The organism is Streptomyces sp. UG1 (assembly GCF_049974585.1).
In the GTDB taxonomy this organism is placed as follows: domain Bacteria; phylum Actinomycetota; class Actinomycetes; order Streptomycetales; family Streptomycetaceae; genus Streptomyces.
The window spans coordinates 1-56,527 of record NZ_JBNGGG010000008.1; the positions used below are offsets into that span (position 1 = coordinate 1).

General features: G+C 69.2%; 51 protein-coding genes and 7 pseudogenes (1 of these 58 cut by a window edge). 30 read left to right on the forward strand and 28 right to left on the reverse strand.

Annotated features, from left to right (window positions below; genetic code table 11):
* Positions 1–68 precede the first annotated feature (68 nt).
* From ACP4J3_RS10710 to ACP4J3_RS10720, 3 genes are all read left to right on the forward strand, one after another.
* Positions 69–1,958 (forward strand): ATP-binding protein, encoded by a 1,890-nt coding sequence (locus ACP4J3_RS10710; protein ID WP_426532828.1) that lies wholly within the window; start codon positions 69–71, stop codon positions 1,956–1,958.
* Positions 1,959–2,285: 327 nt separating this feature from the next.
* On the forward strand, positions 2,286–3,182 hold the full coding sequence (locus ACP4J3_RS10715) for a ribosome-inactivating family protein (protein WP_426532830.1): 897 nt from the start codon (positions 2,286–2,288) through the stop codon (positions 3,180–3,182).
* A 167-nt stretch (positions 3,183–3,349) separates the two neighbouring features.
* Positions 3,350–3,865 carry a Tn3 family transposase gene (locus tag ACP4J3_RS10720; protein ID WP_426532832.1) on the forward strand — a complete coding sequence of 172 codons (516 nt, stop codon included), beginning with the start codon at positions 3,350–3,352 and terminating at the stop codon, positions 3,863–3,865.
* Between the two features lie 200 nt (positions 3,866–4,065).
* Here ACP4J3_RS10720 and ACP4J3_RS10725 read toward each other — a convergent pair whose 3' ends face one another.
* The 3 genes from ACP4J3_RS10725 to ACP4J3_RS10735 are packed head-to-tail and all read right to left on the reverse strand — an operon-like array spanning position 4,066 to position 6,703.
* Complete coding sequence (locus ACP4J3_RS10725; RefSeq protein WP_426532834.1) at positions 4,066–5,268, reverse strand: cytochrome P450; 1,203 nt, start codon at positions 5,266–5,268, stop codon at positions 4,066–4,068.
* A gap of 56 nt (positions 5,269–5,324) precedes the next feature.
* The gene (locus ACP4J3_RS10730) at positions 5,325–6,509 is read right to left on the reverse strand and encodes an NAD(P)/FAD-dependent oxidoreductase (RefSeq protein WP_426532836.1); all 1,185 of its coding nucleotides are present in this window, start codon (positions 6,507–6,509) and stop codon (positions 5,325–5,327) included.
* Positions 6,506–6,703, reverse strand: a complete 198-nt coding sequence (locus tag ACP4J3_RS10735; RefSeq protein ID WP_426532838.1) for a ferredoxin — start codon at positions 6,701–6,703, stop codon at positions 6,506–6,508. Before ACP4J3_RS10735 ends, ACP4J3_RS10730 begins: the two co-directional genes overlap by 4 nt.
* A gap of 313 nt (positions 6,704–7,016) precedes the next feature.
* On the opposite strand from ACP4J3_RS10735, the gene ACP4J3_RS10740 reads away from it, so the two are divergent.
* Complete coding sequence (locus ACP4J3_RS10740) at positions 7,017–7,592, forward strand: TetR/AcrR family transcriptional regulator (protein ID WP_426532840.1); 576 nt, start codon at positions 7,017–7,019, stop codon at positions 7,590–7,592.
* Positions 7,593–7,920: 328 nt separating this feature from the next.
* On the opposite strand, the pseudogene ACP4J3_RS10745 reads toward ACP4J3_RS10740, so the two are convergent.
* Positions 7,921–8,136 (reverse strand): annotated as a pseudogene (locus ACP4J3_RS10745) (transposase); the annotation flags it as partial.
* On the opposite strand from ACP4J3_RS10745, the gene ACP4J3_RS10750 reads away from it, so the two are divergent.
* Positions 8,111–8,524 (forward strand): zinc-binding dehydrogenase, encoded by a 414-nt coding sequence (locus tag ACP4J3_RS10750; RefSeq protein ID WP_426532842.1) that lies wholly within the window; start codon positions 8,111–8,113, stop codon positions 8,522–8,524. The pseudogene ACP4J3_RS10745 and the gene ACP4J3_RS10750 overlap by 26 nt on opposite strands.
* Positions 8,525–9,112: 588 nt before the next feature.
* On the opposite strand, the gene ACP4J3_RS10755 is transcribed toward ACP4J3_RS10750, so the two are convergent.
* Positions 9,113–9,874 carry an SDR family NAD(P)-dependent oxidoreductase gene (locus tag ACP4J3_RS10755; protein ID WP_426532844.1) on the reverse strand — a complete coding sequence of 254 codons (762 nt, stop codon included), beginning with the start codon at positions 9,872–9,874 and terminating at the stop codon, positions 9,113–9,115.
* A 162-nt stretch (positions 9,875–10,036) separates the two neighbouring features.
* On the opposite strand from ACP4J3_RS10755, the gene ACP4J3_RS10760 reads away from it, so the two are divergent.
* The 3 genes and pseudogenes from ACP4J3_RS10760 to ACP4J3_RS10770 form a co-directional block, all read left to right on the forward strand.
* Positions 10,037–10,672: a TetR/AcrR family transcriptional regulator gene (locus tag ACP4J3_RS10760; RefSeq protein WP_426532846.1), complete on the forward strand. Its 636-nt coding sequence runs from the start codon at positions 10,037–10,039 to the stop codon at positions 10,670–10,672.
* Between the two features lie 82 nt (positions 10,673–10,754).
* Positions 10,755–10,913: a transposase domain-containing protein gene (locus ACP4J3_RS10765; RefSeq protein ID WP_426532848.1), complete on the forward strand. Its 159-nt coding sequence runs from the start codon at positions 10,755–10,757 to the stop codon at positions 10,911–10,913.
* A 209-nt stretch (positions 10,914–11,122) separates the two neighbouring features.
* Positions 11,123–11,671, forward strand: a pseudogene (locus tag ACP4J3_RS10770) (transposase); the annotation flags it as partial.
* A 200-nt stretch (positions 11,672–11,871) separates the two neighbouring features.
* Here ACP4J3_RS10770 and ACP4J3_RS10775 read toward each other — a convergent pair.
* Together ACP4J3_RS10775 and ACP4J3_RS10780 are read right to left on the reverse strand one after the other, a co-directional pair.
* Positions 11,872–12,069 (reverse strand): annotated as a pseudogene (locus tag ACP4J3_RS10775) (hypothetical protein); the annotation flags it as partial.
* Positions 12,070–12,444: 375 nt separating this feature from the next.
* Complete coding sequence (locus tag ACP4J3_RS10780; RefSeq protein WP_426532850.1) at positions 12,445–14,853, reverse strand: SpoIIE family protein phosphatase; 2,409 nt, start codon at positions 14,851–14,853, stop codon at positions 12,445–12,447.
* 170 nt (positions 14,854–15,023) lie between these two features.
* Here ACP4J3_RS10780 and ACP4J3_RS10785 point away from each other — a divergent pair, with 170 nt between their 5' ends.
* A complete protein-coding gene (locus ACP4J3_RS10785) occupies positions 15,024–15,227 on the forward strand; it encodes a helix-turn-helix domain-containing protein (RefSeq protein ID WP_426533240.1) in 204 nt (67 codons plus the stop codon).
* 55 nt (positions 15,228–15,282) lie between these two features.
* Here ACP4J3_RS10785 and ACP4J3_RS10790 read toward each other — a convergent pair whose 3' ends face one another.
* On the reverse strand, positions 15,283–16,095 hold the full coding sequence (locus ACP4J3_RS10790; protein ID WP_426532852.1) for an IclR family transcriptional regulator domain-containing protein: 813 nt from the start codon (positions 16,093–16,095) through the stop codon (positions 15,283–15,285).
* 120 nt (positions 16,096–16,215) lie between these two features.
* Between ACP4J3_RS10790 and ACP4J3_RS10795 the strand changes: the two genes are divergently transcribed.
* The 8 genes and pseudogenes from ACP4J3_RS10795 to ACP4J3_RS10830 all read left to right on the forward strand — a co-directional run bounded on the left by ACP4J3_RS10795 (position 16,216) and on the right by ACP4J3_RS10830 (position 26,126).
* Positions 16,216–18,291: an acetoacetate--CoA ligase gene (locus tag ACP4J3_RS10795; protein ID WP_426532854.1), complete on the forward strand. Its 2,076-nt coding sequence runs from the start codon at positions 16,216–16,218 to the stop codon at positions 18,289–18,291.
* A gap of 57 nt (positions 18,292–18,348) precedes the next feature.
* Positions 18,349–20,169, forward strand: coding sequence for a PEP-utilizing enzyme (locus ACP4J3_RS10800; RefSeq protein WP_426532856.1), 1,821 nt, complete (start codon positions 18,349–18,351; stop codon positions 20,167–20,169).
* Positions 20,170–20,186: 17 nt separating this feature from the next.
* Positions 20,187–21,287 (forward strand): PEP/pyruvate-binding domain-containing protein, encoded by a 1,101-nt coding sequence (locus tag ACP4J3_RS10805; RefSeq protein WP_426532858.1) that lies wholly within the window; start codon positions 20,187–20,189, stop codon positions 21,285–21,287.
* The gene (locus tag ACP4J3_RS10810; RefSeq protein ID WP_426532860.1) at positions 21,284–21,778 is read left to right on the forward strand and encodes an acetyl-CoA carboxylase biotin carboxyl carrier protein; all 495 of its coding nucleotides are present in this window, start codon (positions 21,284–21,286) and stop codon (positions 21,776–21,778) included. Before ACP4J3_RS10805 ends, ACP4J3_RS10810 begins: the two co-directional genes overlap by 4 nt.
* Positions 21,775–23,139 carry an acetyl-CoA carboxylase biotin carboxylase subunit gene (locus ACP4J3_RS10815; protein ID WP_426532862.1) on the forward strand — a complete coding sequence of 455 codons (1,365 nt, stop codon included), beginning with the start codon at positions 21,775–21,777 and terminating at the stop codon, positions 23,137–23,139. The genes ACP4J3_RS10810 and ACP4J3_RS10815 overlap by 4 nt, the downstream gene beginning before the upstream one ends.
* On the forward strand, positions 23,132–24,607 hold the full coding sequence (locus ACP4J3_RS10820) for a biotin carboxyl carrier protein (protein ID WP_426532864.1): 1,476 nt from the start codon (positions 23,132–23,134) through the stop codon (positions 24,605–24,607). Before ACP4J3_RS10815 ends, ACP4J3_RS10820 begins: the two co-directional genes overlap by 8 nt.
* On the forward strand, positions 24,588–25,520 hold the full coding sequence (locus ACP4J3_RS10825) for an HAD-IIA family hydrolase (RefSeq protein ID WP_426532866.1): 933 nt from the start codon (positions 24,588–24,590) through the stop codon (positions 25,518–25,520). Before ACP4J3_RS10820 ends, ACP4J3_RS10825 begins: the two co-directional genes overlap by 20 nt.
* Positions 25,517–26,126 (forward strand): annotated as a pseudogene (locus tag ACP4J3_RS10830) (biotin transporter BioY). Before ACP4J3_RS10825 ends, ACP4J3_RS10830 begins: the two are co-directional and overlap by 4 nt.
* Positions 26,127–26,598: 472 nt before the next feature.
* Here ACP4J3_RS10830 and ACP4J3_RS10835 read toward each other — a convergent pair.
* Complete coding sequence (locus tag ACP4J3_RS10835; RefSeq protein WP_426532868.1) at positions 26,599–27,486, reverse strand: AraC family transcriptional regulator N-terminal domain-containing protein; 888 nt, start codon at positions 27,484–27,486, stop codon at positions 26,599–26,601.
* Positions 27,487–27,602: 116 nt separating this feature from the next.
* Here ACP4J3_RS10835 and ACP4J3_RS10840 point away from each other — a divergent pair, with 116 nt between their 5' ends.
* Positions 27,603–28,607, forward strand: coding sequence for an aldo/keto reductase (locus tag ACP4J3_RS10840; protein ID WP_426532870.1), 1,005 nt, complete (start codon positions 27,603–27,605; stop codon positions 28,605–28,607).
* A gap of 203 nt (positions 28,608–28,810) precedes the next feature.
* On the opposite strand, the gene ACP4J3_RS10845 is transcribed toward ACP4J3_RS10840, so the two are convergent.
* The 3 genes from ACP4J3_RS10845 to ACP4J3_RS10855 all read right to left on the reverse strand — a co-directional run bounded on the left by ACP4J3_RS10845 (position 28,811) and on the right by ACP4J3_RS10855 (position 31,111).
* Positions 28,811–29,467, reverse strand: coding sequence for a TetR/AcrR family transcriptional regulator (locus ACP4J3_RS10845; protein WP_426532872.1), 657 nt, complete (start codon positions 29,465–29,467; stop codon positions 28,811–28,813).
* A gap of 63 nt (positions 29,468–29,530) precedes the next feature.
* Entirely contained in the window at positions 29,531–30,784 is a 1,254-nt protein-coding gene (locus ACP4J3_RS10850; protein ID WP_426532874.1) for an NAD(P)/FAD-dependent oxidoreductase, read from the reverse strand.
* Between the two features lie 6 nt (positions 30,785–30,790).
* The gene (locus tag ACP4J3_RS10855; protein ID WP_099926998.1) at positions 30,791–31,111 is read right to left on the reverse strand and encodes a 2Fe-2S iron-sulfur cluster-binding protein; all 321 of its coding nucleotides are present in this window, start codon (positions 31,109–31,111) and stop codon (positions 30,791–30,793) included.
* Between the two features lie 218 nt (positions 31,112–31,329).
* Here ACP4J3_RS10855 and ACP4J3_RS10860 point away from each other — a divergent pair, with 218 nt between their 5' ends.
* A complete protein-coding gene (locus tag ACP4J3_RS10860) occupies positions 31,330–32,208 on the forward strand; it encodes an SDR family NAD(P)-dependent oxidoreductase (RefSeq protein WP_426532877.1) in 879 nt (292 codons plus the stop codon).
* A gap of 904 nt (positions 32,209–33,112) precedes the next feature.
* On the opposite strand, the gene ACP4J3_RS10865 is transcribed toward ACP4J3_RS10860, so the two are convergent.
* From ACP4J3_RS10865 to mftG, 4 genes and pseudogenes are all read right to left on the reverse strand, one after another.
* Entirely contained in the window at positions 33,113–33,592 is a 480-nt protein-coding gene (locus tag ACP4J3_RS10865; protein ID WP_426533250.1) for a hypothetical protein, read from the reverse strand.
* A 24-nt stretch (positions 33,593–33,616) separates the two neighbouring features.
* Positions 33,617–33,778, reverse strand: a pseudogene (locus ACP4J3_RS10870) (hypothetical protein); the annotation flags it as partial.
* A gap of 109 nt (positions 33,779–33,887) precedes the next feature.
* A pseudogene (locus ACP4J3_RS10875) lies at positions 33,888–34,508 on the reverse strand (transposase); the annotation flags it as partial.
* Positions 34,509–34,656: 148 nt separating this feature from the next.
* Positions 34,657–36,237 carry a mycofactocin dehydrogenase MftG gene (gene mftG / locus ACP4J3_RS10880; protein ID WP_426532879.1) on the reverse strand — a complete coding sequence of 527 codons (1,581 nt, stop codon included), beginning with the start codon at positions 36,235–36,237 and terminating at the stop codon, positions 34,657–34,659.
* 357 nt (positions 36,238–36,594) lie between these two features.
* On the opposite strand from mftG, the gene mftA reads away from it, so the two are divergent.
* From mftA to mftR, 7 genes are read left to right on the forward strand one after another with little or no spacing between them, the layout of a single operon-like run.
* Positions 36,595–36,723 (forward strand): mycofactocin precursor MftA, encoded by a 129-nt coding sequence (gene mftA, locus ACP4J3_RS10885; RefSeq protein ID WP_426532881.1) that lies wholly within the window; start codon positions 36,595–36,597, stop codon positions 36,721–36,723.
* 9 nt (positions 36,724–36,732) lie between these two features.
* Positions 36,733–37,011: a mycofactocin biosynthesis chaperone MftB gene (gene mftB / locus ACP4J3_RS10890; RefSeq protein WP_426532884.1), complete on the forward strand. Its 279-nt coding sequence runs from the start codon at positions 36,733–36,735 to the stop codon at positions 37,009–37,011.
* The gene (mftC, locus tag ACP4J3_RS10895) at positions 37,008–38,255 is read left to right on the forward strand and encodes a mycofactocin radical SAM maturase (protein ID WP_426532886.1); all 1,248 of its coding nucleotides are present in this window, start codon (positions 37,008–37,010) and stop codon (positions 38,253–38,255) included. The genes mftB and mftC overlap by 4 nt, the downstream gene beginning before the upstream one ends.
* A gap of 32 nt (positions 38,256–38,287) precedes the next feature.
* The gene (gene mftD, locus ACP4J3_RS10900) at positions 38,288–39,487 is read left to right on the forward strand and encodes a pre-mycofactocin synthase MftD (RefSeq protein WP_426532888.1); all 1,200 of its coding nucleotides are present in this window, start codon (positions 38,288–38,290) and stop codon (positions 39,485–39,487) included.
* Positions 39,488–39,489: 2 nt separating this feature from the next.
* Complete coding sequence (gene mftE, locus ACP4J3_RS10905) at positions 39,490–40,305, forward strand: mycofactocin biosynthesis peptidyl-dipeptidase MftE (protein WP_426532890.1); 816 nt, start codon at positions 39,490–39,492, stop codon at positions 40,303–40,305.
* On the forward strand, positions 40,302–41,816 hold the full coding sequence (gene mftF / locus ACP4J3_RS10910) for a mycofactocin biosynthesis glycosyltransferase MftF (RefSeq protein WP_426532892.1): 1,515 nt from the start codon (positions 40,302–40,304) through the stop codon (positions 41,814–41,816). Before mftE ends, mftF begins: the two co-directional genes overlap by 4 nt.
* A gap of 15 nt (positions 41,817–41,831) precedes the next feature.
* On the forward strand, positions 41,832–42,491 hold the full coding sequence (gene mftR / locus ACP4J3_RS10915; protein ID WP_426532894.1) for a mycofactocin system transcriptional regulator: 660 nt from the start codon (positions 41,832–41,834) through the stop codon (positions 42,489–42,491).
* Between the two features lie 16 nt (positions 42,492–42,507).
* Here the strand turns inward: mftR and ACP4J3_RS10920 are convergent, their stop codons facing one another.
* From ACP4J3_RS10920 to ACP4J3_RS10950, 7 genes are all read right to left on the reverse strand, one after another.
* Entirely contained in the window at positions 42,508–42,675 is a 168-nt protein-coding gene (locus ACP4J3_RS10920; protein ID WP_426532896.1) for a hypothetical protein, read from the reverse strand.
* A 300-nt stretch (positions 42,676–42,975) separates the two neighbouring features.
* A complete protein-coding gene (locus ACP4J3_RS10925; protein ID WP_426532898.1) occupies positions 42,976–43,575 on the reverse strand; it encodes an ABC transporter substrate-binding protein in 600 nt (199 codons plus the stop codon).
* 46 nt (positions 43,576–43,621) lie between these two features.
* Positions 43,622–44,350, reverse strand: coding sequence for a FadR/GntR family transcriptional regulator (locus ACP4J3_RS10930; RefSeq protein WP_426532900.1), 729 nt, complete (start codon positions 44,348–44,350; stop codon positions 43,622–43,624).
* A 132-nt stretch (positions 44,351–44,482) separates the two neighbouring features.
* A complete protein-coding gene (locus ACP4J3_RS10935; protein WP_426532902.1) occupies positions 44,483–45,322 on the reverse strand; it encodes an SDR family oxidoreductase in 840 nt (279 codons plus the stop codon).
* Between the two features lie 81 nt (positions 45,323–45,403).
* Entirely contained in the window at positions 45,404–45,775 is a 372-nt protein-coding gene (locus ACP4J3_RS10940; protein WP_426532904.1) for a cytochrome P450, read from the reverse strand.
* Positions 45,776–45,785: 10 nt separating this feature from the next.
* Entirely contained in the window at positions 45,786–46,253 is a 468-nt protein-coding gene (locus tag ACP4J3_RS10945) for a hypothetical protein (RefSeq protein ID WP_426532906.1), read from the reverse strand.
* A 76-nt stretch (positions 46,254–46,329) separates the two neighbouring features.
* Positions 46,330–47,547, reverse strand: a complete 1,218-nt coding sequence (locus tag ACP4J3_RS10950) for an amidohydrolase family protein (protein ID WP_426532908.1) — start codon at positions 47,545–47,547, stop codon at positions 46,330–46,332.
* A 270-nt stretch (positions 47,548–47,817) separates the two neighbouring features.
* On the opposite strand from ACP4J3_RS10950, the gene ACP4J3_RS10955 reads away from it, so the two are divergent.
* Positions 47,818–48,381, forward strand: a complete 564-nt coding sequence (locus tag ACP4J3_RS10955; RefSeq protein ID WP_426532910.1) for a DoxX family protein — start codon at positions 47,818–47,820, stop codon at positions 48,379–48,381.
* 84 nt (positions 48,382–48,465) lie between these two features.
* On the opposite strand, the gene ACP4J3_RS10960 is transcribed toward ACP4J3_RS10955, so the two are convergent.
* The 4 genes and pseudogenes from ACP4J3_RS10960 to ACP4J3_RS10975 all read right to left on the reverse strand — a co-directional run bounded on the left by ACP4J3_RS10960 (position 48,466) and on the right by ACP4J3_RS10975 (position 50,542).
* Positions 48,466–49,209 carry a hypothetical protein gene (locus ACP4J3_RS10960; RefSeq protein ID WP_426532912.1) on the reverse strand — a complete coding sequence of 248 codons (744 nt, stop codon included), beginning with the start codon at positions 49,207–49,209 and terminating at the stop codon, positions 48,466–48,468.
* Complete coding sequence (locus ACP4J3_RS10965) at positions 49,127–49,813, reverse strand: SidA/IucD/PvdA family monooxygenase (RefSeq protein WP_426532914.1); 687 nt, start codon at positions 49,811–49,813, stop codon at positions 49,127–49,129. The genes ACP4J3_RS10960 and ACP4J3_RS10965 overlap by 83 nt, the downstream gene beginning before the upstream one ends.
* A gap of 127 nt (positions 49,814–49,940) precedes the next feature.
* Positions 49,941–50,105: pseudogene (locus ACP4J3_RS10970) on the reverse strand (NAD(P)-binding protein); the annotation flags it as partial.
* A complete protein-coding gene (locus tag ACP4J3_RS10975; RefSeq protein WP_426532916.1) occupies positions 50,105–50,542 on the reverse strand; it encodes a hypothetical protein in 438 nt (145 codons plus the stop codon). The pseudogene ACP4J3_RS10970 and the gene ACP4J3_RS10975, both read right to left, overlap by 1 nt.
* A gap of 708 nt (positions 50,543–51,250) precedes the next feature.
* On the opposite strand from ACP4J3_RS10975, the gene ACP4J3_RS10980 reads away from it, so the two are divergent.
* Positions 51,251–52,072 carry an enoyl-CoA hydratase-related protein gene (locus ACP4J3_RS10980; protein ID WP_426532918.1) on the forward strand — a complete coding sequence of 274 codons (822 nt, stop codon included), beginning with the start codon at positions 51,251–51,253 and terminating at the stop codon, positions 52,070–52,072.
* 44 nt (positions 52,073–52,116) lie between these two features.
* Here ACP4J3_RS10980 and ACP4J3_RS10985 read toward each other — a convergent pair whose 3' ends face one another.
* Positions 52,117–53,319, reverse strand: coding sequence for an ABC transporter substrate-binding protein (locus tag ACP4J3_RS10985; protein WP_426532920.1), 1,203 nt, complete (start codon positions 53,317–53,319; stop codon positions 52,117–52,119).
* 300 nt (positions 53,320–53,619) lie between these two features.
* On the opposite strand from ACP4J3_RS10985, the gene ACP4J3_RS10990 reads away from it, so the two are divergent.
* Together ACP4J3_RS10990 and ACP4J3_RS10995 are read left to right on the forward strand one after the other, a co-directional pair.
* Complete coding sequence (locus ACP4J3_RS10990) at positions 53,620–55,266, forward strand: GMC family oxidoreductase (protein ID WP_426532922.1); 1,647 nt, start codon at positions 53,620–53,622, stop codon at positions 55,264–55,266.
* A gap of 98 nt (positions 55,267–55,364) precedes the next feature.
* Positions 55,365–56,527: the 5' portion of an aldehyde dehydrogenase family protein gene (locus ACP4J3_RS10995; protein ID WP_426532924.1), read on the forward strand. The gene runs 304 nt beyond the window's last position; only the first 1,163 of its 1,467 coding nucleotides appear in the window; its start codon is at positions 55,365–55,367; its stop codon lies beyond the right edge, outside the window.

Below are 56,527 nucleotides of genomic sequence, written 5' to 3' on the forward strand. Positions count from 1 at the left end.
TCCCCTGGATAGCAGAGGCCCCTTCTGTCTCCCGACACCCTTGACACCGCCAACAGGGCCTTAACTTCGTGGCATTGGACGAGGCGGTCGAACTGTTGCAGGAGCGGGCCGCCGCCCTCTGGCCGGACTTCCGCGTCACCGACGCCAACCGGGCTGAGGCCGCCCGGCTGTGCGCCGACCTCGACGGGCTGCTCCTGGCCATCGAACTGGCCGCGTCGCGGTTGCGGACGCTGACCGTCGAGCAGGTCGTGGAGCGCCTTGAGGACCGCTTCGCGCTGCTCACCGGCGGCTGCAGGACCACGCTTCCACGCCAGCGCACGTTGCGCGGGATGATCGAGTGGAGCTACGAGCTGTGCACGCCCGCCGAACAACTGCTGTGGAACCGGCTCTCGGTCTTCCGCGGCGGCTTCAGCCTGGACGCCGCCGAGTACGTCTGTGCGGGGGACGGCATCGCGGCGCATGAGGTGCTGGACCTCCTCGACCGGCTGGTGTCCCAGTCCGTCGTAGTGACGATGTGTGCAGGCGACGGGTCGGCCAGGTACCGGCTGCTGGAAACCCTTCGCACGTACGGGCGGGCCCGGCTGGCCGAGTCGGGTGAAGAGCTGAGGCAGCTGCGGCGGCACCGCGATCTCTTCCTCGCCCTCGCCGAGCGCACCGCCTCCGACTGGTTCGGTCCCGGTCAGGAAGAGGCTCTGGCCCGGATGCGCGCCGAGCACGGCAATTTCCGGGCGGCACTGGAGTTCGGAACGAGGGTTCACCCAGCCGGGGCAGCGCCCGTCCCGGCAGGGCCCGCGAAGGCGGAGCCACACCCGCCGGAGCACGGGGTCACGGATCCCGCCGACGCACAGCAGGCGCTGCGCCTGGCCGCGGCGCTGCGCTTCCACTGGTGCGCCGACGGGTTCCTCAGCGAAGGACGCCGCCACTTCGACCGTCTTCTCGCGGCGGCGCCGGAACCCACCCCGGTCCGGGCCCGGGCGCTGTGGGCCGCCGCCTGGGTGGCGATACTCCAGGGAGATCTCGCGACGGCCGACCGCTGGCTGGACGAGGCCGAGGAGCTGGGCGAACGACTGGACGACCCGTCGGTCCGTCCGTACATCCAGGGCTACCGTGGCGCGTCCGTGTACTTCCAGGGGCGGACGGCGCAAGCCGTGCCCCTGTACGAGGGGGCGCTGGCCGCTCACGAGGCGGCGGGCGAAGGACCGCAGGGGCTGTTCTGGCTGTTCCAGGTGGCGATGGCCCAGGTCCGTCTCGGGGACGCGCACGCGGCGGAGGAGGCCGGCAGGCGCGCGGTGCGGCTGGCGGAAGAATCCGGGGAGCGTCTGTACGGGGGCTATGCGAAGTGGGCGCTGGGCTATGTGCTCTGGGCACGCGGCGACAGGCAGGAGGGCGCGGTGCTGACGCGGGCCGCGCTGGAGATCCTGCGGGGCTTCAACGACTACGCCGGGACCGCGGCTGCCCTGGAAGTGTTCGCCTGGATCACCGCATCCCGGGGCGACCACGAGCGGGCGGCACAGCTGCTGGGCGCCGTGCACGCCCTGACCCGGCACAGTGGAATCCGGGACATCGGTGCCCGCCCCAACTCCACATTCGGCGGGCACCGCGCCCGCTGCGAGGCAGCGGTCATCTCTGCTCTGGGCCCGGCCGGCTACGAGAAGGCCCTCGCGGAGGGCGCCGGGCACGACAGCCCGGCCCGGGCCATCGCCCTCGCCCTGGACACCGCGGCCGACATCGGGTGCAGCGCCCCGGCCACCACCGCACGGTGCCCGCTCAGCCGCCGGGAGCGGCAGGTCGCCGCGCTGGTCGCCGAGGGCATGACCAACCGGCAGATCGCCGCCCAGTTGGTGCTGTCGCCGCGCACGGTCGACGGCCACATGGACAGCATCATGACCAAGCTCGACTGCAGCCGCCGCGCCCAGGTCGCGGCCTGGTGGGCGGCGAACCAGGTACCTACCCCGTAGGAATCAGGTATCGCACCCCGTAGAACCACCCATGTCCGCGAACGGACACGCACCGATGCTTGCCGCATGAAGCGCAGCACGCAGGGCGGGCTCGTCACAGCGCAACCTGCGAGCCGGTGCCGCTCAGACCGTCCTGAGCACTGAGAGCCCCACACCGTCGTGGGAGCGTTTCCACTCTCCCGGCGCGGGCCTGACCGCGGGGCGGGCCCGGTCACCTCCGGGTACCGGTGTCCGGTCACGTCGGAAAACGATGGCCCGCACGCCGTTCGACACAGTTCATCTCCTTCCTGGGTCGGTCCACCGACCACGCACAACGGAGCGCACACCATGTCCCGAGCACACATCTTCCGCAGGCTCAGCGCATCGGCCGTACTCCCGGCGGCCCTTGCCGGCGCCGTCCTCGTCGCCGGCGTGGGCGGCGACCTCACCACCGGTGCGCAGCACCAGTCGCTGGGCGGGCACGTCCAGCTGGCCAGCGCGACGGCCCCGACCGATGGCATGAGCTTCGACATGACGAACGCCGACGCCGACCGGTACGACGCCATCATCAACTTCCTCCGCGGGCGGGGCGGCGGTTGGTCCCTCTACCAAAGCATCCGTGTCACACGGACGAGCGACGACTACTTCCCCCTCACCCTGTCGGTGGGCCGGAGCCGGGTCACTCTGATCTTCAACGCGCGGAACATGTACGTGACCGGCTGGTTCAACGAAGTGACCCGCCACTACATCCGGTTGAACGAAGGGCCGGGCAGTCTCCCGGGGCAGAACGGCGCCACGGAGAACCGGAACTGGCTCAACTACAACGACATGGAGCGTGCCGGTCAGATCGACCGCGGCAGCCAGGGCATCACCATGGGGTCCATCCAAGGCGCGATCAGCGACCTGGCAAACGGCAACTGGCGGGACAGTGCGCGGGGCCTGCTCGTCCTTGTCCAGGCCCTTTCCGAGGGTGCCCGCTACGACTTCATCTCCTACCGGATCACCCACGCGATGCGCAACAACGGCATCTTCTACGCCGGGGCCTCGTCCAACGTCAATGGCGGGTCGGGCGCCCTCTCGCTGACGGCCCTGGATCTGGAGAACAACTGGGGACCCCTGTCCCAGGCAGTCGAGAACGCGACACAGAACCACTTTCCCGTGAACTACCAGATCGGCAGTGGGGCTTTCACGACGATGCAGGCGATTGACGAGCAGCTGGCCATGGCCCTGTACATCAAGATGTAGCCCAAAAACGCGCAAAGTAGCCCAAACTGGTAAGCGGGCTCGGGAGTCGGACAGTGTCCGCCCTCGAGCCCGCTTGCCGTCGCCGGGCGGTCCTCCCCGCGACCGCGCGAGGTGAGACGGCGCACGGACACGGTCGGAGACGCGTCCGAAACTCCCTGGTCAGAGCGGTGCCCCAGGCCACGTATCCCCTCTCGAATGACGAGGGCCGAAGCCAAGGCGATACTCCGTGGCCGGCGGGCATCTGTGCCGATGCCTCGCCTGCTGCCCTGGGTGAGCCCAGCCCGGACCTGCGCCGCGAGATCCACGGTGGCCTTCAAGTCATGGAGAACCGGAACTCGGCGAACACCGTGCAGCACTACGGCAAAGACGGCGCCCTCACCGGCCCGGACAAGGAGCATGCCGAGACCTTGATGTTCGCGCTGCACCTTCTTCAGTCCATCCTGGTCCACACCAGCACCCTGCTGCTTCGGCGTGTTCTTGCCGGACCGGGGTGGGCGAAGGAGGTCTCGGGCGAGGACCGGCGCGTGCTGGCCGCGCTCTTCTGGCCGAATGCCAATCCATACGGCCCGTTCCGGTTGGAGATGGGCAAGCGGTTCAACTTCGCCCTTCCTGTCGTGCCCCGTCCCCGGACATCGGCCAGCATCGCCGGCCAACCAGCAAGGGAGTCCCGCGAGGGCTGTTGAACAGTACGGGTGCTGGGTCAGCGGCGCCGGCACCACTGCCTTCTCGCCGTACAGTTCTCCGGCCTCGTCGGCCCAAACCACCCGTGCCCTTGTCACCGGCCACGGCGGTGCCGGGTTCCGGCCCCACCGCGTGCTGTGGGGCCGGAATCGTTACGGCGGCAGGGGAGCAAGGAGCTGCTGTCGCCTCTGGGGGGATTCGGTCACCAGGCCACCGGAAGAGCGGTGACGCCGTACACGAAGCTGTTCGTCCGCATCTCGATCTCGTCCGCGGGTGCGCCCAGGCGCAGCGTCGGGAACCGTTCGAGGAGTGCGGGAAGCGCGATGCGCAGTTCGACGCGGGCGAGTTGCTGGCCGACGCACTGGTGGACGCCGAAGCCGAAGGCCAGGTGGGCGGTGGCGGAGCGGGTGATGTCGAGGGTGTCGGGGTTCTCGAAGCGCTCCGGGTCACGGTTGGCCGCGAACAGGGCGGGGACCACGACATCGCCCTTTTTGATCTGCCGGCCGCGGATCTCGACGTCTTCCAGGGCGGCGCGTTCCAGGCCGTACTGCGGGATGGTGAGGTAGCGGAGCAGTTCCTCGACCGCTTTGTCGATCCGGCCGGCCGGGTCTTCGCGCAGCAGTGCCAGCTGGCCGGGGTGCTGGAGCAGGGCGAAGGTGGACAGGGTGATCATGTTGGCGGTGGTCTCGTGACCGGCCACGAGCAGGCCCATGCCGAGGCCGGTCGCCTCCTCCAGGGAGAGGTCCTCGTCCTGGGCGAGTTCGCTGAGGATGTCGTCGGTCGGGTGGTCGCGCTTTTGGCGGGCCAGGTTGTGGACGAAGTCCAGGATCCCTTGGTTCGCCGCGGCGTACTCTTCCGGGGTGCTGCCCATTTTCAGCAGGGCGGCGGTGCGGGACTGGAACTCCGCGTGGTCCGCATAGGGCACGCCGAGGAGTTCGCAGATGACCAGCGAGGGGATGGGCAGGGCGTACGTCTCGACCAGGTCGACCGGGGACCCCACGCGCTCCATCTCGTCGAGGCGCTCGTCGACGATCCGCGTGATGGCATCGGCGAGCCGGGCGACCCGCTTGGTGTTGAACCTGCCCTGGAGCTTGCGGCGCAGGCGGGTGTGGTCCGGCGGGTCCACGCTCAGGTTGCCGGGGCCGGCGGGCCTGCGTGCGGAGAGCATGGTCCCGATGGGCGAGGTGCGCAGTTCACTGCGGGAGCTGAAGGTCTCGTGGTTGCGCAGGGTCGCGTAGACGTCGTCGTAGCTGGTGAGCAGCCATCCGTCGGTGCCGTCCGGCATGGCGACCGGGCACACCGGCTCCTTCTCCCGGAGTTCCTTGAGCTCGGGGGGCGGGTCGAACGGGCAGCCTTTCGCCCGCTGGATGGGGACCGAACGGCGCTCGGGCAGGGTTTGCGACATGGGGGTTCCTTTCTTCGTGGGATCTTCGTGGGATGTGGACGAGGCGGCGCGGCGCGTCAGGGCGTCGGGGTCGCGCCCACGGCGTCACGCCAGGCGGCGCGCAGGGCGACGGACTGGCGCCATGCCCGGATCGCCTTCGGCGGCATACCGACGCCGAGGACTCCGGTGAGGCGGTCGCCTCTGCGGTAGGCGGCGACGAACCGGCGGGAGGCCAGGTCGCCTTCCACGACGGTGACCTCGTCGTGTCCGCGCAGGTAGCCGTGGGCCTGGATCTTCATGCCGTACTGGTCGGACCAGAAGTACGGCACCGGCGCGAAGGGCTTGCGCGCCTGTGGGTTGAGCAGGTTGCGGGCGGCGGCCATGCCCTGTTCGGCGGCGTTCGTGCGGTGCTCGACGCGCATCCGCGTGCCGAACAGCGGGTTGTGCCACGATGCCACGTCGCCGGCTGCGTACACGCCGGGGGCGGCGGCGCTGAACTCGTCGCACACCAGGCCGTCGCCGACGGTCAGGCCGCTGCCCTCCAGCCATTCGGTGTTGGGCTGGGAGCCGATGGCCAGGAGTACCTCGTCGGCTCTGAGCACGCTGCCGTCGCCGAGGCGTACGCCACCGGAGACGACCTCAGCGACTGTCACTCCGGTGCGCAGGTCCACGCCGTGCTCGTGGTGGAGGGAGGAGAGCAGGCGTCCGACGTCCTCGCCCACCGCGTGGGCCAGTGGCACGGAGGCCGGCTCCAGCAGCGTCACCCTCGCGCCCAGACTGCGGGCCACTGAGGCGGCCTCGGAGCCGAGGAAGCCGGCTCCGACCACGGCCAGGTGGCAGCCGGGCCGGATACGGTCCCGCAGGGCGAGCGCGTCGTCCAGTGTGCGCAGCACATGCGCCCGCTCGCCGGGCAGCCGACGCGGCCGTACGCCCGTTGCCACGATGAGGCCGTCGAAGCTGACCTCGGAGCCGTCGGCCAGCGACACCGTGCGGCCGGGCAGGTCCAGTCCGGTCGCGGCGCGGCCGAGGCGCAGCTCCAGGTGCAGGGCTTCCAGATCGGGCTCCGGGCGCAGCGGGAGTCTGTCGGCGGCCCACGATCCCGACAGGATCTCCTTCGACAACGGCGGCCTGTCGTACGGCGGCAGGGGTTCGTCGCCGATGAACGTGATCGCACCCTCGTACCCCTCCCGCCGCAGCGTTTCGGCGGCGGCGAGCCCGGCAGCGGAGGCTCCAACGATCGCGACCCGGTTCTGGGAGTTCACGATTCGGTCAGCCGTATCGCCGCGGCCGGGCACACCGCCGCCGATTCCCTCACGGCGTCGTGGTGGTCGGGTGCCGGGGTCTGGTCCAGGAGGATGACGAGGCCGTCTTCCTCCTGCTGGTCGAAGACGTCGGGGGCGAGCAGGACGCACTGCCCCGAGGCGACGCATTTGGGAGCGTCGACTTCTACCCGCATCGGCATGGGCGTATCACCTCAACTGTCATGGTCGGCTTGTTCACTGCGGCGCACGGGGAGCTGTCGGCGGTAGGCCGTCGCCCAGGCGCCATGGGAAGCAGTCTACGAGTTATTGACCTAAGCGGACAGTAAGTCCGATCCGGACATGAAGTCCCTTGATGACATAGCATTGCTTTCGGCCAGGTGGTGGGGATGAGCGGAGACGGGTGACGTGAAGTGCGGCGACACGGCGACAAGCCGACGAGGCGCGCCGGACGCGGAGCGGAGAACAGGCCGTCCGCCGCTGACGGAACGGCGCAAGGCCGAAACGAGGATGGAGATCGCCCGCGAGACGGTGCGACTGTTCACGAGCAAGGGCGTCGCCGCGACCTCGGCCGATGAGATCGCGGAGGCCGTCGGCATCTCGACGCGCACACTGCGGCGGTACTTCCCCAGCAAGGAAGCATGCGTCCAGCCGTTGCTGGCGGCGGGGGCCGAAGCGGCCACCCGGCGACTGCGCACATGGCCGTCAGGGCACACCCTGAGAGAGGCCGTGAACGACTGGAAAGACAGCGACGCCCTGATGGACGAGCCCGACGTCGCCGCGAGTCTGGACCTCATTCGCCTCACCCGCACCGAGCCGGGACTGAAGGCCGTGTGGCTTCAGACGTACCACGAATACGACGGTCAGCTCGCCGAAATCCTCGCCGAGCGCGCAGGTTGTGACCCTGATGACCTGCACATCAGGATCCAAGCCGCGACGATGAACGCTGCTCTGCGCGTGGCCGCGGAGCATTACGCATGGCGGGAGCGCGATGGCCGAGCCGAGCCCGGCCAGAAGGAAAGTGCGGGCCTGTGGGAGGCACTCCGTACCGCGGTGTTGACAGCGGCTCAAGGACTTCCCGAATGAGATGGCGTGCGGAGCTTGGATGACACCGGAAGGGCCGGAGATTCTCCGAGTTGGAGCGGCTGTGCCGACCGCCGACGAGGACGATGGGCACCGCGTTCTCCCACGCGCTGGAGCGACTGGACGAGATCGGCTCGTTCCCGCTCGGGCGGCTGACGCGGCGATCAGCCGCCGGATCACCGGCACGGCCGCACGTGATCTCCTTCGCCACGGCCTCGTCCCGAGCCTGTTCGCGGCCGTGCAGCACAACCGTCGCGCCCTGGCGGGCAAGGTTCCGCGCGGACATCCTTGGCGATCCCCGAGGCACGCCTGTCGTCAAACGATGGCGAGCTCAAGCGGCCAGCGCATCATTGCTGTTCAGGAGGTCAGCGTAGACCTCTGCCGATGTGCGACAGCCATGGGTCTTGCGCGGGCGATGGTTGAGCTCGTGGACGATGGCGTCCAGGCCGGCCTGGTTGAACGTGCGGAGGTCCGCGCCCTTGGGCAGGTACTGCCGAAGCAGCCGGTTGGAGTTCTCGTTGGTGCCGCGCTGCCACGGGCTGCACGGGGACGGGGCCCGCTCCCTCGGTGCCACGGACGTCGTCGCTGATGCCGCCGAGTGGGCCGGCGCGGGCTTCGATCTCATCGTCGACTACGCCGGCTTCGGCACCACCACGGAAGCGGCGCTCAAGGCCGTCCGCTTCGACGGCACCGTCGTCCAGGTCGGACTCGCCCGGACCCAAGCCAGCATCGACACCCTGGCGATGGTCACCAGCCACGTCAACTACCTCGGCTCGATCGGCGGCACCAAGGACGACATCGCCGCCCTCTACGAACTCATGAGGAATGGGGACCTGGCCCCCCAGACCAACGAGATCTCCTTCGACGACATCCCAGCGGGCATCGAGGATCTGCGCGCCGGCAAGGTCGCCGGGCGCCTCGTCGCCCGCCTCTGAACACCGGAGTGAGCGCCGCAGGAGCTCCACAGCCGACGAAGTCCCGCCTCCGGCACACTCTTTGAGGCGGGACTTCGTCCCTACGGCAGGGCTGGACAACGCTGTTCACCCGTACGGCCAAGCGGTGCAGCACCTCACCGACGCTACGGATCAGGAGGCATCCTGGCCGCCAAATCGCCGGTGTGAGTGATGATTCGGGAACTCGTGCCGGTCGGCGGCTGATGTCTGTGCCGTGGATCATCGGGCAGGTTCAGTTCCGACGGTCTGCGGGGTTCGGCTGCGCCCGTGACCGACCCCGTCTACGGTCGGGCAGCAGGGCAGCACGCCTTGAAACCGCCGGCTCTCTGTGACGCGGGACCGTCCGACATCAGCGGCCGGACTTCGTACGTCGCTGCCCGGTCCCTCGGCATGAACTCCACCCGCGCACCGGCGGCGTGTCGTCCGGTGTCACCTGGATCGTGTTCAAGGACCCCGGGGCCGAGAGCCCGTCGAGGACCGTGCGGTGGTGCAGGCGGAGGGGGAGCGGCTGGCGGCCCGGTTGGCCGGGCGGCGGGTGACCGTCTGCCCGGCCCGGAGGAACCGGGTCGGTCAGACGGCCGCCCAGCCGTTGTCCACCGGCAGGATCGCGCCGTTGATGTTGCTGGCCGCGTCCGATGCCAGGAAGACGATCGCGGCGGCCTGCTCCTCGGGTTCGGAGAGCCGGCCCACGTTGCCGGAGTAGGGGGCGAGCGCGGCCGGTCCGTGGGCGCCGTCCTCCACGTCCACCTGGATCCCGGTCTTGGTGCCGCCCGGCGCTATCGCGTTGGCCCGGATGCCCTGGTTGCGGTACATCACGGCCAGGCTCTTGGTCAGGCCGACGATGCCGTGCTTCGAGGCCGTGTAGGCGGCACCGGCCGAGCTGCCGCGCAGGCCGGCTTCGGAGGCGGTGTTGATGATCGCGCCGCGGCCCGCCGCCAGCATGTGCGGCAGCACCGCCCGGGTGAGCAGGAACGGTGCGGTGAGGTTGACCCGTATGACCCGTTCCCACTCGGTGTCGGTCACGTCCGCAAGTGCCGACATCCGGTCCATGATCCCGGCGTTGTTGACCAGGACGTCTATTCCGCCGAACCGCTCCGCCGCGGTCGCGACCACCTGGTCCACCACCGACTGCTCGCTGAGGTCGCCGGTGACGGCCACGGCCGTACCGCCGGCCGCCTCGATCTCCTTGACCGTCGTGCCTGCGCTCTCGGCGTTCAGGTCGGCGACCACGACCCGGGCGCCCTCCTTCGCGAAGGCCTGGGCGGCGGCCCGCCCGATCCCTGATCCCGCGCCGGTGACGATGACGCTGCGCTCGTCGAGTCCGCTGTCCATGTGGTGCTCCCATCAGGTGGTTCCGAGGGCGCTCGGCGCCCGGTGCAGTGACACCATACGACTTAATGTCTTTGAATGACATAAAGTCGGGGCCGGGGTTCCTGTCGTTCCGGCTCCTCGGGGAGAATCGCGGTGCAGCAGCCACCGGCACCGGAGGGACAGATGACCGCAGGGGGACGCACGGGACGGCCACCCCTGAGCAAGGAGCGCAAGGCCGAGATCAGACTGGAGATCGCCCGCGCCGCGGTGGACCTGTTCGCCGCCCAGGGGGTGGCCGCGACCACGGGCGAGCAGATCGGGCAGGCGGTCGGGGTCTCGGCGCGCACGGTGTGGCGTTACTTCCCGAGCAAGGAGGCATGCGTACGACCGCTGTTCGCGGCCGGCATCGAAGCGATCGCCGACGTACTGCGCCGCTGGCGCCCCGATCGGCCGCTGGAGGACGTCTTCGGCAGCGTCCTGCCGACGGACAGCCGCCTCGTGCACGGCCCGGACCGCGCCACCATCTGCTCCCTGGTACGACTGACCCGCAGCGAACCAGGTCTGCGCGCGGAATGGCTGCAGTCGTATGATGCGGCCGAACCGGCGTTCGCCCGCGCCCTCGCCGAACGCTCCGGGCTGCCCGCAGACGCCCTCGTGCCCACCATCCAGGCGGCCATGGTCAACGCGGCCCTGCGCGCGGCCGTCGAGCACTACGCCTGGCGTGTCGCCGACGGGGCGACAGACGCGGCCACAGCGGAAGCCGAGCTCACAGCGACCATGCGCTCGGCCCTCGCCGTCGTGGCGGACGGGCTCGCCTAGGGCCAATGCCGTTGCCTCATCGGTGCCTGGGCGTAGGCTGCTTGGCGGGGCGGGCACAGGGGTGGTTCGGGTGGCTGCGAGTGTGTCTGAGTTATCGGCGGAGCGGCGTAAACGGCTGCTTCCGGCACGGCTGGTGGTCTATTTCGTGCTGGCCCTGGCGCTGTTCTCTCCGGCTCCGTATCTGGAAGTGATGCGGCACCTGGTCGAGGGGCTGTGGGTGGGGTGCGGGGCTGCTGGGTGACTGGCATGTTCCGGCGAAGTCCTCGCTGTTCAGGGCCCGGCAGCGGCTGGGGCGGGAGCCGTTGCGGGGGCTGTTCGCCACGGCAGCCAAGCCGATGGCTACCGAGGCGACGCCGGGCGCGTTCTGGCGGGGTCTGCGGCTGCTGGCCGTGGACGGAAACCTGCTGGGACGTCGCCGACAGCGCAGCCAACGAGGCCGCTTTCGGCCGTCCGGGCAACGGCCGCGGGACACACCGCAGTGCGTATCCCCAGGTGCAGATGGCTGCCCTGGTGGAGGTGGGCACGCATGCGGTGCTGGACACGGAACTCGCCGGCTGCCGCACCGGGGAAGTCACCCTGGTCGGACGCCTGCCCCGCTCCCGCGGCCCGCGCCGGCTCGTCCTGGCCGACTGCGAGTTCCTCGGTGCCCCGCTGGGGCAGGCGTTCGCCGACACCAGCGCCGACCTGCTGTGGAGCGTGCCCGCTAACCGCGTCCTGCCGGTCACCAGGCAACTGCGTGACGGCTCATGGCTCTCTCGCATCCACGCGAACAGCGGCCCCGCCCGGCATGATCCGGTCACCGTCCGCGTCATTGCCTACCAGCTGAAAGACGAGGCCGGCGAAGACGCAGCCAAAAGCTACCGCCTGATCACGACCCTGCTGGACGCGCGCCGGTATCCGGCCCGGCAGCTGGCCGCGCTCTACCGCGAACGCTGGGAGATCGCCGGCCCGCGGGTCGTGGTCAGGTTCCGCGCCAGTTGGAGGTGGCTTCGCCGGTGAGTCTGCGGGCCATGAGGTCGATCATCGCGAGCCAGCCGATGCTGAGCTTGATGGCCCACCGTCTTGGATGATCGTGAACCCGCGGGCGCCGGGTGGGCGCTGGACGGGGTGGACGTCGATGCCGAGGCGGCGCCGTGGTCGATGGCGGTGGTGCGGTAGCCGGCGTCTACCCAGGCTTTCGTGATGTGCGGGTGGGCGGCGGCGATGCGGGACAGCAGGGTCACGCCGGCTGCGGTGTCGGAGACGCTGGCGGCGGTGACCAGCACGGTCAGCAGCAGGCCGAGGGTGTCGCAGCGGAGGTGCGCTTGCGCCCGATGATTCGTTTCCCGGCGTCCGTGCCCTGATCCGCAAGGTGTACGTTGGCGGAGGTCTTGATGGTCTGGGAGTCCAGCACGCAGGCCGACGGCTTGGCCTCACGGCCCTCGGGTTCGCGGAGCGGACCGGCGCCGCAGCAGACCGGTGACTGCTCGAACACGCCGTCCTGCTGCCACTGGGCGAAGTATGGATCAGAACAAGAGTTTGTGGACGTACTTCGAGAGCGGACAGGCCACCGCTGTCTACGACGACATTCTCCAAGTGACTGATTCGTCCTGCGAACAGTCCGAGAAATGTCATCGAACGTCATCGCGACCTGGCGGGCTGACGGGCTGACGGGCCGGCAGGGTGCGGTTTTGGGCGAGGTCGCCCCGGCGCCGCCGGAGCCCTGGAGAGGGACGCTCATCGCGCACGTTGCGGCTGGTGCGGCAGCCCACGTTGCCCGGAGACCCTCCCTGTCAGAGAGTGGGTGCGAGACGCTGCTCGGCCCAGATGACCTTGCCGTTGTGGGTGTGACGAGTGCCCCAGCGTTCGGTGAGCTCGGCGACGAGGAAGAGGCCCCGGCCGCCCTCGTCGGACAGGCGTGCTCGGCGCAGATGCGGGCTCGTGCTGCTGCCGTCGGAGACCTCGCAGATCAGGGACTGGTCCTTGATCAGCCGGAGCCGTATCGGGTCGGCGGCGTGGCGGATGGCGTTGGTGACCAGTTCGCTGACCACCAGCTCGGTGACGAAGATGGACTCCTCCAGCCCCCAAGTGGTGAGGCAGTCGGTGGCATGCTTGCGGGCGTGGGCCACGACAGCCGGATCAGCGGTGATGTCCCAGGAGGCGACGTGGTCCTGGTCGAGGGTCCGGGTGCGAGCGATGAGCAGGGCTATGTCGTCGGCTTGGGACTCGGTCCGCAGTGCCTCAAGGACCGTGTCGCACGCAGCTTCCAGTGAGGTAACGGGACAGGCCAGGACACGGCAGAGCGTGTCGAGCCGTTCATCGATGTCCTGTTCGCGCGTCTCAAGGAGCCCGTCTGTGAACAGGGCCAGCATGCTGCCTTCGGGCACCGTGAGGTCGGTTGCCTCAAAGGGAAGGCTGCCCAGGCCGAGCGGCGGGCCCGCCGGCAGGTCGAGGATGTGTGCGGTGCCGTCCGGTTGGACCAGGATCGGGGCGGGGTGGCCTGCCCGGGCCATGGAGAAGGTGCGGGAGACCGGGTCGTAGATCGCGTACAGACAACTCGCTCCTACGTCCCCGGAAAGCTCGCCCACGGCGCCGGCGCTCTCGGGGCTCTCCGCCTCTCGCTCGTACGCGGCGTGGGTCACGATGTCGTCGAGGTGGGTGAGGAGCTCGTCCGGAGGCAGGTCGACGTCCGCCAGAGTCCGCACGGCGGTACGGAGACGCCCCATGGTGGCGGACGCGCTGATGCCATGGCCGACGACGTCGCCGACGACGAGGCCGACCCGTGCGCCGGGCAAGGGAATCACGTCGAACCAGTCCCCGCCCACCTCGGCGTCGCCGCCCGACGGTAGATAGCGGGCGGCCATCTCCACCGCGGCGTGGGAGATCTGGCTCGGGGGCAGCAGGGCGCGCTGAAGTGCCAGCGCGATACCGCGTTCGCGCGTGTACCGGCGGGCGTTGTCCACGTGGAGCGCGACCCTGGAGACCAGATCCTCGGCGAACGCCAGATCCTCCGGGCTGAAGGGCTCCGGACACGCGGCGTGGCGCAGGAACATGACCCCGCCCAGGGTCGTGCCCCGGGCCCGGATCGGGACGGTGATCAGCGAATGTGCTCCGTGCCTGCGGCACAAGTCCGCGCGTACGGGATCATCGGCGAGCCAACCGACGATCTCCGGGTCGGTGATGGCATGCAGTTCCGCACGACCCGTGATGAGGACCCGGGTGACAGGAGAAGCCGGTGGATGGACCTGGCTTTGGCCTACGGCGAGGGCTGCCTCGTCCGCCCGCTCGTACACGGACAGGTTCGCGGCCCGGCGCAGGGCCGCGCCGCGTCCGGGGAGAACGGGGTCGGGCTGTTCACCCTGGAAGACGGCGTCGAACAGATCGACGGTGACGACGTCGGCGAAGCGGGGAACGGCGACCTCGGCCAGCTCCCGGGCCGCCCCGGTGACGTCCAGGGTGGTGCCGATGCGGGTTCTGGCCTCGCCCAGCAGCTCGAGCCGTTGCCGTGAGTAGTGCTGCTGGGTGTAGTCGTACACCGCCAGGCTCACCGCGCACACCTTGCCCGCCGCGTCCTTGAGCGGGAACATGTCGACGGCCCAGGGGTGTGGCTTGCTTCCGGGCGGCGTACTGACCTCGTGCTCCATGTAATCCGGTTCACCGGTCTCGACCACCCGCAGAATCCGCAGCTCGGCGTCCTCGAACGTCGGCCCCTGCAGTTGTTCGGTCAGGCGCAGGCCGCGGACTTCGTCCTCAGGGCGGCCGATCACTTCCGCCATCTTCTCGTTGATCCGCAGCAGCCGACCGTCCCGGTCGTAGATCACCAGAGCGATGGGGTACTGGTCGAACTCCCGCCGCATGAGGGTTTCCCCCTCGCGGACATCAGCGCTCTCCGTTGGCGCGTCGCTTTGCCCGGTGGTGACGGCTGTGAGAGCGTAACCGACCTCACGCTCACCGTCCCGCAGCGAGCACAGACGCACCTGGACACTGGGCTCCCGCCCCTCCCGGCCACGGAATCTGTCGTCGGAGAGCAGCTCGGCCACGGGCCTGCCGATGACTTCCGCAGAGGCGTATCCGAGCAGTTGCTGGACCGCCGGGCTGCAACATGTCACACGGCCGCTCGGGTCCGTCATCACGACGATGGCGGACGTGTCGCAGTCGGCGCCCGTCGATCCGGGAACGAGCCGATCGAAAGGGAGACCCATGGTGATCACCCGGACTGTTTGCTGTAAGTGTCTTAGTCCACGATGGCCCCAAAGGTGGTTGCCGACAAAGCGATTCCCGGCTCCCTCGGCCTGCTCGTCGCCTACCAGGTTGCACGGCAGATCGCCGTCGACGCCGCCACCCGCGCCGGGATCGATCCGTCCCGGATCTCATTGGCTGTCTCTGTACGGACCGCCCGCCACCCACACAGCTCGCCGACCCAGTCCAGACGGGCCGGAGTGTCACGGACATCGCCTACGCGGTCGGCTTCAAGGACGCCGCACACTTCGCCCGCGCCTTGAAGAGCCGCCACTGCGTCAGCCCGCGTGAGTATCGCAGGGACCACTCGGCTGCTCCACAGAAGCCTGGCGCATAGCCGTTCCGGTGGCTGGTGGAGACTGGAAGACGGCGTATGGTCTTTTTCCTCGTCCTCAGATCTCGTCGCCGCCGGGCCCGTGTCGTTGCGGGACGGCAGCCGAAGCCCGCTCTTCGATCCGGTGCACCGCGGCCCGCAGGTCGTCCAGGTGGCGCCGCGCCACTTCCTGCGCGGACATGACCGTCTTGCGCCAGGTCACGTTGACGCACCCCAGGACCTCCCCGTGCAGGCGGATCGGTACGGCGATCGAGTTGCGGCCGTCGAAGTCGTACTCCGGTGCGCGCACGCTGTATCCGCGGGACCGGGTGGTCGCCAGCAGACGCCGCAGCCAGCCCGGGTCGTGGGCGTATGCGTTGCCCGGAGCGTCGTGCTCGCGCAGGCGGCGCAGGACCGCCTCCCGTTCCCGCTCGGCGCAGAAGGCGATGTAGGCCCGGCCAGAGGCGCCGAGCAGCATGTGCGAACGGAAACCGATGGGCGCGACGGGGACCACCTCGTCGAAGTACGCCTTGGGGCTGTTGGTGTCGATCGTCTCCATGTAGTCCAGCCGGGGCACGGTCAGCACGGACGGCCACATCACGCGCTCGCACAGCTCTTCCAGGACCGACGACGCCAGCTCGCCGAGCCACTCGACGTCGTTGTACGGGGCCCTCTGGGGTCTGAGGCTCGCGACGAACGCCCCGTCGGCGAGCCGCTGCCAGACCAGGCCCTCCTGGTTGCAGGTGTGCAGGATGCGGATCAGGGAGGCTTTGGGGATGCCGGTGACCTGGTGCAGGTCGTGCAGGCTGGCGGCACGCATCTCCTCCAGGGCCTTCAGCACCCGTAGGCCGCGCTCGAGAGAGCTGATCGTTTTCACCTGGTACTGCCGCATGAGACGACCCTCACCTGCGCAGATGGGGAGCGGATTTCACCAAGTGAAAAGCTAGCAGGGAACTGTTGCTCGCGTCCCGGCTCGTCGGAGACCGTTCCTCCAATGACGCGAGGAGGCGACATGACCGTCGAGACAGCGGGGGGCTTCCCTGCCACTGGTCGGGCACACGGCGCAGCCGGCAGGGCCGCCGTGGTGGCCGAAGGCGAGCTGCTGTGGACGCCCGGCCCGCGGCGGGTCGCGGAGGCCAATGTCACGCGGTTCGCGGATTGGCTGTCCCGGGAACGGGGACTGCGGTTCGACGGATACGACGAGCTGTGGAACTGGTCCGTCACCGACCTGGAGGGATTCTGGGGCGCACTGTGGGACTACTTCGGCATTCGGTCGACGGCCCCGTACTCCTCGGTGCTCGACGGCCGGAACATGCCAGGGGCGCGGTGGTTTCCCGGGGCGCGGCTGAACTACGCCGAGCACGTCCTGCGAAACGAACGGTCGGGCACCGACGCCGTGGTGTTCGGCTCCGAGAGCGCCGCTCCGGTCGGCCTTCCGTGGGAGGACTTCGCGGGCCGGGTGCGCGTCCTGGCGACCCGGTTGCGGGCGTTCGGCGTACGCCCCGGCGACCGGGTCTGCGGGTATCTTCCGAACGTGCCTCAGGCCGCGATCGCGATGCTCGCGACGACGGCCATCGGGGCCGTATGGGCGAGCGCTTCCCCCGACTTCGGGTCGCGAGGCGTCATCGACCGGTTCGGCCAGCTCAGGCCGAAGGTCCTGTTCTGCGTCGACGGCTACCGCTACGGCGGAAAGACCTTCGACCGCCGGGACGAGGTGCGCCGCATCGCCGACGCGCTTCCGGGCCTGGAGCACGTGATCCACCTTCCCGTCCTCGACGACGGGGACGACGAGCCGCCGGCCGTCGGCGGCCTGCGCTGGGAGGAGGTCCTCGACCACCCGCCCGTTCCCGCCGAAGGCTTCGACTTCGAGCACGTCCCCTTCGACCACCCGCTGTGGGTGCTCTTCTCCTCCGGTACGACGGGACTGCCCAAGGCGATCATCCATGGGCACGGCGGCATCCTGCTGGAGCAGCTGAAGCTGCAGACCTTCCACATGGACCTGCGCGAGGGCGACCGGCCGCTGTTCTTCACCACCACCGGCTGGATGATGTGGAACTTCCTGATCAGCTCCCTGCTGGTCGGCGCCTGCCCAGTGCTCTACGACGGCAACCCCGCCCACCCGGAGCCGGACGTGCTGTGGCGGATCGCGCAGGACACCCGGACCACCTTCTTCGGCGCCAGCCCCGCCTACGTCGACCTCATGACCAAGGCCGGCATCGTCCCCGGCGAACGCTACGACCTGTCCGCCCTGCGCACGGTCATGCCCGCCGGCTCACCGGTGTCGCCCCAGTGCACCGCCTGGTTCTACGGCAACGTCAAGGCGGACCTGTGGATCGCCACCGGCAGCGGCGGCACCGACTGCTGCACCGGCTTCGTCGGCGGTGTGCCCACCCTGCCCGTATACGCCGGCGAGATGCAGGCCCGCTCGCTGGGGGTCGCCGCGTACGCCTACGACGAACACGGCCGCCAGATCGTGGACGAGGTCGGCGAGCTGGTGATCACGGAGCCGCTGCCGTCCATGCCGGTCACGTTCTGGGGCCCGGACGGGGACGAGCGGTACCGCCGTACGTACTTCGAGGACTTCCCGGGCGTCTGGCGGCACGGCGACTTCTTCAAGGTCAACGCTCGCGGCGGCTGCTTCGTACTCGGCCGCGCCGACGCCACCCTCAACCGGCAGGGCGTGCGCATCGGCACCGCGGAGATCTACCGGGTCGTCGAAGCCCTCGACCAGGTCACGGGAGCCCTGGTGGTCAGCCTGAACCTGCCGGACGAGAAGTTCTTCATGCCGCTGTTCGTCGCCCTGACCGACGGCGTCACCCTCGACGCCGGCCTCCAGCAGACGATCCGGGACCGGCTCCGCCGCGAGTACAGCCCCCGCCACGTACCGGACCGCATCATCCAGGTCCCGGCCGTCCCGACCACCCTGACCGGCAAGAAGCTCGAGGTGCCGGCGCGCCGCATCCTGCTCGGCACCCCCGTCGAGCAGGCGGCCGACCGCAGCACGGTCGCCGACCCGCGCGCGCTCGACGCCCTCGCCCGCTACGCCCGTACCCAGCGCGACTACCCCCTGGCCACCGCCACCGTCTGAGCCGCACCCTCGGATCCCCGCTCCCTACCGCCTGAGCCGCACACCTTGGAGAGCCCCGTGAACGATGCCAGACCCGCCCCCCGTTTCCCACTGCCCTCGGAACTGACCGACGTCGCGGGCGCCGAAGGCTGGGCGTCGATGTACCCGTACTACACCCGGTTCCAGCCCGGGGACGACCAGCGGTTCTGGTTCTACAACGCGATGCACTTCCCCGAGCCGATGCCCGCGTTCGACGCCATCACCGCCGAGGCGCCCTACACCGCTCTCGGCGCGAACACCGCGCGCATGTTCGTCTTCCCCACCACGCTCGGCATCGAGCACCGCATCGTCAACGGCCGGGTCTACATCACCGCCAACCCGGTCACCGACCCCGAGGAGATCCAGCGGCGGCTCGCGGAGTTCAGCGAGCGGGCGGGGTACTACTACGAGAACTGGGACGAGCTCTACCAGGGCTGGGTCGCCCGCATCACCGGGCTGATCGACGAGGTGCAGCGGATCGAGGTGCCCCGGCTGCCCGAGTTCGAGGACCCGGAGGTCGTGTTCCAGGCCAAGGGTGTGGCCCAGAACCACTACGTCCGGGAGAGCTACCACCGGCTGATCGACCTGTACTCCAAGATGTGGCACCACCACTCCGAGTTCCTGATGCTCGGCTATGGCGCCTACGTCGTGTTCTTCGAGTTCTGCAAGACCTCGTTCCCGGAGATCCCCGACCAGGACGTGGCCCGCATGGTCGCCGGGATCGACGTCATCCTCTACCGCCCGGACGACGAGCTGAAGAAGCTGGCGAAGCTGGCGGTCGAGTACGGCGTCGACGATCTCTTCGTCGAGGGCTGCGAGCCGGACAAGGTGCTGGCCGCGCTCGCCGCCCGCGGGGACGGCGGCCGGAGCTGGCTGGAGGCGATGGACGCCGCGCGCGAGCCGTGGTTCAACATGTCGACCGGCGCCGGTTTCTACCATCACCACCGCAGCTGGAACGACGACCTCACGGTGCCGTTCGCGGCGCTGCCCGGCTATGTCGACCAGGCCAGGAGGGGCGAGCTGCTCGACCGCCCCACCGAACAGCTCACGGCCGAGCGCGAACGCATCGCCCAGGAGTACCGCTCCCTGCTGGCCGGAGAGGAGGAGCAGGCCGCCTTCGACCAGATGCTGGGCCTGGCCCGGGTGGTGTTCCCCTTCGTCGAGGACCACAACTTCTACTGCGAGCACTACTTCACCACCAAGTTCTTCGCCAAGGTCCGCGAGTTCGGTGAGCTGCTACATGACCACGGGGTCCTGGCCGACGCCGAGGACGTCTTCCAGCTGAACCACACCGAGGTCGGCCAGGCCTTGACCGACGTGATGCTCGCCTGGGCGGCCGGGAGCAAGCCGGTGGGTTCGGCGCACGTGCGCGAGACGGTCGCTGAGCGCAAGCGGATGCTGGACGCCCTCGCGGGCTGGTCCCCGCCGCCCGCGCTGGGCCCTGTCCCCGAGGCACTCAACGACCCGGCGGTCCGCATGCTGTGGGGCATCACCGCCGAGACCATCCAGGCCTGGTCCACACCGACCGCGGACGGCGATCACGAGGTGCGCGGCTTCGCCGCCTCGCCGGGCGTCGTCGAGGGCACCGCCCGGGTGTTGCTCAGCGCCAACGACATCGGCCAGGTCCGGGAGGGCGAGGTGCTGGTCTGTCCGGTGACCGCGCCCAGCTGGGGCCCTGTCTTCGGCAAGATCGTGGCCGCCGTCTCGGACATCGGCGGCACCATGTCGCACGCGGCGATCGTGGCCCGTGAGTACGGGCTGCCCGCCGTCGTCGGCACCGGCCACGCCACCAAGCGGATCACCACCGGCCAGCGGCTGCGCGTGGACGGCGACCGCGGCATCGTCACCATCCTCGACTGAGCATGGGGAGCACGACAATGAACACCTCACCCCATGTCCGCCGGTTCGCAGAACTGCGGCTGACGGACCGGCCCACGGTCGGCGGCAAGGGCGCCAGCCTCGGCGAACTCACCTTCGCCGGCGCCCCCGTACCGCCCGGCTACGTCGTCACCACCAAGGCATTCGAGGCCTTCCTCGGCGCCCTCGACCCGGACGGCGAGATCCGCACCGCCATCGAGGCGCTGGACTCCGAGGACACCGAGGCGATCACCCGCGTGGTCACACCCGTCAGGGAGCGCATCGAGGCGGCCGAACTGCCCGAAGAGGTGGCGGCGGCGATCCGCGGCCACTACCGCGACCTGGACAGCGAGTCCGACATCCCCGGTGAGCCCGCCCCCGTCGCCGTACGCTCCAGCGCCACCAGTGAGGACGCGGAGGACGCCAGCTTCGCCGGTCTGCAGGACACCTACCTGTGGGTGCGCGGCGAGGACTCCCTCGTCGGACACGTCCGCCGTTGCTGGGCCAGCCTCTACAGCGTCGAGTCGGTCAGCTACCGGCGTCGCCTCGGCCTGCCGGAGCACGACCTCGCCATGGCCGTCGTCGTCCAGCGCATGATCGACCCGCGCTGCGCCGGCGTCATGTTCACCCGCAGCCCGCTCACCGGGGACCGCTCGGTCGTCGCCCTGGAAGCGTCCTGGGGCCTGGGGTCCGCTCTCGTCAGCGGTGACGTGACACCCGACAAGTACGTGGTCAGCAAGGTGACCCGGGACATCTGCTCCCGTACCGTCTCGGCGAAGCTGCGACAGCACCGGATGGACCCCAGCGGCTCCGGTGTGCTGGAAGAGGACGTACCGGAATACCTCCGGGACGAACCCTGCCTGTCCGACGAGGAGATCCACGAACTCGTACGGCTCGGCCGGCAGGTCGAGTCCCACTACGGGGCACCGCAGGACATCGAGTGGGCGATCTCCCGCAACCTCGTCCCCGGCCACAACATCTACCTGCTCCAAAGCCGCCCCGAGACCGTCTGGGCGAGCCGCGAGAAGGCCCCGGTGGCCTCGCCGAAGGCCAGGGCGTTCGACCACGTCCTGTCGCTGCTCGGCGGCGCGGGCTCCGGCCCCGGTGGGAGTACGAAGTGAACCTGACCGGCGAGGACGTCCAGGACATCCTGCGGATCATCGATGGCATGGACGTCGACCGCCTCCATCTGCGCACGGGTCGGTTCGAGCTGTCGCTTTGCCGTGGCGACGACGGCGAGTGGACACAGTCCGCGCGCACGACAGCCGAACCGGTGCTGGTCGATGGCCGTGAAGCACCCGCGGTCCAGGGCGTGGGTGCTGCGGACAAGCAGACTGAGCCCGCCCGCGAGGGGCTGACCGGGGTCCGTACACCGTTGCCCGGCGCCTTCTACCGGGCGCCGAAACCCGGCGCGGCCCCCTTCGTCGAGATCGGGGACGAGGTCACCGAAACCACGGTCGTCGGGATCGTCGAGACGATGAAACTCATGAACTCCGTGTACGCGGGGGCCTCCGGCACGGTGGCCGAAATCGTCTTGGGGGACGGTGAGTTCGCCGAGCAGGGTGCCGTGCTCATGTTCATCGACACACGGGCGACAGGGGTGGCGCCGTGATCCTGCGACGCGTTCTGATCGCCAACCGGGGTGAGATCGCCCTGCGCATCATCCGTACGTGCAGGCGGCTCGGCATCGAGGCGGTGCTCGCCGCGTCCGACGCCGACCTCGGCTCCGTACCGGCCCGGCTGGCCGACCGGGTGGTGCGCCTCGGCCCCGCCCCGCCCTCGGCCAGCTACCTGGACGTGGACGCCGTCCTCACGGCGGCGAAAACCGCCGGCGCCGACGCCATCCATCCCGGGTACGGCTTCCTCTCCGAGAACCAGCGGCTGGCCCGGGCCTGCACCGAGGCCGGGATCGTCTTCATCGGGCCCACGGTGGAACAACTCGCCTCAGTGGGTGACAAGTTGGAGGCCCGTCGGCATGCCGTGGAGGCCGGTCTGCCAGTGGTACCCGGCGGGCCGCTGGAGGACACAGCCGACGCGGCCCGGCTCGCCGCGGAGATCGGCTTCCCCCTGCTGATCAAGGCGGTCGGCGGTGGCGGCGGCCGGGGCATGAAGCAGGTGCACGATCCGGCGGATCTGTCCGCCACCGTCGATCTGGCCGTCGCCGAGGCGGGCGCCGCCTTCGGTGACCCCCGCGTCTACCTCGAGCGCTTCGTCGCCACCGGGCGGCATGTGGAGGTGCAGCTCATCGCGGACGGCGAGAACATCGTTCATCTCGGCACCCGCGACTGCTCCGTGCAGCGCCGCTACCAGAAGTTGATCGAAGAGGCGCCCGCCCCCGCTATCGACCCGGCCCTGCGCGAGGAGATGCACCGTGCCGCGGTGGCCCTCGGCAAGCATCTGGAGTACCGGGGCCTGGGCACGGTCGAGTTCCTGGTCGACGTCGACCGGGGCACCTTCTACTTCCTGGAGATGAACGCCCGCATCCAGGTCGAGCACCCGGTCACCGAGGCCATCACCGGACTCGATCTCGTCGCCGAGCAACTCGCCGTCGCCGAGGGGCGATCGCTCTCCTTCGGGCAAGCGGACGTGTCCTTCACGGGACACGCCATCGAGTGCCGGATCAACGCCGAGGACTGGGCCCGCGACTTCCAGCCCAGCCCCGGCACTGTGACCGAGGCGGTCTGGCCGCTCGGTGACGGCATTCGGATCGACACGCACCTCCAGGCGGGTGCGAGCGTACCGCCGTACTACGACTCGCTGCTCGCGAAGCTGATCGTCCACGGCCGGGACCGCGCCGACGCGCTGGCACGGCTGCGCGCCGCCCTGGCCCGGTGTGCGGTCTCCGGGGTCAGCACCAACATCCCGCTGCACCAAGAGGTGCTGGCACAGGCCGAGTTCGCCGAGGGCGGCGTGGACACCGCCTGGTTCACCCGCTTCCTGCGCGACCATCCAGTAGGGAGCAGCCGTGGCTGACATCCAGCTCGTCGACGTGTCGCTGCGCGACGGCAACCAGAGCCTGTGGAGCGCCACCGGACTCGACACCGGCAAGATCCTCCAGATCGCGCCGGTCCTGGACCGGGTCGGCTTCCGCGCCCTCGACTACACCTCCAGCACCCACATGGGCATGGCGGTGCGCACCCACCGCGAGGACCCGTGGGAGCGGATACGGCTGACGCACCGCGCCATGCCGAACACCCCCTTGCAGTTCATCGGCACCGGGCTGCGCTTCATCTCCTGGGAGGTCGCCCATCCCGAGTTCATGCAACTGGTCTACGACCGGCTGGTGGTGAACGGCGTCACCAGGTACGTCGTCCTGGACCCCATGCACGACATGGACGCCGTACGCGAGTCCGCTCGCATGATCCGAGCAGCTGGGGCCACCGAGATCGTCGGAGCACTGACCTTCACCGTCAGCGACGTCCACGACGACGCCCACTACGCCTCGCTCGCGGCGCAGATGGCCGCCTGCCCGGACATCGACCGGGTCTACATCAAGGATCCTGGGGGGCTGCTGACTCCGGAACGCGCCGCCACACTGATCCCGGCCGTCCTGGGCAAGCTCGTCGGCACACCGCTGGAGCTCCACTCCCACTGCACGATCGGTCTGCCGGGCCTGACCTACCTCAAGGCCGCCGACCTGGGCGTACAGGCCCTGCAGGTGGCCTGCGGGGCTCTTGCGGGCGGCACGTCCCTGCCCAACGCCCAGCAGGTCGTGGCCAATCTGCGCGAAATCGGCCACACCGTGGACATCGACGACCGGCTGCTGAGCGTGGTCGCCGACTACTTCGACGGCATGGCGGCGGCCGAGGGGCTGCCCGTGGGAGGCCCCCGGGACTACGACGCCGCGTTCATGCGCCACCAGGTGGCCGGCGGTGTGATGACCACCCTGCACCGGCAGCTCGACGAACTGGGCTTCAGCGACCGCTTCGACGCGGTCATCGAGGAGGTGACCCGCGTCCGCGCCGAACTCGGCCACCCCATCATGGTCACCCCGTTCCCGCAGATGGTGTGCACCCAGGCCCTCTACAACGTGATCGGCACCGAACGCTACGAGAACGTCTCCGATCCGGTGATCCGGTACGTGCTGGGCAGCTTCGGCCGCCCCACCGCCCCCGTGGACCCGCAGGTCGCCGACCGCATCCTGGGACGGCCCCGGGCGAAGGAACTCGCCGCCGAACCGCCCCCGCCCACCGTCGCCGAACTGCGTCGGCGCCTCCCGCGCGGCATCAGCGACGAGGAACTGCTCTTGCGGGCCACCATGCCGGCAGAACAGGTGGACGCCATGGTGGCCGCCGGTCCGGCTCGGCGGCACTACAACCCCGACGTCAAACCGGTGCTCGACCTGCTCCAAGGACTGCGGACACGCCCGGCGACACCCGAACTGATCCTCGACCGGCCCGACTTCCGACTGGAGCTGCACCGTGACCGCCGACCCGTCTGACGAGACTGCCGCCTGCGCGACCGCCGAAACGGCTGATGAGACCGCCGACCTGACTGGCCGTCTGCGGGCCGTCCGGGGCTTCGTCTTCGACATGGACGGCACGCTCGTCCTGGGCGACCGGCGCAACCACGGGCTCACCCCCCTCCCTGGAGCCCTGGAGGTCACGGCCGATCTCACTGCCCGCGGCCTGCCCTGGGTCACCTTCACCAACGGCACCACCCGCACCCCGGAGGCCTACGCCGAGGCGCTGCGCCACATCGGGTTCGACCTGCCGGACGACGCCATGCTCACTCCGGCGACCAGCGCCGTCGACCACTTCCTGGCCATGGGACACCGCAGCGCGCTGGTGCTCGGCGGCGACGGCCTGAAGGAGCCGCTTCGCCAAGCCGGCATCGAGATCGTCGAGCCCAAGGGCAAGCCGGAAGCCGACGCCGTGCTCGTCGGCTGGTACCGCGAGTTCACGATGGACGACCTGGAAGCCGCCTGCCACGCCGTCTTCGGAGGCGCCACCCTGTACAGCAGCTCACAGTCGGTGTTCTTCGCCAGCGCCGACGGTCGAGCACTGGGCACGTCCCGGGCCATCTGCGCCATGATCAGCAGTGTCACGGGCGTCACCGAACAGGTCGTGGGCAAGCCCTCACTCACCGGCCTGCGCTGCGCCGCGCGCCGACTGGGCGTAGCCCCGCAGCACCTCGCCGTCGTCGGAGACGACCCGGAACTGGAGATGGCGATGGCCCGGAGTGCCGGGGCTCTCGGCATCGCGGTGACCACCGGCATCCACGCGGCGAACCACTTCGCGACGCTGCCCACGGAGCAGCGCCCGCATCTCACCGTCGAGGGTGTGGGCGGGCTGACCACCCTGTTGCCCGCCCTGAACTCCCACCCCATCGAGAACGGACCCGTACCGACATGACGACCACGACCGCCTCCCTGCGACCGAGCGACCGTCCGGGAGTCCTTGCCGACCTCGTACCCGGATCCTCCCTCCTGCGGGACACTCTTCTCGTCGTCGGCGGCGCGAGCCTCACCGGCCTCTGTGCCCAGGTCTCCCTGCACACCCCGCTCAGCCCCGTGCCCTTCACTCTCCAGACCCTCGCGGTCCTGGTGGTCGGCACCGCGCTCGGTACCGTTCGCGGGGCGGCGGCCATGCTGCTCTATCTCGCCGCGGGCGCCGCCGGAGTGCCCTGGTTCGCCAACCACACCCACGGTCTGGGCGGCCCCAGCTTCGGCTATGTCGTCGGTTTCTGTCCTCGCCGCCGCCCTCGTCGGCGAACTCGCCCGCCGCGGCAACGACCGCGGCATCCTGGGCACCGTGGGTCTGATGACGCTGGGCAACGCGGTCATCTACCTGGCCGGGACCGTGTGGCTGGCCATGGCCCTGCACCTCGGCGCCCAGCAGGCCATCGCTTTGGGAGTCACCCCGTTCCTCATCACCGACGCGCTCAAGACCGCCCTGGCGGCAGGACTGCTGCCCCTCGTCTGGCGAGGCGTGGCGTCGACAGCGGCCCCTCAAGAGTGAAAACGGCGGTGCTCGTGCGAGGTTCCTGGCGCGGCCGGAGCCGCGGCCGCCGCGCGCTGCGCAAGGCGCCTGGCCGGTTCCGGCCGGTGGGGCGGCGGACCGCGTCCAGGAGCTGGTCGATGTCTTCGGCGGCGTGAGAAAAGGAGGTAACGAGGCGGACGATGCCCGGCGCCTAGCGGTCGTGGTAGAAGGTGTAGCCCTCCGCGAGAAGCCCCCCAGCCCAGCCTGGCGCTCGCGGACGAGGACGTCACCCAAGGACCGAGTCCCGGCCCTTACGGGTCGTTGATGGCGTTGCTCCCAACGCCATACTGACGAGCCAGCTCGGCTGGCATCTCAGATGGATCGCATTCGAGGGTGTAGTTGCGAGCTGAGCCCGCCGGTCTACACGAGTGATCTGGCGATGTAGTTGGCCAGGTTCGGAACCCGAGGGCGGATCCGCGGCGGTGTTCGAGACGTCCGCTGATCGTCTCGGTCAGTCCGTTGGAGGTGCGGGGGCCGTCGAGGTAGTACCTGCGCGCAGGCGGGTGATGTCCTGAACCGGCGGCAGTCCGTAGAAGGCCCGGTATTCGCGGCTGAACTGGGTCGCGCTGGTGTATCCCACGGTGTGGGCGACCTGCGCGGCGGTGACGTCGCCGGCCAACAGCTGGCGCCTGGCCGACAGCAGTCGCAGATGTTTCTGATAGCGCAGCGGGCTCATACCGGTCGCAGCCGTGAAATGCCGGTGCAGGGTCGCCGGGCTCATACCGGCCTCGGCGGCGATCTGGTCGATGCTCACCGGCTCGGTGATGCGGTCACCGAGCCAGGCGATGACGCCGCGGATCCGAGTGCTCGGGGTATCCGCGGCCTGGCGCAGCGCCGGACCGAGCGGGCCGGTCAGCAGCCGGTAGATGATCTCGCCTTCGACGCGCGGCGCCAGGGCCGGGATGTCGTCCGGGGCGTCCAACAGACGCACCAGACGGGTCAGGGCGTCGATCAGTTCAGCGGGCATACCAGCCGTGGCCCGCCAGGCGGGCTCGGCAGCCGGGGGCGGCGAGGTGGGGCCGAGTTCCACCAGCAGTTCGGTAAGGATCTGCTTGTCGAGGGCCAGGACCGCGGAGCGGTAGGGCACCTGCTCAAAGACCGCGGTGACCGGCAGTCGCACGGTATTCAGCAGCATCCGGCCGCCGGGCACGCTCCAGCTCTGCGAACCCGCGACGGTGCGCTTGGCGCCGGCGGCGACGAAGCTCACCATCGGCTCGTACAGCAGACGGCTGGGCGGCAGCAACTCGTCGGTCGCGACCAGCGTCAGCCGGGGCACTGCGGTGGTGGTCCACGGGCCGTCGCGGTGGTCGGTGATCGCCTGGGCGAGACGGTTCAGCATCGGATCCCTCGACTGCTCGGTCCGCGTTCCATGCGGGCCATGGTGAGACGATCAGGCAATCATATGCGAATGTTGCCCAATGACCTGCGGATACGTGGCCCTCTAGCGTCACGGGCATGAACGCACAGCACGCCATGCCGGTTCGCTCGCTCGGCTCGCAGGGCTTGACCTCTTCAGCGTTGGGCCTGGGCACGATGGGCATGACCATGGGATACGGCCCGGCCGACCCCGATGGCGGGATGGCCGCCATCCGCCGCGCTTTCGAGCTCGGCGTCACACACTTCGACACCGCCGAAATGTACGGGCTGGGCAGCGGCACGAGCGAGCAGCTGCTGGGGCGGGCGGTCAAGGGCTTCCGCGACGAGGTGGTCCTGGCCACCAAGTTCGGCTACGACCTGACCGACATGAGCCGTTTCGGCCGTGCCTTCGACAGCCGGCCTGAGCGCATCCGCGCGGTCGCAGAGGCAAGCCTGCGGCACCTGGGCACCGACCACATCGATGTCCTTTACCAACACCGCGTCGACCCGAATGTGCCGGTCGAGGACGTCGCCGGCACCGTCGGCGAGCTCGTGGCCGAAGGCAAGGTGCGTTTCTTCGGCCTGTCGGAAGCCGGCCCGGACACCATCCGCCGCGCCCACGCTGTCCACCCGGTCTCGGTCTTGCAGACCGAGTACTCACTGTTCGAACGCTCCGTTGAGGCCGAGGTGCTGCCGACAGTCCGCGAGCTGGGCATCGGCTTCGTCGCCTGCTCCCCACTCGGCCGCGGCTTCCTGACCGGGACAGCCACGCCTGCCGCCGACTGCCCGCCGAACGACCTGCGCGCCCACGACGCGCGCTGGCAGCCCGGCAACTACGAGACCAACCAGGCGCTGGTCCGTGACCTGGGCGCGATCGCCGAGTGGAAGGGCTGCACAGTGGCGCAGGTGGCGCTCGGCTGGCTGCTGGCCCAAGGCCAGGACATCGTTCCGATCCCCGGCACCCGCAGCGCACAGCGCGTGGCCGAGAACGTCGCCGCCGCGCACCTCACCTTCACCCCCGAAGGGCTGGATCTGATCGGCTCTCTCCTGCCGAACGGCGCGGTCGGCGACCGCTACCCCGCGCCGATGATGCCCGCCTGGTGATCCCGAGGGCGTAGCTGTGCTCTGAACCCACCGGCCTCTCACGCAGGGCTGTCCGGACGCGCTACCACCGTGCCGGCGACCGCGGACAGCCCCGCAGCGTACATGCGGGTCCTGCGAATGGCCAAGAAAGTCTGCGTGCCCTGGTATTCGGACGCCTCGCAGGTTTGGAAGCGGCGGTTGCGACGCGTCCTTGACGGGGATCGTCAGGTCGCCGAACCGGGAGCTAGCCGCTGTACAAGGGTGTCGATGAACGCGCTGTATCGCTCGTGAAAGCGAACGCTGTCCGGAGAGTCACCGGTGATCATGCGCACCAACTGGGGGATGGTGACGGGGCCCATCGTGAGGAACAGGATGAGGAGCGCAACCAGCTCGGGATCAAGCTCCGAGTCAACTTCACCGCTGCCCTGAGCACGCACGACGACCCGGGTGCTTTCGCCGAGCGCGCGTGCGCGCTCCTCCTCGAGCACTGCACGTCCGGTGTCCGAGAGTCCTTCTCGTGCCGTGAGGCGCAGCCACGGGATGTTGGAGTGATTCCGGGGCCATTCGGTGGTATCGCGCACCCAGTGTGCGAAGGTCTGGGATCGGAGTTCGCTCCAGATCTCCTGGGTGATGTCGAGCAGCTTCTTCATCACGGCGTCCCGCAAGCCGTCTTTGCTGCCGAAGTAGTAGTAAACCAGCGACTTGTTGCAGCCGACCGCCTTTGCGACGTCCTCGACGCTCACCGTGTCGAGACCCCGCCTGCTGAACTGGTTCGCGGCCTCGAGGAGGATCTCTTCGCGACGGAGTCGGCCACGTTCGCGATGAACCCGATCATCCGAATTGCCGTCTTTGCTTCGTGGCGTCGCGCGCTGTGTTGACAAGTCAATCATCCACCCTACACATGTAGGCGACCACCCTACATGTGTAGGTGACGTGGACCGGACTCAGGCAGCACCGGCGAGGGCCAGGAAGCTGCGAAGCGGGACGTCCGGGTCGGCGAGCGCCTCCGGGTCCAGGACGGTCTTCGATTCGACGAGCTTCCGGGAGAATGCGAAGTCACCTGATGCCCCGACGATATCGGCGGCGATGAGCTTGCCCGCCTCAAGATAGAAGACTTCGAGCTTGCGATCGTGACCCGGGTTGGGGCGCACTACGACCGTGTCGGCTGTGGCACTGAGGCCGACCGACTGCAGCTTGAGGTCGTACTGGTCGGACCAGAACCAAGGAAGCGCCGAATACGGGGCCTCATCTCCCAGGATGCTCCGCGCGACGTGTCGAGCCTGCTCCGATGCGTTCGGCGCCGACTCAAGGCGCCGTAGGCCGCCGTGCTGCGGGCAAGGGTGCCGCGAAACATCGCCGATGGCATACACGCCGGGGACAGAAGTGCGAAGGTGCGTATCCACGACGATCCCGTTGTCGACGAGCGCTCCGGCACGTTCCGCGAGTTCGGTGCGCGGCGTGACACCGATGCCGACCAGCACGAAATCGACTTCGAGTGCCGGGGCACCGTCGAGCAGGACGGCCGCTACGTTGCCTTGGGCGTCAGTGCGGAAGCCGGCAATGCGTGCCCCGGTCCGTACATCGACGCCCTCTTCACGATGGATCTGCTGGAAGAAGTCGGATACGGGTGCGGAGGTCACGCGCGCCAGCACGCGATCGGCAGCCTCCAGGATGATCGTCTCGACGCCGGCGCGACGCGCGGCCGCAGCGATCTCGAGTCCGATGTAACCGCCGCCGATGACGACCGCGCGTGCTCCGGGCCGAAGGAACTCCTGCAGCCGGAGCGTGTCATCGATCGTGCGCAGCGTCAGCACGTTCGCGGCCCCGCGGAGCTCCGGGTGCGGCAGCATCCGGGCCTTGGATCCGGTGGCGATGATGAGCGATTCGTAGGGAATCGTTTCTCCGTCGTCCAAGTGAACGGTTCGGCCGGCTGCATCGAGACCAGCGACCGCACGGCCGACCCGGAGATCGATGCCTTCCCGGACGTAGAACTGGTCGGTCCGCAGAGCGATCTCAGGGAACTGCGCCGTGCCGGTGAGGATGCCCTTCGAGAGCGGGGGGCGCGAATATGGCGCCGCGGATTCGTCGCCGAGGACCGTGATCGGAACGTCGCTCCCGGCCATCCGCAGCGCAGCAGCTGCCTCAACCCCGGCCTGTCCGGCGCCTACTATGACAATGCGGTCAGAACGCGTCGACATCGCAGGTCACTGCACCTCGGGCACGTGAACGACGAGCCCATCGGTGTCTGCTGTGCAGCGGATCTGGCAGGACAGGCGGCTGAACTCGGTCGGCTCCGCGGCGGTGACCTGCAACATGTCCTCTTCCTCGGGGCTTCGCCCGCCGAGGCGATCGGACCACTCGGGCGCGACGAAGACGTGGCAGGTAGCGCACGACAGCTCACCCCCGCACTCACCGATGATGCCCGGCACCAAATTGTTGAGCGAGGTCTGCATCACTGAAGCGCCGTCCTCGGCTTCGACTGCTCGACGCTCCCCGCTGGGCAGCACATATTCCACCTTCGGCATGTGTACTCGGACCTCCTCGTCCGCTGGAAACAACGTCGATCACGCTGCGACCAAGTTTGACTTGCGGGTCAATGTTTACCTCAAGCCGCTGGTGATTACTACCCTGGAGTCGCTCTATTTATTAACTCTCTCGTTGCATTAGGCGCGAACCCGGCGTAGCTTCTCTCCCGATCGCTCGCACATCGGAGTGGGGCGCAGGGACCTGCCGGGAGGCAGAGGTGACCGATCTTCGCAATGCACTGACCGTCGTAACCGGAGGAGGCATGGGCGTCGGCCTTGGCCTGGCGCTCGAGGCCGCGAGGCGCGGCTCACGCGTGGTGATCGCCTCGATCTCGGACGCCGGCGCCGCCGTCGAGCAACTCCGTGCTGCCGGCGCAGAGGCCGACTGGTTCCAGGTCGACGTATCGATTCGCGAACGCGTGCAGGAACTCGCCGCGTTCACTCGCGAGAAGTACGGTCCGGTCAACGTCCTCATCAACAACGCCGCTGGCGGCGACAGCGCCGGTTCGATCATCGACAACGACCCCGAGGGGATCCAGCGGGCGTTGAACATCAACGTGCTCGGCTATGTGTGGACGATCCAGGCCTTCGCGGACGACCTGCGGTCGAACGCCGCCAAGGGTGCGCCGGCCTACATCCTGAACGTCGGCTCCGAACACTCGCTCGGCGTGCCGCCGCATGTGATGCCGTTGAGCGCCTACACCGTCACCAAGCAAGCTGGGCTCGCCGTTACCGAGGTCGTTCGCCGGGACTTGGCCGGGACCGGCATCGGGGTGTCGCTCGTTGCCCCCGGCTGGGTGCTCACAGAGCAGGTCAGCGGCATGATCTCCGCATCTGAAGAGTTCGCGGCGGTCGTTACACCGTATGCGCAGGAGACCAGCGAGGTCGCGCGCATCGCTTTCGACGGTCTGCTTTCGGGGAGGGAGCTGATCGTCACGAACCCGAAGTCGGTGCCGTTCGCGAAGGACCGAGCGCACCGCATCCTCGGCGACCTGAGCTGGGCCGAGCACCGCGAAGAGGCGGCTGAGGGGTGGGTGCACGATGGCACCGGTGACATCAGCAAGTGCCCGGTGGTCCACACACCCGGCCTCTCGTAGCACCGGCTGTCCCCGTACTGGCTTGAGTGGCACTGGCAAGATTTTCGTGAAGCGGGGGGTGTGCCACCGTGTGCCGGTCACGCTCCGTCACGGGTAGTGGCGTCGGAGATGGGCCATGAGGATGACGCACTGGCGGAGGAGTGGAACTCCTGCACGGTCGGCCATGATCCTCTTCTGGAGCTTCAGGTTCCGTAATGCGGCCCTCGTTGACGCCGGAGTTGTACGGGGTGATGGTGCCCTGCACGACAGCATGCTGGTCCCCGCGAATGGCGTCGGCCAGGCTGGTCAACGGCGGGAGCCGGGAGTCGGTGAGGTGGTCAAGCCAGTCGGGCAGTGGGGCGGCATTGCGAGCGTCCCGCATCGAGGCGAACTGCCGTATCAGGTCATGGGTTCGCGCCAGTTCTGGACAGTGGGCGAACAGCCGCCGCAGTGTCTCGGCGGCGTGCAGGCCGCGCTGGGACGGTGTGGTGGTGATCCACCGGGCAGCCTGGCGGGGCGAGGATGGCCGTTCGCGCGGCGTGTCGATCGGTAGACCACGACGCAGCGGCGCGATGGCCATCTTGACCCGCTGGTAGTGGCCCCGGTAGCCCTTGGCGGCGCTCTCCTGGTGCGGCACCGTCGCGGTCTGTTCGCCTTCCTCCCAGCGTTGCCGCAAGTAGTCAGATACGGGTCGAGGCTCGTGGACCGGCGGGGCGGTGTCCGGCGTACGCACTCCTGCCAGGATCCAGCGCGTGCGTCCTTGACCACGGTGCGCCGATTCAGGCCCAGTTCGCGGGCGAACCTGCTGATGCTGCGGTCCGTGCCGGTGGACTCGTGTACGGCCTCGAACAGCCGCTTCGTGTGGCGGCGGGCGGGAGTATCGGCCGCCTCATACGACACCGCCGACGGTGGTAGCGGATCCCACTCAGGTACTGCGGAGGGCAGGCAGCCGCAGTGTGCGGCGGCGAGTGAGCGAGCCGTCCCGGCACGCCACCTCGACACCGGGGTGCGTGCGCAGCCAGGAGGCGAGTTGCTCGGCATCGCGCCCGGACCACAGCTCGATCGGCAGCCGCGTGTCGGCATCCACCAGCAATGTGCCGTAGACGTCCGCGTACAGGGCGAAGTCGTCCACGCCCAGGACCCTTGGTGCGGAGGACGCCAGCAGCCGGATGCGCATCAGGTGGAACAGCACACTTGTCCGTGACAGCGGCGCTTTCAAGATTTGCAGGAGCCGGGCGCCGCCGCAGCCGGCGAGCAGCACTCCGGCCATCTCCACGAGAGGCTGCAGCAACGGGCTGCGGCGCTGGTAGCGCACCGTCAACCCTTCGACCTGCTCGGCGAACGTCCGGCGACCGCAGACCGCGTTGCCACAGAACAGCCGCCGCACCACCAGACTGATCAACACCGGGCAGCCCCCGACAGCGACATCAGCCAGCGTCCGGCTGTAGCGACTGTGCACCCGCGCCGACCTGTGACCGCAGTCCGGACACGCCACCCTCAACTCGCGAGTACGAGCCGCCACATGCACTGTGCCGGCCTCCGCCCACAACCGCTCCACCCGCACCGCTTTCAGGTGCGGAGACAAAGTCATCACACTCGCCGACAGTCCCGCCACCCGTGACGGAGCGTCACCGGCGCACGGTCGCACGCCCTCGTTTCAAGCAAATCTTGCCAGGGCCACGTTCGCTTGTACGCCGACAGTCGGCGGTGACGACACCACGCAGCCGCTTGATCCGCACCGGTCCGGGCAGTCCGTGGATCCCGGCCTGTGTCATGAGCACCGACACGGTCCTGGTGCAGACCCGGATGCCCATGCCCAGGGTGAGCTCGGCGTGGATGCGGCGGTAGCCGTAGGTGCCGCGGGGAAGCGACGTGAACCTCTCGGATCAGTCCGGTCAGCCAGTCCCGCCGTAGCTGTCGCGGATGGGTCGGTGTGCGCTTGTGTTTGTAGTAGATCTGACGGGCGACGCCAAGGATCCGGCAGCACCTGTTGACCGGTGCCCCGGCATCGACGAGTCGGTTCGATCACCGGGTAGAGCCTTTTGGGGCCGGCTTGTCCTCGCCAAGGAACTTCGCCGTCTGCCGGACGATCGCCAGCTGGGTTTCCAGCTCATGGATCCGCCGGCGAGCAGCCCGCAACTCAGCAGACTCGCTCGACGGCGTTCCCAGCCGCCGCCCGTTGCGGATGTCGTCTTGCCGCAACCACTTCGACAACGTGACGGATGGATGCCGAGCTCCACCGCCGTCTGTTTGGCCTGCTTGCCGGCGCGGACCAGCGCGATGGCACGCGCCCGGAACTCCGGCGGATAGGGACAAGGCATGACTGCCGGCTTTCCGTGAAGGGCTGTCAGTCAGCAACCAGAACTGGAACCTGAGAGGTGGGGCAGGTCAAGATGTCACCCAAGCCTGCATCAGACCCACCCACCCTCACCCTGACGAGCCGCAGTCAGTAACTACCAACTACCTGGATCAGATGCTCTCCAAGCGGAGATCGCGGCGGATGGCGTCGGCGATGAATTCGCCGATCAGTACAGCGGTGGCTGCAGGTCCGCGCTGTGGGGCGTCCGGCAGGATCGAGGTGTCGGCGACGCGCAGGCCGCGCACGCCGTGGACGCGCCCAAACTGGTCGACGGCGCTGTGCCGGGAATCGTCCGCCGGACCCATTGGCGCGGTGCCGCAGGTGTGTTGGGTGGTGCCGAGGTTCTCGCGGATCCACTGGTTCAGGGCGCTGTCGTCGTCCAGGACCTGCTTCCCGGGCTCGCGCAGGCCGCTGGAGATCTCGGCGAACGGCGGGGTGTCGAGCAGAGCCGCGGTGACGCGGACGACTGCGCGCAGGCGGCACAAGTCGTCAGCGGTGCCGAGGTAGTTGTAGTCGATGTCGGGTGGCGTATCGGGGTCGGCGGATCGGATGCGCAGGCGGCCGGTCGGCCTCGGTGTCAGGGCGGACACGAGAAATGACAGAGGTGCGCCTGGGACGCTCACAGCGCCGCTGACAAGCCCCGCCATAGGGACGAGGGACTGGAGGATTTCCAGGTCTCCTGGAGCGGCGGCGCCATCGGGCTTGGATCCCGTCGAGCTGAGGTGGAGGCAGCCGCCGAGCCAGGAGTCGGTCGGTTCGCCCAGGCCTCCGCGGGGCGTCCAGTCCAGCACGACCTGCGGATGGTCACTGAAGTTGGCTCCGACGGCGGGAGCGTCGCAGACGACCGGTATGCCGACTCGTTCGAGGTCGGCGCGTGGTCCGATGCCCGAGAGCAGCAGCAGATGCGGGGTGGCGAGCGCTCCGGCACTGAGCACGACGCTGTCGGCTTCGACGACGGCCCGTCGGCCGCCGTGTTCAGCGACGACACCAACGGCGCGGCCACCTTCGACGACGACCCGACGGGCCTGCCAGCCGCTGAGGGTGATCAGGTTGGGGCGGGCGAGCACCTCGGGTGGGAGGTAGCTGAGCCCGGCGTTGCGACGTACACCGTCGATCGCGTTCGAAGGTACCGGGCCGAAGCCCGGCGGTGCCTGGTCGTTCTTGTCGGGGTCGGCGGGGAAGCCGAGCTGCTGGGCGGCGTCGCGGAAGGCCGCGGCTGCCGGGTGCTCGAGGCGGGTGCGCCGGATCCTCATCGGCCCCTGGTCGCCGTGCAGTTCGCTCGGGCCGAAGTCCAGGTCGGTCTCCAGCATGCGCAGAAACGGCAGTACGGCGTCGTAGTTCCAGGCGGGATTGCCCGCGGCGGCCCAGCGGTGGAAGTCCGCACGCCGGGCTCGTACGAAATAGCCGCCGTTCACGGTGGTCGAGCCGCCGAGGACCCGTCCGCGCATAACCTGCCACGGCCGCTCCGGCGTCAGTCGCACGGAGTGGGCCGTGGTGGCCGGATGGTCCGGCTGCGCGCCCGGAACCAGTCGGGCGTCCAGCAGCGCGGGACCGAATCCTTCCTCGCCGTGCGGCATGTGTCCCATGTCCAGCAGCAGCACATGACGGTCGGCATCCTCGGTCAGCCGCGCCGCGAGCACCGCGCCGGAGGCGCCGGCACCGACGATGGCCACATTCGGTCGGCGGCTCACGGAAACCGCGTCGCGGCGGTCTCGAAGGGGAGGAGCACCTGTTCCATGAGCCAGGATCCTAAGCCGCTCCCGGCCGGGCAGCGCAAGCCCCACGATCGTCGCGAGCTAAAATTAAGTGCCCTCATCTATTCGAGTGGTGCCCGCATTTACGCAGGTCAGAGCCTTTTTACGGAATGATGCGCGCGGGCTCCTCGACGCCACCCCGGCAATTGCCGTCGTCGTAGACCTTCCTTGTGGCACTCCATGTCAATATTCTCGCCGGTGTCTGAGTGCTGGGACCGGCGATGCCGGTGACCCGCGCGCACTCCCCACCATCGGCATCCACCCGCACATGTCCGCACTCCCAGGGAGAACCGCATGAACGAGTCGACCTCCGCCGAGACCGAGCAGAACCCCGCCCCCGTGACCACGCCGTCCGACGAGCTCGTCGAGGCCGACAGCCTCATCGAAGAGGTCTCGATCGACGGCATGTGCGGCGTCTACTAGGCCGCGCCCATGGCCACGTTGAACCTGGACCGTGCCTGGGACCTGCACCCGCAGGTCTCGGTACGGCCGGAACCCTTTGGAGCGCTGCTGTACCACTTCGGGACCCGCAAGCTCTCCTTCCTCAAGAACCGCAGGCTGCTCGCGGTCGTCCAGGAACTGGCGGCGGCACCCACCGCCCGGGCGGCCTGTCTGGCCGCCGGCGTCGAGGGCCAGGACGTGACCCGGTACGGGCAGGCTTTGGCCGTACTCGTCCAGTCGTCGATGGTCGTCGAAAGGACAACTTCATGACCACAGCTCCGCAGCTGTCGAGGCCCGCGACCGCGTCGCGCCTTGTGGACCTCTTCGAGTACGGTCTCGACGCACCGATCTGCCTGACTTGGGAACTCACCTACGCCTGCAACCTTGCCTGCACGCACTGCCTTTCCAGCTCCGGCCGGCGCGATCCGCGCGAACTGACCACCGCCGAGGCCAAGGTCGTCATCGACGAGCTTGAAGCCATGCAGGTCTTCTACGTCAACATCGGCGGCGGTGAACCCACGGTCCGTTCCGACTTCTTCGAGCTGATCGACTACGCCACCGCCCACCACGTCGGTGTGAAGTTCTCCACCAACGGGGTGCGCATCACCCCGGAGGTCGCCGAGCGGCTGGCGGCCAACGACTACGTGGACGTCCAGATCTCCCTGGACGGCGCGACCGCCGAAGTCAACGACGCGGTGCGCGGGGCGGGTTCGTACGACACGGCACTGCGTGCGATGCGCAACCTGGCCGAGGCCGGGATGAAGAACTTCAAGCTCTCCGTCGTGTGCACCCGGCACAACATCCCGCAGCTGGACGCCTTCAAGGCCATCGCCGACCGTTACGGCGCGCAGCTGCGGCTGACCCGGCTGCGTCCCTCCGGGCGCGGCGCGGACGTGTGGGACGAACTGCATCCGCTGCCCGAGCAGCAACGGCAGCTGTACGACTGGCTCGTGGCACACGGGGACCAGGTGCTCACGGGAGACTCGTTCTTCCATCTGTCCGCCTACGGCAAGGCGCTGCCGGGCCTGAACCTGTGCGGGGCCGGCCGCGTCGTGTGCCTGATCGACCCGGTCGGGGACGTGTACGCCTGTCCGTTCGCCATCCACGACGAGTTCCTCGCCGGAAACATCCGCCGACCGGGCGGCTTCGCCGGAGTGTGGCGGGAGTCGGAGCTGTTCCGGAGTCTGCGCGAACCGCAGAGCGGTGGCGCGTGCGCCTCGTGCACGTTCTACGACACCTGCAAGGGCGGCTGCATGGCGGCGAAGTTCTTCACCGGGCTGCCGCTGGACGGCCCCGACCCCGAATGCGTCCAAGGCCATGGCGAGCAGATGCTGGCTCAACGCCCGCAGGACCTCGGCCACTTGCCGAAGCCCTCCGGCGACCACTCGCACCGCACCGCTCCGACGCGCCGTCCCGCCCCTGTTGACCTGGTGCTGACGCGCCGCCCGGACCTGGACCGGCCGCCCGTCAGTGCCTGCGCCGAGGATCCGCTGGCCGGTACGAGCTTCACGTAAGACGTCACGTACGACCAAGAAGGAGCCGCACCATGGGCCGTAACCCCTGGTTCGAGACCGTCGCGGAGGCTCAGCGCCGCGCGAAGAAGTATCTGCCGAACACCGTCTACGGGGCCCTGGTGGCCGGCTCGGAACAGGGCCGTACGCTCGACGACAACACGGGCGCGTTCGCTGAACTCGGCTTCGCGCCAAGGGTGGTGGGTCATCACGCACAGCGGGACCTCACCACGACCGTGCTCGGGGTGGAGTCCGCGATGCCGGTGGTGATCTCGCCGACCGGCGTGCAGGCCGTCCATCCCGACGGTGAGGTCGCCGTCGCCCGCGCCGCCGCGAACCGCGGCGTGATCATGGGCCTGAGTTCCTTCGCCAGCAAGCCGATCGAAGAGGTCGCCGGGGCCAATGCGAACACCTTCTACCAGATGTACTGGACCGGTACGAAGGACTCAATGGTGCAGCGCATGGAGCGTGCGCGGGCTGCGGGGGTGAAGGCCCTGATCGCCACGCTGGACTGGTCCTTCTCCCACGGCCGCGACTGGGGCAGCCCGGCCATCCCGGAGAAGATCGACCTCAGGACGATGGTGCGGCTGGCGCCGAACGTGCTGCCTCATCCGCGCTGGCTGTGGGCGTTCGCCAAGTCCGGCCGGATACCGGACCTGACCACGCCGAACCTCCAGCCGCCCGGCGGCAAGGCGCCCACCTTCTTCGGCGCCTACGGCGAGTGGATGCGGACGATCCCGCCCACATGGGACGACGTCAAGTGGATGCGTGAGGAGTGGGGCGGCCCGTTCCTACTCAAGGGCGTCTCCCGGATCGACGACGCCAAACGAGCCGTCGATGTCGGCGTGTCCGGCATTTCGGTGTCGAACCACGGTGGCAACAACTTGGACACCACACCGGCGTCCATCCGCCTGCTGCCCTCAATCGCTGAAGCGGTCGGCGAGGAGATCGAGGTGCTGCTCGACGGCGGTGTCCGCCGGGGCGGCGACGTCGCGAAGGCACTCGCCCTGGGCGCGCGTGCGGTCCTGATCGGCCGTGCCTACCTGTGGGGCCTGGCCGCCAACGGACAGGCGGGCGTGGAGAACGTCCTGGACATCCTGCGCGGCGGACTCGACTCCGCCGTACTCGGCCTCGGGCACTCCTCCGTCCACGAGTTGTCACCGGACGACCTGATCGTCCCGAAGGACTTCACCCGCACGGCAGGCGCACCGCGCGCTGTGGGCTCTGTGGGCTAGCCATGTCGTCACACCGTGTACCGCCGGAGGGATCAGCCGAGTTGGCACGCTCGGTGTGGCCTGCCGTACCGGCGAAGGCGCTCGTGCTGGTCCCCGTCGGCTCGACCGAACAACACGGACCGCACCTGCCGTTGAACACAGACAGTGTCATCGCCGGCTCCGTAGTACAGGCGGTAGCAAGCCAGTTGACGATCCCTCAGCCCGACCGCCCGGTGCTCACGGCTCCCACCATCGCCTACGGCGCCAGCGGCGAGCACGGGGGTTTCCCGGGCACGGTCTCGATCGGGCACGACGCGCTGCGCGTCGTCCTGGTGGAGACCGTACGGTCCCTGTCTCTGTGGGCGGGCCGCATCGTGTTCGTCAACGGCCACGGCGGAAATGTGCCCACGCTGGACACGGCCGTCGGCCAACTGCGCGACGAGGGCCACGACGTGGCGTGGCTCGGCTGCGAGACACCGGGCGGCGACGCGCACGCAGGCAGGGCGGAGACCTCGCTGATGCTGCACCTCGCACCCGGCGATGTCCGTCTCTCCGAAGCGGTCGTCGGCGACACTCGTCCGCTGTCCGTCCTCCTGCCGGAGCTGATGGCCCGCGGCGTTCGCGCTGTCTCACCCTCCGGAGTGCTCGGCGACCCAACCGGTGCCACGGCCGAGGAGGGCCGCGCCTCGTTCGAGTCGATGGTGGTCACCGCGGTGTGCCGGATCACCGAAGGCCGAACGGACGGACGGGGCCGCCTCGTTGGCCCGGCGTCCGTGCGGACACCGGCTCGCGCCGCCACCGCACCGCCCCCTCCGCGCACGAAAGCAGCGCGCCCATGACCCTTCCGTACGGCTTCATGGTCGCCCTCGACCGGCACACCCGAGTCCTCGACGAAGGCCGGGCCCTCCTGGGCGGAAACCCGACCCGGCTGCTCCGGCTCAGTGCCCGGGCGCGAGGACTGCTGACCGGGCGCGCGGTGTGCGTTCGGGACGCGGCAAGTGCGCTCCTCGCCGACCGCCTGCTCGAGACGGGTCTGGCCCACCCGCTCGTGCGAGCCCTGCCGCGGCGCCCCGCACATGGCACGGGCACCGATCCGAGCTGTACGTATGTGATCCCGGTACGCGACCGCCCCCGCGAACTCGACCGGCTTCTGGAGAGTATCCCCGCGGGCAGCCCGGTCATCGTCGTGGAGGACGCCTCACGCCGGCCCGACCCGATCACCGCCGTCGCCACGCGGCACGGCGCCCACCTGGTCCCGCTGGCGGTGAACGTGGGACCGGCGGGCGCCCGCAACGCCGGGCTGCGCCTGGTCACCACCCCTTACGTGGCCTTCGTCGACTCCGACATCGTGCTGGCGCCCGAGACGGTGCCCACTCTCCTGCGGCACTTCGCCGACCCCCGAGTCGCCATGGCCGTACCCAGGATCACGGGGCTGGCCACCACCGAGGCATCCGGCTGGCTCGGCCGCTACGAGCGCACCCGGTCATCCCTCGACCTGGGAGCACACCCGGCACCGGTCCGCCCCGGCACCCGCGTCTCCTGGGCACCCAGCGCCTGCCTGGTCGCACGAGTCGACGTGCTCAACCAGAGCGGCGGCTTCGACGAACGCATGCGCGTGGGTGAAGACGTCGACCTGTGCTGGCGCCTGGACCGGGACGGCTGGCGTATCCGCTACGAGCCCTCCGTCGAGGCCGCGCACGAACACCGGGCCGAGCTGCGCGACTGGTTCACACGCAAGGCCGTCTACGGCACCGGCGCCCACCCCCTTGCCCAGCGCCATCCCGGCAACATGGCCCCGGCCGTGCTTGCCCCATGGAGCGCCGCACTGCTCCTGGCCCTGCTCGCCCAGCGCCGATGGTCGCTGCCGGTCGCCGGATGCATCTGGGCCGTCGCCACCACCCGAGTCGCCGGGAAACTGAAGGACACCGACCATCCGGTCCGGCACGCCACACGCCTCACCGCCGACGGCGCCGTGTCCGCCTTGGCCCAGGGATCGGCCCTCCTCACCCGCCACTGGTGGCCGCTCACCGCGGTGGGCTGCCTGGTCTCACGCCGCATGCGCAACGCCGCGGCGCTGGCGGCGGTCACCGACATCACGCTCGAATACCGCCGCGACACGACCGGCCGCGACACGACGCACCTCGGCCTCGTCCGCTACGGAATCGCCCGCCGCCTCGACGACCTCGCCTACGGAACCGGCGTCTGGATCTCCGCCCTGAAAGGACGCTCCACAGCCGCCCTGCGCCCTCACATCGTCCTGAAGCCGTCACCACCGCAGCAGGCCGCGCGCAAGCCCGTCCTTCCGCGCGGCCGATGGAGCCTTCCCCAGCGGGCGGATCACACTGGGTAAGCTCACGCGGGGGCGATGGAGCATGGTCAGAGGGGAAGAGCCGGATTGGTTGCGTCGAAACCGACCACGAGCACGGGTTCATCCCGGGTCGGACGCCCGTCCGCCACGTCGCGCGACCAGCTGGAGGGCGTGGCGTTCGAGCTGTTCGCGAGCAAGGGGTTCGAGCAGACCACCATCGACGACATCGCCGCGGCGGCAGGTATAAGCCGCCGGACCTTCTTCCGGTACCACGCGTCCAAGAACGACCTCGTGTGGGGCGACTTCGACGGCCAACTGGTGCGCCTGCGCGAACTGCTCGACGCCTGTCCACCCGACCTGCCCATGATGGACGCCCTGCGCGAGGCGGTGGTCGCCTTCAACCGGTTCGACCCGGCCGAGGTGCCCTGGCACCGCCGGCGCATGGAACTCATCCTGCGCGTGCCGGCACTGCAGGCCGACTCCACCCTCCGGTACACGTCCTGGCGCTCCGTCGTCTCGTCGTTCGCCGCCGAACGGACCGGCCTGCCCCCGCAGTCGCTCCTGCCGCGGCAGATCGGCTACGCGGCCCTGGCTACCTGCATCGCGGCCTACGAACAGTGGCTCCACGACGAGAACGCGGATCTGTCGGGGTTGCTGGACAGCGCCATGCGGGAACTCCAGAGCGGCTTCGGCGGCCATGAAGTTCCTCCGCGGTAAGCGTAAGCAGCGGGCGCTACTTGAGTGCCGCCGAGACGTCCACGGGCTTCCCGCCGAACAGCGGGGTGTAGGCGCCGTCCCGGATGGTGTAGGCGTAGTTGCCCTTGGCGAACACACGCGCCACGTCGGGGTTCTCGTCGGGCCGCGTGAAATCGATCGGGCCGGCCAGGCCCTCGACCTTCACCGGCGATGCCTTGCCGAGGGCGGCCAGCAGGCCGGCGTGGTCGTAGGCCTTCGCCGGGCCCGCGACCTGCTTGACGGTCTGGACGGCGGCCCAAGCCCGCAGTGCCTGGGCCTGGAGAGGGCGGTGGCGAGCGTGTACATCGGCACCTTCGGCTTGGCGCTCTGCCGGACAGCGCCGACGATCTTGGCCACTGCCTGGGGCTGTTCCGTGATGAGCAGGCACTGGACACCGGTGGAGACGATCTGTGACACCGGTGCGGAGAAGCCCGTTGCCGTGCCGACCAGCTTGACGACCCTGGAGTCACAGATCGGCGAGCCGCCGGCGGCCTGGAAGCCGGCCTTGATGGCCTTGGCCGACGGCTCCGTCGCCCGCGGCGGTGTCGCGCAGCATTCCCGCCGTCTTGCAGCCGTTCCTGGCCGCCGCGTATCCCACCCCGCCGTAGTCGAGAGGGTTGCCGCCCGGGATCGGGAAGGACACCTTGCTGGTGAAGTCCGGTGAGGTCAGCGGAGTGCCGCCCACCGCCGGCACCTTGCCGGCTTCGAGCAGCGGCATGAACGACGTGGCGTAGAGCGAGGCGGGGTTCACGACCGCGGCGTAGCCGCCCTGGACCGCCTTGCGGCCGCAGGTGGCGGCCACGTTCGGGTCGCCCTGGTAGTTGCAGGCATCGATCTGGATCCGGTGACCGTTGACTCCTCCGTCGGCGTTGATCGCCGCTGCCGCCGCCTTCGCACCGTCGGCGATCTCCGGGAACGAGAAGGAGGACGCTTCCAGCTGGCTGACGACCAGGAGCTTGAGGGCGCCCTTGCCGTCCGCCGACGAATCACCGCTCGAGGCGGTACCGCATGCTGACAGCGACAGGGTGCCCGCCGCGATCGTGATGAGCAGCCTTGAGACCTTCACAACGGCACTCTTCTGCTACTCGGCTATGGGGTGTGGTGGCAGCGTCTCACTCGTCGCCGCTGTTCTTCCGCGTCCGGGGTGAGGCGGTCAGCCACTTCCCGACCGCGGCCAGGTGGACCTGCATCCGGTGGCGGGCGACGGCGGCGTCACCCGCGATCACCGCATCGGCGATCTTCTGGTGCGCGACCCGGACGTCGGCCGCTGCCTGGGGCGTGTGCTCGCGCTTGTTGCCGGTCCTGCTGAGGTTGGTGAGCACCTCGACGAAGAGCGCCAGCGCCGGGTTGCCGGTCATCTCGGCGAGCGCGGTGTGCAGACCGTGGGTACCCACGTCGCCCTCGTGCTGCTTTTCCTGCTCCTGGGCCAGGGTCTCGCGCAGCCGGACAATGCCCGACTCGTCAATTTTCTCGGTGGCCAGTTCGACACATTTCAGCTCCAGTGCCGAACGCGCTTCGAAGACATGCTGGGGACTCGCCTTCATGTATTCCAGCATCAGCGCGGTGGCGCGTACCGCGGAGTGGGTCTCCGGCGCGGTCACCACCAGGCCGCCGCCCGGTCCGCGCCGCATCGTGGCGACGCCGTGGTGCTCGAGCACGCGGATGGCCTCACGGAACACGGCACGGCTGATGCCGAGGCGGGCGATCAGGGCCGTCTCGGACCCCAGGACCTTGCCCACCGGGAAGCCGCTCGCGACGATCTCCTGCTCGAGTTGATACGCGATCTTCTCAGCGAGTTTGGTGCCGGTCGGCTCGTCGGTGAGAATCAGTGATTCGGTCACTGCCATTTACCCGTTTCGTCAGGAAATCCCATATGCGCGCTAGTCTGAAAAGTTATTCTAGTGCGCGGCAGCAGGGGACTTGCGGCTGCGGCGCGTGCGGCGACACGGGTGGGCGCACGGCATCGGACGCGTTCAGCGGCCGTCGCGCGGGTCATCGGGGTCGACGTAGAGGTCGAGTTCCGGGTCGGTGCCGTAGCGGCTGAGATCCTTGATCCCCAGTTCCGCCAGTACCTCGGAATCCCGCAGTGTGCGGCCTGTTGCGGTGGCCGGCCGGGCGAGGAGCGCCACGGCGGCGTCGGCCATGATGTCCGGGGTGCGTGCGCGGTCGCCGCCGACGACGTTGTCGACGGCCGCGGTGGCGATGAGCGTCTGCGGCCACAGGCAGTTGGCGGCGATCGGTATTGCGGCGAACTCCGCGGCCCAGCCGAGGGTCAGCAGCGTCATCGCGTACTTGGAGGTCGTGTAGGCGGGGTGGCGGGCCAGCCAGTGCGGTTTGAGGTTCAGTGGCGGCGAGAGCGTGAGGATGTGGGGCTGCGGGGCTTTCGTCAGGTAGGGGAGCGCCGCTGTGGTCAGCAAGTACGTTCCGCGGACGTTGATGTCGAGCATCAGGTCGAGCTTCTTGGACAGCAGTTGAGTGCTGGGGGAGAGGTCGATCGCGCTGGCGTTGTTGACGACGGCGTCGATCCGGCCGAACCGCTCGACGGCGACGCCGACGGCGCGGCGCACGTCGTCCTCGGATCGCACGTCGCCCACCACGGGTGCCGCGGCCCCGCCCGCCGCCTCGATCTCCGCGGCGGCCGTGTGAATGGTTCCGGGCAGCTTGGGGTGAGGGTCGGCCGTCTTGGCGAGCAGGACGATGTTGGCTCCCTGCCGGGCGGCGGCGACGGCGATGGCCAGGCCGATCCCCCGGCTGCCACCCGACATGAGCAGTGTGCGGCCGTGGAGATCCGAGCTTGCGGTTGTCTCGTTCATGGAAATAAGGATACTCATTAACGGCGCCACGCTCACTACTGTGTCCTGCCGGTCGGCGTGCCTTGCCGTACTGACCGAGTGCTACCCGTCGACGGTGATCGCCATGGCCGGGCAGATCTCCGCGGCCTGCCGCATCTGTGCCAGTTCCTCCGGGTGTTCGAGCAAGGCCACCGTGCCGAGCGCGATCACGTTCGCGGTCGTCTCGTGGCCGGCGGCGAGCAGCAGCCGTCCCACCCGCGCGTCCTCGGTACGGGTCATCTCGCCGCCGCGGTACTCGTGCACTACCAGACGGCTGAGCAGGCCGTCGCCCGGATCGGCATCCTTGCGGTCGACCAACTCCTGCAGATACTCGATCAGTTCGTCCATGGCGGCGCCGGACGCGGCCGCCGTGACCGCCTGGTTGTTGACCGTCGTACTCAGGCGGTGGAAGAGGTCGCGGTCCGCATAGGACACGCCGAGGAGGTCACAGATCCACCACCGAGAGGACCGGGAGTGTGAGTGCCTCCACGAGGTCTACGGGCTTGGAGCCGGCGAGCATCGCGTCGATCAGACCGTCCACGACGCCCTGGATCTTCGACCGCATGGCCTCGACCCGACGCACCGAGAACGTGGCGGAGAGCTTGCGCCGCTGCTCCGCGTGGACGGGGTCGTCCATGTTGATGAAAGCGGTGCTCCGACTCTGCCGCGCCCACATCGCCGAGCTCATGTGCGGGTAGCCGTCCCGCCTGATGTCGCCACTGGCGCGCCCGTCTTCCAGGACGGCCCGCACTTCGTCGAACCGGGTGACGAGCCACGGCTTGCTGTCGTCCCAGATCGCGACCTGCGTGAGCGAGGCCTCGGACTGCAGCCGGGCCAGCTCCTTCGGCGGATCGAACGGGCACCGAGCATCACGTGCCATCGGGTACTTGGGACGCTCTGCGGCGTCGCGCATCACTGACACTCCTCGAGCCCGGTCGGGTCCGCCGCGTCGCCCTCCTGCGACGCGGCGGACCCCGGGTGTCTGCCGACTAGTGGGTGATGCCGTAGCGGTGGAGGTTGTAGCAGTTGATGGCGGCGCCGCGGACGAGGAGGCGGGTTTCCTCGTCGGTGAGGTGGGCGGTTTCGGCGAGGTCGGCGATGACTTTCTGGGTGTGGGGGTGAGTGCTGTCGGAGTGGGGGAAGTCGATTTCGATCATGATGTGGTCCATGCCGATGGTGTCGCGCAGGCGCAGGCCGGTGAGGTCGTCGAAGATGCAGCCGTAGACGTGGTTCTTGGCGTAGGTGCTGGGGGGGTTGGGCAGGACCTCGCGGATGTGGGGGTCGTAGAGGTCGGCGCGGCGCCAGGCGCTGTCCATGCGTTCGTAGAAGAAGGGCATCCAGCCGACCTGGCCTTCGCTGAGGGCGATTTTGAGGTTGGGGTGGCGGTTGAAGATGCCGGACCAGATCCAGTCGGCGACGGCGTGGATGGAGTTTTGGACGGTGAGGGTGACGCCGACGAATTGGGGGGCGTCGGGGCTGGTGGTGGGCATGCGGGAGGAGGAGCCGATGTGCATGTTGACGACGGTGTTGGTGTCGTTGCATGCCTGCCAGAGGGGTTCCCAGTAGCCGGAGTGGATGCTGGGCAGGCCGAGGGCGTGGGGGGCTTCGGAGAAGGTGATGGAGCTGGTGCCTTTGGCGGCGGTGCGGTGGACTTCGGCGGCGGCGAGTTCGACGTCCCACAGGGGGATGATGGAGAGGGGGATGAGGCGGCCGGCGCCGGCGCCGGCGCACCAGTCGTCGAGGATGTAGTCGTTCCAGGCTTGGAGGGCGGCCAGGGCGAGGTCTTTGTCGGTGCGTTCCATGAAGGTCTGGCCGCAGAAGCGGGGGACGGTGGGGAAGCAGATGGAGGCCTCGTTGTGGTTGGCGTCCATGGCTTTGAGGCGGGCGTCCTGCTGCCAGCAGGCGGGGTGGATCTCGTCGTAGGTGACGGGGTCGCGGGATTCCTTGGCGAGGCCGTACTGTGCGTAGCCGGCGGTCAGGGGCGCGACCATGTCTTCGTAGAGCCACACGTCGCTCCAGCCGGTGTGCGGGCCTTCGGTGACGGTGGTGTCGAAGAAGCCCTTGCCGTCGCGGACGCCGTACTGGCCCTTCATGCGCTTGACGCGGGGTCCGCGGTCGCGGTACTTGGCCGGCAGGCGGTCCGTCCATAGGGTCGGGGGCTCGACGATGTGGTCGTCGACCGAAATGATCTTCGGGACGGTAGGCATCGGTGACTCCTTCGTACGGCTCGCGGCAGGAATACAACGACCTGCATTCAGTGTCCTGTTTAACACACCGTTGAGGCCCACGACAGGTCGCGGACTCGAATCAGCCGTAGATGAGTAAGCGATTTTTCCCTGGGTCGTCGACGCGATTCTCCAGGTGACCTGCGGGCGGGGGTGGGCTGACGGCCGTGCCTTGGTGATTTAGAGTGCCCTTAATTGCCCGTGGTTGGCCGTGTCGTTCGTCAAGCTGAACCGAAGTCCAGGAGGATCACCATGCCGGAATCCGTTTCCCGTGCGCCTGTGGCAGGCGGCCGCGACACAGCGGCTGTGCTGTTGCGGGCCACGCTGGGGCCGATGCTGTTCGCCCACGGCTGGAACAAGGTGAAGGGCCCCGGTGGTATCGAGGGCACCACCGGCTGGTTCCGCTCTCTCGGGCTGAAGCCCCCCGCCGTGCACGCACGGATGGCAGCGGCCACCGAACTCGCGGCCGGAGCCGCCATCAGCGTAGGCCTCGCGGGTCCCCTGCCGGCCGCAGCCGCAGTGGGGCTCATGACCGTGGCCGCCCGTACCGACCACCGCGGCAAGGGATTCTTCGTCTTCAAGGGCGGCTGGGAGTACACGGGGGTCGTTGCCGGAGCCGCCGTGGCCCTGGCGGCGCTGGGCCACGGAAGGTATTCACTCGACGGCCTCTTGGGCAGGACCGGTGGTGGCACCAAGGCGGCACTGCTCGCCGCCGGTCTCGGGTGCGCCGGGGCCGGAGCGCTGCTCAGTGCCTGCTACGACAATGGCGGCCAGGAAAAGGAAGAAGCCCAGCCGGGCGAGAAGACGACCGGCTGAGCGGGTGGGTGGGTCGACCGGCTTGGCTTGCTCGGCCCACCCGCGCGGTTGGCAACACGCCGCGAGCGCTTGTGTGTTCGCGGGTCAGACAGGCTGGGAGACGACGGCGGGGGTGAGGGTGAACCCGCGGTAGCCGTCGCCGGCCACCTCGTCGCAGATCTGGCGGTAGGTGCCGACACCTCCGAGATACGCCATGAACACCCGTGGCTTGCCGGGGACGTTGGCGCCCATGTACCAGGAGGCGGCACGGAGGTAGAGGGTGTACGACGCTGCCTCGTTGACGTGCTCGACCCACTTGTCCTGTGCGTCGAGCTGAGCGTCGATCCGGGCGATGCCGGCATGGCGTGCGTGGGAGATCAAGTCGGCGATCCAGGCCACGTGCTGCTCGATCGAGACGATCATGTTGCTCAGGACCGAAGGGCTGCCCGGCGCCGTGACCATGAACAGGTTCGGGAATCCGGCCGACGCGATGCCGAGACAGGTCCGCGGACCGGCGGACCATTCCTCGCGCAGTACGGCACCGCCGAGTCCGCGGATGTCGATCGTGTTGAGCGGGCCGGTCATGGCGTCGTACCCGGTGGCGAAGACGATGGCGTCCACGACGTGGTCGACGCCGCCGGCACGCACTCCGCCCGGCGTGATGCGCTCGATCGGGTTGTCGCGCAGGCTGACGAGGGTCACGTTCTCGCGGTTGTACGTGACGTAGTAATCGGTGTCGATGCAGATGCGCTTGGTGCCGATGGGATTATCGGTCGGGCACAGCAACTCGGCGACGGCCGATTCCTGCACGATCGTGCGGATGCGGTCGCGCACGAAATCGGCTGACACACGGTTGGCTTCCTCGCTCACGGCGGTGTCGTCGAAGGCGGCCACGAAGGCGGCTCCTCCGGTCGCCCACCGCCGATCGAGCTCCGCAGTGCGCAGACCCTCTTCCATCTTCAGGGGCACTGCCCACCGACGCCGGCGTCACGACCCCCGAGGCGGAGAGGCGGGCATCGGCCCGCAGCTGGCGGTACTCCGCCTTGACGCGCCGCTGTTCGTCCTCGGACAGCGGCCTGTTCTGTGCGGGGATCGAGAAGTTGGGCGTGCGCTGGAAGACGGTGAGGTGCGCGGCCTGCTGGGCGATCATCGGGATGGCCTGGATGCCGGAGGAGCCGGTGCCGATGACGGCGACCCGCTGCCCGGTGAAGTCGACGCCCTCGTGCGGCCAGCGCCCGGTGTGGTAGGTCGGGCCGCTGAAGGAGCCGAGCCCCTCGAAGTCCGGCACCTGTGAAGCGGACAGGCAGCCCACGGCCGTGACGAGGTAGCGTGCGCTCGCCTGGCCACCGTCCTCCAGGGTGACGGTCCAGGTGTCGCTGGACTCGTCGTAACGCGCCCCCTGCACCGACGTGTTGAAGTCGATGTCCTTGCGCAGATCGAAGCGGTCGGCCACGTGGTTGGCGTAGCGCAGGATCTCCGGCTGGGCCGGATAGCGCTCGGACCACTAAGAACATCGACTCGACATCGCAGCGGGCACCGGGGTACCGGTTCCAGTACCAGGTGCCGCCGACGCCGTCGCCCCGTTCGTAGACCCGTACCCGCAGGTCCAGGTCGTCTCGCAGCCGGTGCAGGAGGTACATGCCGGCGAACCCGGCACCGATCACGATGGCGTCACACCTCTGAGTCGTCGGCATGGTGCACCACTCCTTCCCCGGCGGTGGGGCCGGGCTGGGTCGGTCTGTCATCAAAAGCACCGCTCGACCCGGTACGCCACCGAGTTGTGGTGCCGGTGCAGCTGGCAGGCCGCCTTTCGCAGTGAGTCGGTGGCGGCGACCGCCTCCAGGCAGACCAGCATGTCCTCACCGTGCTCGTCCACCAGACGGTTGAGCCGGCACACGTCGGGGACCCGCGCGATCCGCTCGGCGCTGAGCGTCTCGGCCGGCAAGGCGTATCCCCACAGCCGGGCGCCGTCGACAAGCACCGCCTCGTCCATGGTGTACGAGCCGTACGCGCGGGGGCTCGGGCGTGCGAAACGCAGCGCGAGCCGCTGCCTGCCGCCATGCCTCGGGTGCCTGTCCGGCGGGACATGGTCCGGCGAACCCCACGCGAGCTCCGCGGGCACCCCCGGCACCACGGCCGGGTCGAGTGCTCTCGCGAGGACGAGATGGAGGCTGCTTGCCACGGGTGTGTGGAGCACGACACCCGTCTGCGGCTGTATCTGCTCGACGAACGCCCGGCCGAATCGGCTGATGCCGAAAGTGCGAACACCGTGACCATCGAGGTTTCCCGCAGCCCCGGGCGCAGCCATATGCGGGCCCGCGCCGGTGCCCCGATGCCGCGGTCGACCACCGACTTGAGCGCGACGCCGTCGGCCGACGGCGGCACATGGTCCAGCAGGGCCACCTTCGCCGCGATCCCGAGTCGCCGCAGCAGCAGGGCCGCTTCCGTCCCGCTCGGGGACGGCCCCCGCTCGGGGACGGTCCTTCGGCAGCGATCCAGACCAGGCCCACGCCGGGGACGTCACGCGTCATCGCGCGCGGGGGCTGTTCCCCTGTGTGGTGGAGGCCGTCAGGGGTGGTGGCGGTGCGGACCTCGCCGTGTGCCGTGCGGATCCCGACAGCGCAGTCGAGTGCGGCCGCCGTCCGCGCCGGCAGAACCTCCAGACCGGCATTGCACTCGGCCAGTTCATCGATCAGGTCGAGGACCGCGGCGATCTCGATCGTCCCCTGTGTCGGCCCGGCTGTACCCTCCGGCATCCTCGGCTCCTTCTCGACGAGCACGGTCTTCAGCACGCATCGCAGTCATGGATGACTGTGCCCCGGCCGACCGCGCGGAGACCTGGCCGACTGTGCGGCTTCCCGTCAGCGGCATGAAAAGGGATACTGAATTTATGACGGAGGAGAGCGCTGCGGACGGCGAGGTCGCGGGTGGCCGGGAGCCCGTGCCCACTGTGTTGTGCGAACGGCGAGGTCGCGTACTGGTGTTGACGATCAATCGCCCAGCCGCCCGCAACGCCGTGGACAAGGATGTCGCCTTCCGTATCGGAGACGCGCTCGACAGGGCGGACCGGGATTCGGACCTGGGCGCGGTGGTCCTGACCGGGGCCGGGGATGTCTTCTGCGCCGGCGCGGACCTGAAGGCGGTCGCGCGCGGTGAGGCGCTCAGGCCTGACGACCCGGTCCGTGACTCCTGGGGATTTGCCGGCTACACCCGAAATCCGATCTCCAAGCCGACCGTCGCCGCGGTCAACGGGCCCGCCGTGGGCGGGGGGTTCGAACTCGTCCTCGCCAGCGACCTTGCCGTGGCGTCGAGTTCGGCGTTCTTCGCACTGCCGGAGACCTCCCGGGGGATCTTCGCGGCGGCCGGTGGAGCGGTCCGGCTGCCCGCGCAGCTGGGCCCCAAGCTCGCTGCCGAGGTGCTGCTGGCCGGCCGCAGGCTGAGGGCCATGGCGGCGTACAGGCACGGCCTGGTCAACGCTGTCGTGGAGCCGCAGGACGTGCTCGCAGCCGCCGTGCGCTGCGCTGCCAGGGCCGCGGAGAACCCGCCCGAGGCGGTGTCCGCGGCCCTGCGCCTGGCGCGCGGGGCGGGTCGGTACACGGCCCCGGACGAGGATTCCGGCTGGCAGCTGTCGGCGCGGGAGTGGGAGTGCCTGGCCGCCTTGGGCGCCCGCCGCCGGGCGCGCGAGCGCCGGGGTGACGGCAGGAGCCGTTGACGGCCGGACGCCATCGCCGGTTACCCCATTATCGCAGCGCCGCTTTATCGCAGCGCCGCGGAGACGTCGACGGGCTTGCCGCCGAACAGCGGGTTGTAGTCGCCCTTGCCGACCGTGTACGCGAAGTTTTTCTTGGCGAACACCCGTGCCACATCGGCCTTCGTGTTCGGCTGGGAGAAGTCGAGCGAGGCGGCCAGGCCCTCGGCCTTCACACCGGTCGCCTTCTGGAGAGCCGCCAGCAGGCTGGAGTGGTCGTACGCCTTCGCCTCCTTGGCGACCTGCGCGATCACCTGTACGGCGGCCCAGCCGCGCAGCGAGTGACCGGTCTTGTCGGCCTTGGGCGCGTACTTCTCCATGTCGGCCCAGAAGCTCGGTGTGCCGGTCTGGGACGGGATGGCGATGCTGTCGTTGACGACGACTCCGTCCGCCGCCTTGCCGAGGCTGGTCACCAGCGCCTTGGGGAAGGCCACTGCGAGCGTGTGGACGGGCAGCCTGGGCTTCGCGCTCTGCCGAACCGCGCCGATGATCTTCGGCAGCGCCTGGGGCTGCTCCGCGACCAGCAGGCACTGGACTCCGGACGAGACGACCTGCGACACCGGCCCGGAGAAGTCGGGGGAGGTGCCGGCCAGCTTGATCACGTGCGAGTCGCTGATCGCGGTGCCCCCGGCGGCCTGGAAGCCGGCCTTGATGGCCTTGGTCGAGGCGTCCACCGCCGCGGCGGTGTCGCGGATGACCGCCGCGGTCTTGCAGCCGCCCTTCGCGGCCACGAAGCCCACGCCGCCGTAGTCGAGCGGATTGCCGCCGGCGATCGGGAAGGACATCTTGCTGGTGAAGTCCGGTGCCGTCAGCGGCGTGCCGCCGACAGCCGGCACCTTGCCGGACTCGAGCAGGGGCATGAAAGAGGCGGCGTACAGCGAGGTCGTGTTGACGACGGCCGCGTAGCCGCCCTGTACCGCCTTGCGGCCGCAGGTGGCGGCCACGTTCGGGTCGCCCTGGTCGTTGCATACGTCGACCTGGACCTTGTGGCCGCCTATGCCGCCAGCCGCGTTGGTGGCGGATGCCGATGACTTGGCGCCGTACTCGATCTCCGGGAACGAGAAGGCGGCCGCGTCCAGTTGGCTGATCACCAGAAGTTTGAACGGGCCGTCGGAGCCGGCCGACGACGACCCGGCATTGGTGGAGTCGTTGCAGGCGGACAGGAGCAGCGCTGTCGCGGCGGTCGCGATGAGCGATCTTGTGACCTTCATGAACTCTCCCTTGAGGCATAGGTCCGTGGCTTCGCACCGGTCCACCCCCGGGGTGCCATAAGAGTATCCTTAACGATCTATGGAGGAGGGGTGAAGGTGATGCCATGTCATCCGGAGCGGCGACGGCAAAGCGGCAGTCAATCCGCAGGGTGCCGCCCTTTCATGCCCCCCGATGGTGCAGGGCGGCGGCTACTTTGGCTACCCATCGGCAATAATTCAGGCTACTGTTCTTAACCTGGGAGGCCGGGGTGCGGAGCCGATGGGACGGCGTGTCCGGCCGTGACATGAGGGGAGGCAACGGTGAACGTCGAATCGATGCCCTGGGACTTCGTCATCGTCGGTGCGGGATCGGCCGGCTGTGTCCTGGCCCGCCGCCTGAGCGAAGACGCGCACCATCGGGTGCTCCTCATCGAAGCCGGGGGCGAGGACTACAGCCCCTTCATCCGGGTCCCGGCCGGGTTCCCGCAGCTGGACCCCAAGAAGTACAACTGGCAGTACACCGCCGAGCCGGACCCCTCGCGCGGCGGTATCGTCGAGCACTGGGGCGGCGGCAAGGTCCTCGGCGGCTCGAGCTCCATCAACGGCCAGGTGTGGACGCGCGGCCACGCGGAGGACTACGACGAGTGGGCCGGCCTGGGCGCCGAGGGCTGGGGCTTCGCGGACGTGCTGTCCAGCTTCCGCAGGAGCGAGCGATTCGAAGGGGGAGGGACGCGTCTGCGCGGCGGCTCCGGACCGATCCACGCCTCCTACGGGCGGGTCAAGCACCGGATGACCGACGCGTTCATCGACGCCGCGCAGCAGCAGGGGCTGCCGTTCAACCCGGACTACAACGGGGAGAGCCAGACCGGAGTCGGTTATGCGCAGCTCTCGCAGCGGCGCGGCTGGCGCAACAGCACCGCCCGGGCCTATCTGGCCCCGGCGCGGCGCCGCAGGAACCTGACCGTCCTCACCCACGCCCAGGTCACCCGGGTGCTCATCGAGAAGGGCCGCGCCGTCGGCGTGGAGTGCCGCCACAAGGGCCGCACCGCGCAGATCACGGCGCGGCGCGAGGTCATCGTCAGCACCGGCGCCATCGCGACGCCGAAGATGCTCATGGTCTCGGGCGTGGGGCCGTCCAAGGAGCTGGACAAGCACGGCGTCCCGATCCTGGTCGACCTGCCAGGAGTGGGGGAGAACCTTCAGGAGCACATCTACTCGACGCTGATCTACAACGTCAACGTGCAGACCATCAACCGCGACCTGACCGTCAAGGGCGTCGTCAAGCACGGACTGGACTTCGCCTTGCGCGGTCGGGGAGCGGTCACCACGGCCGCCGCCCACGCACTCGTGTTCGGTTCGTTCAGCGGTGCCGCCCGTCCCGACTACGAGATCATCTTCGGTCCGCTGGGCATGTCCGGCGACACCCCGAGCGACGACGCAGGCAAGGACGTCACCTACCGCCACGATGTCCACGAGCTCAAGCCGATGAAGGTCTCGACGGTCATGGCGATGCCCTCGGTCAGCCACCCCCGCTCGCGCGGCCGGGTGCTGCTCCGCTCCGCCGACCCGCTCACCAAGCCCGTCATCGAACACGAACTCCTCGCGAACCCGAAGGACATCGCCGACCTGACCGCGGCCTGCCGCCTCACCCGCGACATCTTCGCGGCGGACGCCATGCGCCCCTACATCGTCGACGAGATGCTGCCGAGTGGTTCGGTCGAGACTGACGGCGACTGGGAGGAGTACTTCCGCTCGCACGCCTGGCGCGGCGAACACCCCTGCGGCACCTGCAAGATGGGCAACGACGACTCCGCGGTCGTGGACCCCCGACTGCGGGTGCACGGCGTCGAGGGGCTGCGCGTGGTGGATGCCTCCGTCATGCCCACGGTGATCAGCGGACACACGAACGCGCCGACCGTGATGATCGCCGAGCGGGCCTCCGACTTTATCCGCGCGGACAACGCCTAACGATTCCGCGCACCCCAGCTCCCTTACTTCGTAAGTGGTTTGACGGCCGGGTCGTGCGGCCAGGCCCGTGCTGTATGTGATGTGCGAGGAGGAACGTGATGAGCGAATTCAGGGTGGACCGGATCCTTGTGGACGGTTCATGGCGGACCCCGTCCGGACCGGAGATCAGGATTCTCAATCCGGCCACCGAGGAGCCGGCTCTGACCCTGGTCGACGCGAGCCGCGAGGACGTCGACGCCGCGGTGGCCGCGGCGCGCACGGCCTTCGACCACTCGCCCTGGCGCTGGCTGTCCCACCAGGAGCGGGCCGACCTGCTCGCGCCGGCGGCCGAGGAGCTGAAGAAGCGGTGGGCCGCCGAGATGGCCCCCGCCTTCACTTCCGTCTGCGGCACACCGACCACGGTGGCGCAGGCGTTCTCCGCCGGAGCGCTCGGGATCTTCACCGACGTGGCCAACACGGCCGCGAAGTTCCAGGCGGAGGAGAAGATCGTCGGCGTGGGCGGCCGCGCGGGCAAGGGCCACCCGGCCACGGTCGTGCACGAACCCGCGGGTGTGGTGGCGGCGATCGCACCGTGGAACGGTCAGCTCTACCTGACCCTCACCAAGCTGCTCCCCGCGCTGGTGGCGGGCTGCACCGTGGTGGCGAAGCCCAGTCCGGAGACCTCGGTCGAGGCCGTCGTCCTGGCGGAGGCACTGAAGTCGACCGGCGTCCCGGACGGAGTGGTCAACATACTGCCCGGCGGACGCGAAGCCGGACAGCGGCTGGTGGCGCATCCGGACGTCGACATGGTCGCCTTCACCGGCTCGACCGCTGCGGGCAAGGCCATCATGGCGACCGTCTCGGAACGGCTGGCCCGGCTCAGCCTGGAGCTCGGCGGCAAGTCCTCCGGCATCGTCCTGGACGACGTCGACACGGCGACCGTGGCCAGGCAACTGCTCAGCGGTACGGCCCTGATGACCGGTCAGGCCTGCGCCCTGCTCTCCCGCATCCTCGTACCGCGGGCGCGCCTGCGCGAGCTCGGCGACGCGTTCGCCGAGGCCATCGGATCGGTGCCGTTCGGCGACCCGGCCGACCCCAAGAACCTGATGGGACCCCTGGTCAGCAAGGCGGGCATGGAGCACGCGATCGACCTCATCGAGTCGGCGAAGAAAGAGGGCGCGACCCTTCTGCGCGGTGGCGGCCGCCCGGCCGGCCACGACCGCGGCTGGTTCGTCGAACCGACCGTCTTCACCGACGTCCACAATGAGATGCGGCTGGCCCG

What these genes read in the sequence shown, in the direction of transcription:
- ACP4J3_RS10715 (WP_426532830.1), top strand. Translation starts at nt 2,286, where the DNA reads ATGTCCCGAGCACACATCTTCCGCAGGCTCAGCGCATCGGCCGTACTC.
- ACP4J3_RS10725 (WP_426532834.1), bottom strand. Translation starts at nt 5,268, where the DNA reads ATGTCGCAAACCCTGCCCGAGCGCCGTTCGGTCCCCATCCAGCGGGCG.
- ACP4J3_RS10735 (WP_426532838.1), bottom strand. Translation starts at nt 6,703, where the DNA reads ATGCGGGTAGAAGTCGACGCTCCCAAATGCGTCGCCTCGGGGCAGTGC.
- ACP4J3_RS10740 (WP_426532840.1), top strand. Translation starts at nt 7,017, where the DNA reads ATGGAGATCGCCCGCGAGACGGTGCGACTGTTCACGAGCAAGGGCGTC.
- ACP4J3_RS10755 (WP_426532844.1), bottom strand. Translation starts at nt 9,874, where the DNA reads ATGGACAGCGGACTCGACGAGCGCAGCGTCATCGTCACCGGCGCGGGA.
- ACP4J3_RS10760 (WP_426532846.1), top strand. Translation starts at nt 10,037, where the DNA reads ATGACCGCAGGGGGACGCACGGGACGGCCACCCCTGAGCAAGGAGCGC.
- ACP4J3_RS10780 (WP_426532850.1), bottom strand. Translation starts at nt 14,853, where the DNA reads ATGGGTCTCCCTTTCGATCGGCTCGTTCCCGGATCGACGGGCGCCGAC.
- ACP4J3_RS10790 (WP_426532852.1), bottom strand. Translation starts at nt 16,095, where the DNA reads ATGCGGCAGTACCAGGTGAAAACGATCAGCTCTCTCGAGCGCGGCCTA.
- ACP4J3_RS10795 (WP_426532854.1), top strand. Translation starts at nt 16,216, where the DNA reads ATGACCGTCGAGACAGCGGGGGGCTTCCCTGCCACTGGTCGGGCACAC.
- ACP4J3_RS10805 (WP_426532858.1), top strand. Translation starts at nt 20,187, where the DNA reads ATGAACACCTCACCCCATGTCCGCCGGTTCGCAGAACTGCGGCTGACG.
- ACP4J3_RS10835 (WP_426532868.1), bottom strand. Translation starts at nt 27,486, where the DNA reads ATGCTGAACCGTCTCGCCCAGGCGATCACCGACCACCGCGACGGCCCG.
- ACP4J3_RS10840 (WP_426532870.1), top strand. Translation starts at nt 27,603, where the DNA reads ATGAACGCACAGCACGCCATGCCGGTTCGCTCGCTCGGCTCGCAGGGC.
- ACP4J3_RS10850 (WP_426532874.1), bottom strand. Translation starts at nt 30,784, where the DNA reads ATGTCGACGCGTTCTGACCGCATTGTCATAGTAGGCGCCGGACAGGCC.
- ACP4J3_RS10855 (WP_099926998.1), bottom strand. Translation starts at nt 31,111, where the DNA reads ATGCCGAAGGTGGAATATGTGCTGCCCAGCGGGGAGCGTCGAGCAGTC.
- mftA (WP_426532881.1), top strand. Translation starts at nt 36,595, where the DNA reads ATGAACGAGTCGACCTCCGCCGAGACCGAGCAGAACCCCGCCCCCGTG.
- mftB (WP_426532884.1), top strand. Translation starts at nt 36,733, where the DNA reads ATGGCCACGTTGAACCTGGACCGTGCCTGGGACCTGCACCCGCAGGTC.
- mftC (WP_426532886.1), top strand. Translation starts at nt 37,008, where the DNA reads ATGACCACAGCTCCGCAGCTGTCGAGGCCCGCGACCGCGTCGCGCCTT.
- mftD (WP_426532888.1), top strand. Translation starts at nt 38,288, where the DNA reads ATGGGCCGTAACCCCTGGTTCGAGACCGTCGCGGAGGCTCAGCGCCGC.
- mftE (WP_426532890.1), top strand. Translation starts at nt 39,490, where the DNA reads ATGTCGTCACACCGTGTACCGCCGGAGGGATCAGCCGAGTTGGCACGC.
- mftF (WP_426532892.1), top strand. Translation starts at nt 40,302, where the DNA reads ATGACCCTTCCGTACGGCTTCATGGTCGCCCTCGACCGGCACACCCGA.
- mftR (WP_426532894.1), top strand. Translation starts at nt 41,832, where the DNA reads ATGGAGCATGGTCAGAGGGGAAGAGCCGGATTGGTTGCGTCGAAACCG.
- ACP4J3_RS10935 (WP_426532902.1), bottom strand. Translation starts at nt 45,322, where the DNA reads ATGAACGAGACAACCGCAAGCTCGGATCTCCACGGCCGCACACTGCTC.
- ACP4J3_RS10945 (WP_426532906.1), bottom strand. Translation starts at nt 46,253, where the DNA reads ATGCGCGACGCCGCAGAGCGTCCCAAGTACCCGATGGCACGTGATGCT.
- ACP4J3_RS10950 (WP_426532908.1), bottom strand. Translation starts at nt 47,547, where the DNA reads ATGCCTACCGTCCCGAAGATCATTTCGGTCGACGACCACATCGTCGAG.
- ACP4J3_RS10955 (WP_426532910.1), top strand. Translation starts at nt 47,818, where the DNA reads ATGCCGGAATCCGTTTCCCGTGCGCCTGTGGCAGGCGGCCGCGACACA.
- ACP4J3_RS10980 (WP_426532918.1), top strand. Translation starts at nt 51,251, where the DNA reads ATGACGGAGGAGAGCGCTGCGGACGGCGAGGTCGCGGGTGGCCGGGAG.
- ACP4J3_RS10985 (WP_426532920.1), bottom strand. Translation starts at nt 53,319, where the DNA reads ATGAAGGTCACAAGATCGCTCATCGCGACCGCCGCGACAGCGCTGCTC.